Here is a 57671-nt window from a genome sequence, read left to right as displayed (position 1 = left end):
CATTTTTTCAAGATAAGCATCCACGTCCACCTGATCCGATTGATCCTTATGGATACTCGTGCAGACTTCAATCGCCGCCTGCAGCTGTTTCTGCTGCTTCAGCAGATTTTCCTGCTGGCGTACAACAGCCTCCTTCAGGGGAAGCTCTTCCTTCAATATATTTTCGATCTCTTTCAGGGGCATATCCAGCATCCTCAGCATCTTAATCAGCTTCAGACGCCGTATATCTTCCTCCGAATAATCCCTGTATGCATTGCCGGTTTCCCTTGCAGGTTCCAGCAGCCCCTGCCGCTCATAGTAGCGAATATTCTGTCTGGATATTCCGGTCAGTTCCTCCGCTTGTTTCGTATTCAAAAATCCACCCCCTCATCTGCTTACATTCTATAATCTGAAATATCTTTATGTATCTATATTAGGGTGTATAGCAGGTATACAGTCAAGTCTTTTATAACTTTTCTTCGCTAAATTTCAACAAATTAAAAATCGCCACTTGTTTTAGTGACGATTCTCCTGATTTCTCTCATTACATACTTATAGTATATCCGGTTCCAATACAGGTTCTTCGAACAACATCATTAAATCGTGATTAGCTCCGATATTGGTTACTTCAAAATGATTTAGGCACAGAGCAAGCCACGGAAGCTCCCTGCTCATCTCACGTACCAAATCGAAAATTTCCAGATCCGTTGTCTTATATCTGGAATGATATCCTGAATATTGCTCATGGGAAAAGTTTCTCTTTACCAGGTAATCTCGTATCTTCGTATAAGCACCATTGGGGTTGCTTGCTGAAAAATATTTTTTAAGATCATTAACCCGCAGATCAAAATATAATGCCTTTAAGTGTTTTGCTTCTTTTCTTGCCATTATGCCACACTCAGTCTCTTTGTATAATGATACAGTACATCCTCAACGGCAAAATCTTCTTCATTTTCTCCATCATCGCTGTTGTACCAGACCCATTTTGTTACATATTCCATAAACCAAACTTTTTCTCTTAAAGATGTAATAATACATCCGAAAGCACCATAATCTTTCGGATTCCCATTTCCGGTAAAGCATAATGTCCCATCTGGTTGCTGTGCCTTATTCAGTCCATATCTGGAAAACGCCTGCTCAACTGCCTGATAAATACTTTCCACCTGATATTTCTGGTCAGCAGCAATCTTTTTTTCATCCATTTTTATTTCTAATTTCAGCATAGCAGCCTCCTCTGTCCTCTAAATAATCTTTGGTATACTCATTATATCCGACTTGAAGAGAAAATTCCACTGCATTTTTGAATTAACGCTCTAATGGCTCACGTCCCCTACAGCTTCTTCCACACTGCCTGAATATCTTTGAGATCCATCTGCTTTTCGATCTGGTTTACGATTTTATCGCTGCTTACATTTGCTACATTCACTTTGCCGTAATCGATCCAGACATAACAAACAAAGCATAAGACGCCCAGCGTCAGACGGAAGAAAAAGCTGCTTTTAGGCCTTTCTTCTGCATCGTCATACAGGTCATGGTAAATATGTCCATACCTGGGGTGCACAGCGGGAATAAAGCTGTCCTCATTGTAAAGCCTTCTGGTCTGCCTTAGAAGCTGGCGGCGTCTTTCTTCTGATTCATTCATAATCTATGTACCTCCTTTTGGATTTCCTGTTAAGCTGCCCTTTGGGCGTACAGAAAAGGGCATATGATATGTCTACCATATCATATGCCCTGCCAAAAACAGTTAGAACTCTCTGTCCCGGAGTGCTATAGAACAAATCACGTTATCTGTCCGCAAGCTCGTTTGTTATATCATCCCAGGTAATTCCCCGTTCCACCATAAGGACCATCGCATGGTACAGAAAATCAGACATTTCGTATTTGATCTCCTCGGGATTTGGATTCTTAGCCGCAATCACAAGCTCTGTCGCTTCTTCTCCAATCTTTTTCAGGATCTTATCAATCCCCTTATCGAAAAGATAATTGGTATAAGAACCTTCTTTCGGATTCTCTTTTCTGTCCATAATTGTTGAATAGACGGATTCAAATACCTGAAGCGGGTTCTTCCCGTCGTAATCACTGCCTACAATCGGCTGGAAGAAACAGGTGCTGTTTCCGGTATGGCAGGCCGCTCCGACCTGTTCTACCTTGGCAAGCAGTGTGTCCTTATCACAGTCAATCGTCATCGTCTTTACATACTGGTAATGGCCGGATGTCTCGCCCTTTACCCACTGTTTTTTCCTGCTTCTGCTAAAATATGTCATCCTGCCGGACTTGACCGTATGGTCAAAGGCCTCTTCATCCATATACGCCATCATCAGGACCTCATTCGTTTTATAATCCTGCACAATGACAGGCAGCAGCCCGTCTGAATTCAGTTTAAACTCGGAAAAATCCATCATGCTTTCAAAAGACGTCATCCGGATCCCTTCGGCAGCACAGACATTTTTAAAGGCATTAAAATCCATATCATCCTGACTGATAAACAGTCCCGATACCCCTTTCACGCCGTCGCACTTCAATATTTTAAGGATCTCGTCCTGTTCCATCGTATCCGTTACGACAACACACGGAATCTGCGTCACATTCATAACCGAATTCAGGTCCAGCCTGTGCATGAAAATGATCTCCGTACTGTACTCTTCGATCAGATGCTGCTGTTTGAACAGGGCGTCAAAATCATTCAGGGACACCGCGATTCTTTCTTTGCCGAATCGTTTGGATACGTCCTCAATCAGGTCAATGGAAAGGTGCTTGGAAAAGTTCAGCATGGCGCGTTTTGCACCCGCATAGAGAATCTTCTTTACATCCTCCTGTCTGCGGATATTGCCGCCGGCCACCATCGGAATGCTGATGACGCGGTTAATCCTTTTCATCAGGTCAATGGATTCCTCGTGCTCCTCATCGGAATTGGACAGATCAAATATGATCAGCTCATCCGCCCCCATATCCCCGTAATGCCTTGCAAGGGACACCACATCGTCCGCGATCACTTCTCTATCATCAAACCATTTTACAGCTTTCCCTCCGTCAATAAATATACAGGGGGTCAATCTCTTATAACTCATTTATCCACTCTCCTTTACAGGCTGCCCTTTGTAGACCAAACCTCTTTCATTCTCGGCTCTTCCATGGTAGCCGCATCCAGTGCTTTACCAAACGCTTTGAACAGGGCCTCCGCCATATGATGGTTGTTGCCTCCGTCCAGAATTTTCAGATGCAGGTTCATTGCTGCACTGTATGAAACCGCATAAAAAAACTCCTTCACCATTTCCGTATCCAGCCCGCCGATCTTCTCCACCGTAAATCCGGCCTGGTAGTTCAGATATGGGCGTCCTGAAAGATCCACCGCACACAAAGCAAGCGTCTCATCCATGGGAAGCATAAAACTGCCGTAGCGCTTGATTCCCGCTTTATCTCCAAGGGCCTTGGCGATTGCCTGTCCCAGCACGATACCGGTGTCCTCCACCGTATGATGACAGTCCACTTCCAGATCCCCCTTAACCTCTACTTCCAGGTCAAACAGGCCGTGTCTCGCAAAACCGTCCAGCATATGGTCAAAAAAGGCAATTCCCGTATCAATGCTGTTGCGCCCTTTTCCGTCCAGACAAATTGTCAGGTTAATCTCTGTTTCCTTTGTTTTTCTCATGCAGCTGCCTGTCCTGTCCATCATACATCCCTCCCATTTTCATCCTGTTTATGATTCTTCAAAACGTACCTTTATCGAATTCGCATGCGCAGTCAGCTGTTCCGCCTCCGCAAAACGTTCGACATCCAGGTGTACCGCCTCCAAAGCTTCCTTTGAATAAGAAATGATGCTCGATTTCTTCAGAAAATCATCCACGGACAGAGGGGAAAAGAACTTGGCCGTACCGTTTGTCGGCAGGACATGGTTCGGCCCTGCAAAATAATCTCCCAGGGGTTCGCTGCTGTATTCTCCTATAAAAATAGCGCCCGCATTGCGGATCTTCGTCATCACGTTAAAGGGGTCTGCGGTCACGATCTCCAGATGTTCTGAAGCGATCTCATTTGCCGCATCTATCGCATCTTCCATCGTCTCCGCCACCAGGATATGCCCATAATTATCGAGAGATTTCTGTATGATCTCTCTCCTGGACAATTCTCTCACAAACCCATCGATCTGTAAAGAGACGTTTTCTGCCAGTTCTCTGCTGGTTGTCACCAGAATGGCCGATGCAAGCTCGTCATGCTCCGCCTGGGAGAGCAGGTCTGCAGCCACATATCTCGGGTTGGCCGTCTCGTCCGCCAGAACAAGAATCTCACTGGGGCCTGCAATGGAATCAATACTTACATATCCGTAGACGGCCTTTTTGGCCAGGGCTACGTATATATTTCCCGGGCCTACAATCTTGTCCACTTTGGGAATGCTTTCCGTCCCATAGGCCAGTGCCGCAATCGCCTGGGCTCCTCCCACCTTATATACGGCGTCTGCTCCCGCCTCTTTGGCGGCAACCAGGGTGGTCGGATTCACCCTGCCGTCTTTTCCCGGAGGGGTGGCCATGATAATTTCATCCACGCCCGCCACCTTGGCCGGCATGATATTCATCAGTACCGAGGACGGATACACAGCCGTCCCGCCCGGAACATATACCCCTACTCTCCGGAGAGCGGTCACCTTCTGTCCGAGCATCGTCCCGTCAGGCTTGCTGTCAAACCAGCTGTACTGCATCTGCTTTGCATGGTAGGACTCGATATTTTTCAAAGATTTACGTATGATCTCAAGCAAAGAGGCATCCACCTGGGCATAGGCTTCCGCTACCTCCGCCTCTGTGACGAGCACATTCTGCGCATGGATTTCTGCTCCGTCAAACTTCTTTGTATAGGAAAAGACTGCTTCGTCCCCTTTTTCTTTCACCGCATCCAGTATCTCGCGGACGCTGGACTCATACTTTCCGTAGTTATTGGGGCTGCGTTTTAAAAGGTCTTCCAGCAGATTTTTTTTCGTACTTTCATCTAATTTTTCAATTCGCATTTTTATCCCTCCTGTAAGAGCTTTCTCAGATTCACGATCAGCTCCTTAATCCTGTCATTTTCCATGCGCATACTGACCGGATTTACGATCATCCTGGCAGAAAGAGGACACACTTCCTCCAATACCACCAGTCCGTTCTCTTTCAGAGTAGATCCAGTCTCCACGATATCCACAATCACTTCTGACAGCCCTACAATAGGCGCCAGCTCGATAGAACCATTCATTTTTATGATCTCAACTGTCTGATGTTTTTTATTATAAAAATAATCTTTTGCAATATTAGGGTACTTGGTTGCCACGCGGATCAGCTCATGATGCCGGAGCAGTTCCCTGGCCTCCTCAAGCCCGCATACGCACATTCTGCACTTGCCGAATCCCAGATCCAGTACCTCGTGCACCTTGCGTCCTTCCTCCACGATCGTATCCTTGCCGACCACACCGATATCGGCCGCCCCATACTCTACATAGGTGGGGACATCGGGGCCCTTTGCCAGGAAAAACTTCAGCTTCAGCTCCTCATTGACAAAGATCAGCTTCCTGGAGCTTTTATCCTTCATCTCCTCGCATGTAATTCCCAGCATTTCCAGCATTTCCAGCGTTTTATTGGCCAAACGCCCTTTTGTAAGGGCAAAAGTTAAATATCTCATGTCTGCTCCTCTATCTCTTTTTCCTTGCATTTATCAGCTTCTCGTCCCCTGTACGCAGATTCACCATCTCAATCGTCAGATCCTCGTTCAGATACAGCATACTCACGGCCTGTGTCCGTTTTCCATATGCTTCATAGGCTTCCCTGCTTTCCTGCTTATCCCGCTTGTGTATCTCCACGCACTTGCCCTTGGAACGGAAGTTCTTTGCAAGCGAAATAGCCCACTTCTGCGTAGCCTCCGTGTAAACAATCATGTTCATCTCCCTGGTTTCCACCGGGATCTTCTGGCGGCTCAGGGCGCTCATCAGCTCATCTATGATGATCGCAAAGCCGATCGACGGCGTATTCTCTCCGAATTTTCCCAGAAGGTTATCATAGCGTCCGCCTCTCACAATGGCATCGCCGGTACCGTATGTATATGCACGGAAAACAACTCCGGTATAATACCCGTAGCTCCCGCTCATGCTCAGGTCAAATGTGATGTGGTCCTCCACACCGTAAAGGGTCAGCAGCTTATATAACTGCTGGAGATAGGATACGGCAAGCTTTGCGCTGATGTTCGGCGCTATCTCCATAGCCTGGTCCAGAATCTCTACACCGCCCATCAGCTCAGAAAGCACCTGGAATGCAGCCTTAATGTTGTCCGCTGCATCCTGGTTGTCCAGGATCTCTTCCACTCCAAAATAATTTCTGTTTATGATCAGGTCGTGAATCTCTGACTTTTGTTCCTCTTCCAGTCCTGTAGCATCCATCAGGCTCTGTATGAAGTCCACATGGCCGATATTGACCTGAAATTCCTTAAGCCCTACCTTTTTCAGCCCGTCTACAACCATGGCAAGCATCTCTGCATCCGCCTCGATGGAATCCATGCCGATCAGCTCCGCCCCCATCTGGGTATTTTCCTTCAGCCGGCCCTGATAGCTGGAATGGTTGATAAATGTATTGCCCATATAGCAGAGCCGGACGGGGTATTCTTCCGTCTCGAACAGTGTTGCTGCCGCCCGGGCTATGGACGGCGTGATGTCCGGGCGCAGTGCCAGTGTATTGCCGTCCCTGTCAAAAAATTTATAGAGTTCTCTCGAAGATATCGTTCCGATCTCTTTTCGAAACACATCGAAGTATTCGAAAGTCGGTGTCTGAATGTCCTGATATCCGTATGCGTGCAGGACATCATGGAGCTTTTCCTGTGTTCTGAGCTTCTTCCTGCATTCTGTATTATAAATATCCCTGACGCCTTCAGGTGTATGTAATTTCTGTTCCATATTTCCTGCCCTCTCACTTTATCGTGCTAATTCGTTAAATCACCCTGTAAATTATACGCAGTTTCTCCCTGATTGTCAATCCCTGGTATCCAAATCCTTTTGTATGTAATCCAGGTACGGGACGAAACAATTATTTTTCAGTTCCATGAAGTAAGCCGGATCCAGTTCCTCATAACGAAAGCTCTTCCGCCCGCCCTCTGCGGCGCGCTGCCAGTATCGCTTTATCTCTTTAAAACGCATATAGTAGAGTTCATGGTAACTGCTGTAATATATAATCAAAAAGGAGATACCTCCCTGCTTCTCAAACTTTTCCATAAAATTCATCTGATGTTCATGCACATTCTGCAGCGGGAAAGTATCCGCAGCACACTCCTTTGCATCGAAGCAGACCGGAATTCCCTGCACAGCCCCGATATAATCGACTGTACTGATCTTTTCAAAATATGCCAGCGTAATGTGGCGATGCTCTTTGTCTATCCTTACCGGAGTGATGGGGGTCGGTATCTTCTGGATCAGCGCAAGCCCCATCTCCTCATACCGTTCGTTGGTGCGGTTCACCAGATCCTCCAGTGTGGAGCCGCGAAGCCCCCTTGAATTCCAGGTAGCCATCTATAAAACACCCTTATCCTTTGCTATTTTTTGAAACTCTCCGGGAAGCGGGGCCCGAAATTCCTTTCCCGACAGAACGCTTAGCGGCCCTTCCAGTGCCGGAAATGTGATCCTGTATGCGTGGAGCAGCTGGTGGTTCAGCCCGTATGCATTTTTGTACCTGTCACCCAGCTTTCTGCCGCCATACTTGTAGTCTCCCAGGATCGGATACCCGGCAGAAGCAAGATGAGCGCGGATCTGGTGGGTCTTCCCGGTAATCAGGTGTACCTCCAGCAGCGTCACGCCGCCCTTAGATTTGAGGGGGCAGAATTCTGTCTCAATTGCCGCGCTTCCTGCTTCAGGCGAGTCTGTTATGCGGACCTGATTGCTTTTTTCGTCTTTTTTCAGAAAACCGCAGATCCGGGAGCGCTCTTTCACTTCCCCTTGTACAAGGCAGAGATAATATTTGCCCAGTGTCCGGTCCTTAAAAAGGCGGCTCAGCTCCTGCAGGCCCTGCAGGCTTTTCCCGGCGGCTACTATGCCGCTCGTGTTCCGGTCAAGCCGGTTACAGACAGAGGGGCGGAATGTTCGCATCTCATCCCCTGTCAAAGCCCCGCTCTGCAGCAGATAGTCATGCAGATACTCCACCAGTGAGACATCCGTGTCCTGAGCCTTCTGTGAAAGCATTCCGGCGGGTTTATTAATCAGCAGGATATTGCTGTCCTCATAGAGGATATCCAGACGCACAGCATGGCTGGATTCTTTATTCATGTGTCTCTCTGCAGGAAGCCCTGCATCCCCGGCAAATTTGGCAATGGTCTCATCTGCAAGAAACAATTTGATCTCGTCGCCTTTGAAAAGCTTCTCACTGCCGGAAGCTTTTTTCCCGTTCAGAGTAATATTCTTTTTCCGCAGCATCTTATATAAAAAGCTTTTCGGGGCCTCCCTGAGATACTTGGCCAGAAGCTTATCCAGCCTCTGTCCCGCTTCATTGTCACCGACTGTTATCTGCTGCATAAAACTGAGTCCTTTCTACATGGATATATTCAATATTACCTGTTTGATCTGTCTTTCCATCTCTTTTGTATCCCCTTTTTCCACAGCGGCTATCGAATTGAGACCTTCAGCCCTTGCCAGAAAAGCGGTATAATTATTCAGGATTTTCACCGAGACATCCGGAAAATGATTCTGGTTCAGGATGCTTTTTATATGAGTCGCTGCGTATTTTACATCCACTTTTTCGCTGTTCGTATATCCGAAGATCGTATTTCCGGAAATCACAATGCAGTCCACCGGCATCACTTTTTCCCGGCTTGTAATGATCATGTCATAGACTGCCGTTATGTTGCCGGTCTTTGCCTTAATCTCATCTGCACGGATGACTGCAATAGACGGATAGGGAAATCGGGTAATGACACCCACCAGCGCCTTGGACGCCGGGAGGCACCCCAATACAGCGACAACGGTCATCAGATTCAGTCTCGTATGCGCCTGGCTGTAACCCAAAATGAAAATAGCAGCCACCAGTGCAAAATAAATCACGGTCCGGATAATCTCTGCTTTTTTCTTATAATCCAGATATCCCGGCTCTCCTTTTATCACCTTAGTCATATTGTAGTTCTCCTTAGTCTTTTCCCATGCTCTCTAATTTTATAATCATATTGTGCGGCAGAAGCTTTGCTCCCAGATCCGCTGCTTTCATCGCCATTCCATAGACAGATACCGGCTTTTTCCTCCTGGAATCGATCAGCGCCTGATGCACCACCTTTGCCGGGGCAGCCATAACCGCGTCCTTCCATTTATGCGGAAGCCTGCCGGATACGTCAAAAAATTCCGTGTCCACTGGCCCGGGGCAGACTGCGGTCACATAGATGCCGTCCTTTAAAAGCTCTGCACCCAATGCCTGTGAGAAACTGAGTACATAGGACTTCGTCGCCGCGTAGACCGCAAAATAGGGCTGCGGGCAAAAGGCAGCTGCGGACGCCAGATTCACAATCCGGCTTCCCCGTGTAAGGAACGGCAGGCAGGTCATGGTAAGACGGGTGAGTGCACGGCAGTTCAGATCAATCATCTCTTGCTGTGCCTCAGGCTCTCTTTCGGCGATCTCTTCAGCCGTTCCCATTTTGCCGAAACCTGCGGCATTCACCAGCATTCGCACATCCGGTTTTTCTTTCTCAAGTGCATCCAGTATCTCACTGTAAACCTTGTCTTCGAGCAGGTTTCCCTCGAAAATCCTGCATGGAATTCTGCTTGTCTTTGCCAGAGAAATAAGTCTTCCCTTCCTTCTGGCAGTGATCCAGATCTCGTCCAGCTCCCGGTAGAACCAGGGCAGCTGTTTCACAAATTCCCGGCCCATTCCCGATGAGGCGCCGCTTACTATTGCAATTCTCAATCTACACACCTTCTTTTTATTCTATTTTTTTCTTTTTATGAACATTTCTGATTGCTTTTTTCTTAACCGATGCTTTTTTCTTGATCTCTGTCTTTTTTCTGCCATTCTCCCCGGCAAAAGCCCTTTCTTTCGCAAATCTGCGCGGCCGGATCAGGCATTTTTCCCCAAAACCGACCAGATCCATCCTGCCTGCCTTTTTCAGCGCCTCCATAACGAGGTCGTAGTTTTCCGGATTGCGGTATTGGATCAGCGCCCGCTGAAGCGCTTTCTCATGGGAATTTTTCGGCACGTATACAGGCTTCATCGTCCGCGGGTCCAGTCCGGTATAATACATACAGGTGGATATCGTGGACGGTGTGGGATAAAAATCCTGGACCTGTTCCGGCATATACCCCAGATCCCGGCAGTATTCGGCGAGCTCTACGGCGGCCTTCATATCCGAGCCGGGATGGGAAGACATCAAATAAGGAACCAGAAACTGCTTTTTTCCAAGCTTTTGGTTCATGTCCCCGTAGATCCGGGTGAACTCCTCGTACACCTTATGTTCCGGTTTTCCCATTTTTTCCAGCACTTCATCCGCCACATGCTCCGGAGCCACTTTCAGCTGTCCGCTCACATGATGTTCGCAGAGTTCCCTTAAAAATGTCCGGTCCCGATCGGCAAGCAGATAATCAAACCGGATGCCTGACCGTATGAACACTTTCTTTACTCTGGGGATCTCTCTTAATTTTCTCAAAAGATCTACATAATCCCTGTGGTCCGCCCGCAGATTCTTACAGGGATGCGGAAACAGGCACTGTCTTTCCCTGCAGACTCCATACTGCAGCTGCTTGCTGCAGGACGGCTGCCTGAAATTCGCTGTAGGACCGCCTACATCATGGATATACCCCTTGAAATCCGGCTGTTCTGTGAGGATTTTGGCCTCCTCAAGCAGCGATTCATGGCTCCTGGCCTGGATAATCCGTCCCTGATGGAAGGTCAGGGCACAGAAACTGCATCCCCCAAAGCAGCCGCGGCTGCTGGTCAGACTGAATTTGATCTCCGAGAGGGCCGGCACACCTCCTGCTTTCTCATAGGCCGGATGCCAGGTACGCATAAAGGGCAGCGCGTAGATATCATCCATCTCTGTCTGACTCAGTGGTTTTGCCGGCGGATTCTGCACGAGAAACATTTTATCTCCATAGGGTTCGGCAAGCCGCTTTCCTGAAAATGGATCGGTATTCTGATACTGGATATAAAAGCTCCGGGCATAAACCTCCTTCTTTTCCGAGATCTCCTGAAAGGTAGGAAGCATAACCGCATCGTAGATGGAGTCCGGGTCTTTCACCTTCACCACCGTCCCGTCCACATAGGTCAGGTCAGATACGGCAATTCCCGCCTCAAGGGCTTCTGCAATCTCTAACACCGAGCGCTCGCCCATTCCATATGAGATGATATCCGCACCGGAGTCCAGCAGGACGGAGCGTTTCACCCTGCCGGACCAGTAATCATAATGTCCCAGCCTCCGCAGGCTGGCTTCAATCCCTCCCAGAATAACGGGCGTATGCTTGTACGTCCGGCGGATCAGGTTGCCATAAACGACCGCCGCATAATCCGGCCGTTTCCCCATCTCCCCGCCCGGTGTGTAAGCATCCTGGCGGCGCCGCTTTTTGGAGACGGTGTAATGGTTGACCATGGAGTCCATATTGCCGGCTGACACCAGAAACCCAAGCCTCGGCTCTCCATACTCGGCAATGCTCCCCGGATCTTTCCAGTCCGGCTGGGAGATCAGGCACACCCGGTAGCCATGCGCCTCCAGCATGCGGCTGATAATAGCCGGCCCGAAAGAAGGGTGGTCCACATACGCATCCCCTGTCACATAGACAAAGTCCGCGCGGTCCCATCCTCTTTCCAGCATCTCTTTTCTGCATAACGGTAAAAAACCCTGATTCATCATTTATACTCCACATATTTCATAGGTATGATTCTTAATATCATAATAATCGCGGATAAAATAATCCGCCAGTTTCTTCTTCTCCGCCTCATCCTGCCGCGAAAAATCATCATCCACGGCGCAGACAGACATGCCCGCATTCTTTCCCGCCTCGATTCCCCTCGGGACATCCTCGAACACCAGACAGGTCTCCGGCCGCACCTTCAGATCTTCTGCCACTTTCAGATAGACATCCGGAGCAGGTTTTCCGGCCGCCACCTCGCAGGAAGTGCGCACGGAAGAAAAGTAGTGTTCGATATGAAGCGCCTTCAAAGTCGCGTCCACCAGTTCCCTGGCATTGCTCGTGGCAATCCCCATCCGGATCCCCAGCGAGCGGAGATGTTCCAGAAATTCCCCTGCCCCGGGCTTCAAGGGCACCTTCGTTGTATACAACCCGAATGTCATCTCCATCCACTCCCGCCGCACATCATCCAGGGTGCAGGTAAGACCGGGAAAAGTATCCAGAAAATACTGTGCCGTCTCCGTGTAGCTCATTCCCTCGATCGCCTTCTGAAAATTCGCAGGCACCGTAAGATTATATTTATCCATATACTGCACGTCCACCTCCGGCCAAATCCACATGGAATCCACCAGAGACCCGTCCAGGTCAAAAATGACCGCTTTTTTATTTTCTAACATAATGCTTCCAACTCTTCCTTTGTCAATTCTCTGTATGCACCGGTTTCCAGGTTCTCATCCAGCTTCAGGCTGCCCATCTGCAGCCTTTTCAGATAGATCACTTCTTTTCCGACAGCCTGGAACATCCGTTTCACCTGATGAAACCTGCCCTCCCGAATCGTCACCCGAATCTTCGATATCTCTCCCGATTCCAGTATATCCAGCTTTGCCGGCAGGGTTCTTTTCTCATCTCCAATATCAAGACCCACGGCAAATGCTTCCGCATCCGCCGCTGTCACCACGCCCTGTATCCGTGCATAATAAACCTTATCCACATGCTTTTTTGGTGAAAGCAGCCTGTGCGCCAGCGCACCATCGTTTGTAATCAGAAGCAGCCCTTCTGTATCCTTGTCCAGGCGTCCCACCGGAAACAGATCGTCTCTTTGCCTGCTTGTTATCAGATCAATAACCGTCCGTTGCCTCGGATCCTCCGTGGCAGAAATAACCCCTGCCGGCTTATTCAGCATATAATACTCATATGCAATATAACCCACAGGCCTTCCCTGATACCGGATCTCATCCGTCTCCGTGTCCACTTTGCACTCCGGCTTTTTTACAACCGCGCCGTTCACTTCCGTCAGGCCCCTTGTAATCGCCTTCTTCACTTCACTGCGGGTTCCAAGCCCCATATCTGCCAGATACTTATCTAATCTTAACTTCATAACTTATCCCATTCCACGGTTTTAAGACATCCACCGCCAGCCCGGCAGATATTTATTCTTCAGTGTCTGATTCGCCAGCTTGCCGAATCCAAGCGGATAACCGTCCACACATACCAGGTACCAGCCTTTCTCTTTTAAGGCAGCCATATCCTCCACATCCAGGGTATCGCCTTTCAGATACTTAATCACCCTGTCATCCTCCAGCGGGAAATCGAGAATCTTTTGATACTCCTGCTTTTTCAGGCACATAGCCAGCGCTTGACTGGGTTCAAACCGGTTCTTCTTCAGCTCTCCCAGAAGCAGTCCCGAACGCAGGAACCTGACACCTCTCAGCTCAGGAAGCCCGTCCGGCATATAATAAATCCTCTCCCCATGTATATCCAGCCGGGAAGGATCCAGCTCCCAGGTCGTATCCTGCAGAAATTCCGCCAGTTCCTCCGGCAGTTTTCTGCCCTTTCCCTGTCCTGACATGCATTTCTGTCTGTTCCCATTCTCCTCAAGTTCAGGAGAATGTGCTTTTTTCAGCAGTGCAAGATAATGCCCTTCCCCCTTCATCCTGTGCGGGAATATCCGCACGGTTTCTGCAAGTCCGGGATTGCCGCCCTCTGTTACCTCCGGCATGCCTTGTGTGAACCCGTCATAGGGTTCAATCGGGCAGACCGCAAATTCCGGATACTGAGAAATCAGATACTCTATCGACTGCTCATTTTCCGAGGCATCGAAAGTGCAGGTCGAGTACAGAAGCATCCCGCCCGGCTTGAGCATAGCAGCCGCCTGCGTGATAATACTCCTCTGGAGTTTGGAAAAAAATTCAGGACCATGCTCCTCCCATGCCTTCACCATCTTTTTATCTTTGCGGAACATGCCCTCCCCTGAACAGGGAGCGTCAATCAGAATTTTATCAAAATACTCCGGAAAATATTCGGTCAGTTTTCCAGGTTCTTCGCTCAGCACCAGCATATTGCCGATTCCAAACAGTTCCAGGTTCTTCAAAAGCCCTTTTGCCCTGGAATTGCTGATATCATTGGCGATCAGGACACCTTCTCCCTTAAGCTTAGCCCCCAGTTCCGTAGCCTTCCCGCCCGGCGCTGCACAGACATCCAGCACCCGTTCCCCCGGTTCCACCGGCAGGCGGCTGGCAGGCGTCATAGCGCTCGGCTCCTGCAGATAATACAGCCCCGCAAAGTAATAAGGATGTTTTGCGGGCTGTACCTGTTCCCCATCATAATAAAATCCGTTGGAAATCCACGGAATCGGCTCAAGCGGCCAGGGAGCAATCTTCAAAAACTGTTCCACACTGATCTTATTTGTATTCACACGCAGCCCATAGTGGCGCGGCTCATCAAAGCACTCCAGGTAGGCGTCATATTCGTCCCCCAGAAGACCTTTCATTTTCTCTTCAAATGCTTTCGGTAAGTTCATATCAAATCCTCCACATGAAACTGATTATATCATAAATCCCCCTGTAGGACTAGAGCTAAATGTGGGAATGGGGGGGGAGACTTTTTGGGATGAGGGGGACGCAAATGACGAGGCGGGGACGGCTCATGGCGGGGCAATGTCTGCTGGTGAAATGTCCTGACACTTCGCTAAGAAGCTGTAGAAGAAAACGGAACGGAAAGGGAGGTACGTGCCGCATTTGGCCCGAATGCCGATGCATTCGCGCCGCAGGCGGCACCAGAATCTGCCTGGTAAGGCAAATTCTGCCCTCCCTTTCCGTTCCGTTTTCTTCAACAGCTTCTAACGCTTGCTTTATGGACTTTCCACCAGCAGACACTGCCCCGCCATGAGCCGTCCCCGCCTCGTCATTTGCTGTTGCATCCAAACGGTAGGGAACCCGCGCAGGCAGTTCCATCCGCCTCCCCCGTCTATTCTCCCAACCAGGTTACGGGCCTCTTTTCTTCCGGCCGGATGAACCAGCCGGGCGTGGAATGGGATGGGGACGCACGGGGATGGGGCAGACGAAAGACGGCTCAAGGGGGTACCTGTCATTTCAAAAATGCTAAAACGGAACTTAGAAATTCTTGGAGGGAAGCAGCCATGAAAATGGGGAGCTTCTGTGATTCCGAATCACAGAAGCTGCTGACCCAGCGCGAGAAATCATCAGGATTTCTCGTGATGTGTCAGCTGTGCCCCATTTTCATGGCTGCTTCCCTCCTAGAATTTCTTAGTCCCGTGTCCGTATTTTGAAATGACAGGTACCTTGAGCCGTCTTTCGTCTGCCCCATCCCCATGCGTCCCCATCCCATTCCACGCCCGGCGTCCCCCATCCGCTCCCGGGGCTAAAGCCCGTGAGCTAAGAATACTTTAGTTTGTGGGGTTCGAGATAGCGCAGCACCCAGTACGGATTGACGCTGATTTCCTCGTCGTTATGGAACAGATAGATTCCCACATGCAGATGAACCGGAAAGTTTCCTGTTGTTCCTTCGGTTTTGCTGTAGCCGGTGTCTCCCATGTAGCCCAGCAGGTCCCCGGCCTGTATGGTATCCCCTTCTTCTATGTCCGCATAGGAATCCAGGTGGGCGTAGTAGAAATAGGTGCCGCCCGGAGCCACGATGCCAAGGCGCCATCCTCCTTGTTCCAGCCAGCCTTTGTGGCGCACTACTCCGTCTGTCATGCTGACAACCGGATACAGGCCTCTCTCATTCTTGTCTGCCATGATGTCGGTTCCCTCATGACCGCGCTTGCCGCCGTAATTGCGCTCGTACATCCAGGAATCTACAAAGGATACTCCAGCCTCCGTTTTACCGGTGGGTGCAGGCACCGGGAAATACTTGACGTCGTTCCAGATTCCCCTGCACTGTGCGATGTATTCTTCCCAGCCCGGGCGGCTGGCCCATCGCTTTTTGAGTTCGGAGAACAGCTCCGGATCGGGGGTTTTCTTCAACGGGTCTGTCCCGAAATCTGTCTCCAGCCAATAAAGGCCCAGGTTTTCTCCCGGGTCTTTTGTATTCTGTATGTAGTTCAGCATCTCCTCATTGAGGGACTGCCTTCTGAAACCGTCTCCGGCAGCTGTATTTTCATTCAGCCGGGCGTAACCTCCCTGTATGAGAAGTTCATGAATGCCCACTGCCAGGAAAAATGCCAGAAGCAGATTCAGAAGGATATAGTTGTGCAATCTTTTTCTTTTCAACTTTTCAGATGTTCCTCTGCACACGTACTCTCTTTAATATATGAGCAGAAGAATGTCCTATTTGCATTCTTTCAGGATTTCTTTGATTATATTCCACATCCGCCAGGTTGAGGCAATGTCCAGCCGCTCGTGGACGGAATGGATGTCAAACATTCTGGGGCCGAAGGATACACAGTCCAGTTCCGGCTTTTTCCCGGACAGCAGGCCGCATTCCAGTCCTGCATGTATGGTAGCTATCTCCGGCTTTTTTCCGTAGACCTTCTCGAATACCCCGGCCACAATCGGACGGATTCTGGAATCTTCTTTGTACATCCATGCCGGATAAGAACCGGTAATCTCGTAAGTGCCTCCAAGGAATTCTGCCCAGCCTGTCAAAGCCTCCTTAAGTTCCTCCAATCTGGAAGAAACAGAACTTCGGATCAGCAGAATAAAAGAAATCTGGCTCTCCCCGGTCTTCACAACACCCAGATTGTCGGACGTCTCTACCAGGCCTTTTAAAGACCTGCTGAACCCGTACACTCCATTCTGGCAGTTGTTCAGGAAAAAGATGACCTTGTTTTTGTCCGCATCGGAAAAAACGGATTTCTCCTCATGTTCTGTCTTAATAACTGAGATATCAAGCCCTGGCTCATCTGCGCCGAATTCCTGCCTCCAGGTATTCAGCATGTTCTCGATGATCAGTTCTGCTTTTACGCTGTCCTGCACAACGATGGTGAATTTGCTGACAGAGGTGATGACGTTGTCCTTTGCACCGCCCTGAATCTCAGCAAGGGCAATGTCCATATTCTGGTTCAGCCTGTTTAAAAGACGTCCGGCCAGTTTGTTGGCGTTGCCGCGCTGCTGGTCAATCTCCACGCCTGAGTGCCCGCCTTTCAGCCCATGGATGGTAACATCAAGGCAGCTGCCTGCAGCCTTTTTCCTGCCGACAGGCAGATCCAAGCGGAAAGTTAAACCACCGGCACATCCTGCTATAATTGTATCTTCGTCCTCTGAATCCAGATTCAGAAGCATCTTTCCTTTCAGCGGCGTAAGGTCAATCCCTTCTGCTCCGCCCATTCCCACTTCCTCATCCACCGTAAAGACAGCTTCCAGCGGAGGATGCGGGATGTCACTGCTGTCCAGCAGTGCAAGTGCGATAGCCACGGCAATTCCGTCGTCAGCCCCCAAGGTGGTATCCCGCGCCCTTACAAACCCATCCTCTACATAGAGATCCAGCGGGTCTTTTGTGAAATCATGATCCGAATTCTCTGCTTTTTCACATACCATATCCAGATGCCCCTGGATGATGACCGGTTCACTCTCCTCATATCCTTTTGTTCCGGGCTTTTTGATGATGACATTATTCAATTCGTCCTGAATGGCCTCCAGCCCTCTCTCTGCCGCAAATGCCATGCAGTAATCACTGACTGCTTTTGTATTGAAAGTTCCCCTCGGTATCCGGCTCAGTTCCTCAAAATAGTGAAACACTTCCACTGGTTCCAGTTCATTTAATATCGGCATTGTTATATTCCCCTTCCTATATGGCTGTTATGTTATAACTGTTCCGTTTTGAACAGCTGGATTGTTCTCATTTGTATGGCAGTTCAGATGGTTCTGAACTGTTATCATTTTGTCACAGAGGGCATAAAAAATCAACCCGTTTCATATATCTTTAATAACATTTATCTGGCTGATCTGCAAGGAGTAACTCTTATGAAACATAACCTGGCCGGAATCGGGATTGTGATCCTTTTTGCTCTCATGCTCATCTCTCCCAAGGCGGTATTTAACGGAGCCAGTGAGGGGCTCCTTCTCTGGTTTCAAATCATTTTGCCGACCCTGTTTCCCTTTATCATCATCACCAACCTCCTGCTCTGCACCGACAGTATCCATTACATATCCAGGGCATTCGGCAAGGTTTTGTGCCGCATATTTAAAGTATCTGAAAGCGGAAGTTTTGCTATTATTGTTGGTTTTCTCTGTGGATACCCCATGGGGGCGAAAGTAACCGCCGACCTGATTACAACAGGCTATGTCACAGAGGATGAAGGCCGGTACCTTTTGTCTTTCTGTAATAATACCAGTCCGGTGTTTATCCTGAACTTTATCGTCTGGAAAACGCTTGGCAGGGAAGAATATCTTCTCCCCTCACTTCTGATTCTTTTGGGCACGCCTATACTGATGAGCATTCCCTTCAGAAGATTCTATCTGCACGGGCAAAAAAACTTTCCGGCGTTGAAAAAGACCGGCCAAAGCAAAACAGACTGGGGATTTCGCATTGTGGATACCTGTATCATGGACAGCTTTGAAACCATTACAAAGGTCGGCGGATACATCATTCTCTTTTCCGTGATACTGGCTCTCGTACAGTCCGCACCCTGGCAGCCGGCTCCAGTCCGGATGATACTGCCGGCACTGGAGGTTACGAATGGGATCGCCCTGATCGGGAAATCCACACTGCCTTTTACGATTCAGTATCCTGCAATTCTGGCACTGACCTCCTTTGGAGGCATATGCGCCGCTGCACAGACACAGTGCATGATACAGAAGACCTCACTCTCCGTCATCCCCTATACATTAGAAAAGCTGGCCACCGCGGGGGTGACCAGCCTGATTGCTGTTCTTTATTTACAGATCATCTAATCCATCCTGTGGAATATACTGGCCGTCATCGTCGACAGGCACTTCCAGTTCCGCACGGTTGGTACGAACCACATCATAACATTCCTGAAGGGAATTAATCAGACCGTCATACTTGGTGGTGTAGCTGTCCAGTGTATGTCCGATTATGCTCTCGGCGTTGGCCAGCAGATCATCCGTATACTGGATGGCCCCGATGCGTATTGCATTGGCGTCTGCTGTTGCATTGTCGATAATCTCCTGGGCCTGTGCGGTTGCCTGTGTTACAATCTCATTCGCCTGGGAGTAAGCCTGCTGCATGATCTCATGCTCGCTGACCAGCTCTGTTGTCTGTACCTGTGCTTCTTCTATCATAGCGTCCGCTTTCGCCTGGGCATCTGCCAGGATCGCATCGCGGTTGCTGATAATCTTTTGATATCTTTTAATCTCATCTGGTGTCTTCATTCTGAGTTCGCGCAATAACTCGTCCAGATGTTCCTTATTTACGATGATCTTCGTAGTGGACAATGGCTGGAACTTACAATCCCTGTCAATGTACTCTTCGATCTCCTCAATAATCTGCTCAATGCGGCTGCTCATAGTTACACTCTCCTTTTTGCGTTCATCTTTTTCTCCAGCTCCGATGACACAGCTTCCGGCACAAATTGTGATACGTCTCCCCCAAAAGCTGCGATCTCTTTCACGGTAGTGGAACTCAGGTAAGAATATTCAATACTCGTCGTCAGGAACATCGTCTCGACGCTCGGTTCCAGCTTATGATTCGTCTGGGACATCTGCAACTCATATTCAAAATCGGTAATCGCACGTAAACCGCGGATTACGACATCTGCCCCCTGTTGTCTTGCAAAATCAATCAATAGTCCATTAAACAGGACAATTTTGACATTTGTCAAGTCTTTTGTTACTTCCTCTAACATTTTAACACGTTCTTCTGCAGAAAACAACGGCATTTTCGCATTATTATTCAGCACTCCGACAATTAATTCATCGACGATTTTACAGGATCTTTTGATAATATCCAAATGCCCGTATGTAACAGGGTCAAAGCTCCCCGGGTAAATAGCTCTTAACATATTTCTTCCTTTCCGGCCTTTTCAATGAAGACATGTTTGTTCGTTTTATACTCTTTCTCTTTGAGCATAGAAAATCCCAGGCCTTCAAGATAGGAAAAATCTGTTTCTCTTGAGGCCTCCACGATGATGACGGTATCCTCATACACCAGTTCGGATCCGGCGAGATATTCCAGCACCCGTTTCTCCAGCTCTCTGTCATAGGGCGGATCCATATATATGAAGTCGAATACCTTATCGCCTTCCAGCTGATAGAGCGCCGCCATGACATCTCTTGTGAGCGTGAGCGCCTTTGCCTCCAGCCTTGTATTTTTGAGATTCTCTTTAATGCATGCCATTGCTTTTGGGTTATTCTCGACAAAAACAGCTTCCCTGGCGCCCCGGCTCAGAGCCTCGATGCCAATGCCTCCGCTTCCGCCGAACAAATCCAGAAATACGCTGTCATAGATGGTCGGCGCAATCATATTGAATAAAGTTTCTTTAATCCTGTCCGTCGTTGGCCGTGTGTCCAGACCGTCCAATGTCTTTAATTGTATCCTTTTGGCACTTCCTGCAATCACTCTCATAAACAACACCCTCATTCTTCTGAAACAGTTCAGACAAGCCTGAACTGTTACGCATCCAGCCATTAAAATCGCTTTGCGATGGGCTGGATGCCTCCATCGCAGCGTTTTCGTACGGTCTGTGCCGTAAATGCGCAGACCTGTCTGAGCTTTTAAAATCTTCTAACTATGCAGAATTTTAGCAGAAAAAAGCACTTAGGTCAATCCTAAGTGCTTTTTCTTACGAAATTTGCTTATTTACCAGCCATCTGTCTTTCCTGCTGTTCGATCATTTTCTTAACCATATAACCACCAACAGAACCATTCTGCTTAGAAGTTAAATCTCCATTGTAACCGTCTGTAAGCGGTACTCCCAGCTCGCTGGCTACCTCATATTTGAATTTGTCCAGTGCACTTTTAGCCTCTGGTACGGCTGCTCGATTAGATGAACGACTTGCCATGATAATTTCCTCCTTCTCGTAACTTCTGTTACTTTTTCAGATTTTTTTTATAACACTGTTGTGTGTTACAACCATAGTATATGGAGGTTTTTATCTTTTACACTGGAAGTTCCTGCCTTCTTTAACGATTTTTGTAAATCAGTATAAAACAGCGGTTTTACGGGCTTAAAGGGTGGTCTCTAACATCACTTCGGACATGTATTTGTTTAAATGGACCTTCATTTTTGCATGGTTTTCCTCTGTAAGCTCCGGATCTTTTTCTAAAAGTTCCTGTGCGGCTTCATTTGCTCTCTGTAGAATTTTAGCATCCTGGAACACATCCCCCAGAGCAAAATCTAAGAGACCGCTCTGTCGGATTCCAAACAGATCGCCCGGTCCTCTGAGCCTCAGATCTTCTGACGCAATAAAAAACCCGTCATTTGATTTATTCAGAATCTCCAGTCTTTCTTTCGTTTCTTTTGATTTTGAGGCACTCATGAAAATGCAGTAGGACTGATATTTTCCCCGCCCCACACGCCCGCGCAACTGATGCAGCTGGGCAAGCCCGAACCGTTCCGCATTTTCAATCAACATCACCGTAGCGTTCGGCACATCAATACCGACCTCGATGACTGTTGTAGAAACCAGAATCTGGATCTCATTTTTTCCGAATGCTTCCATGATCTCATCTTTTTCGGCCTGCTTCATCTTGCCGTGCAGAAAAGAGATTTCAATTCTGTTCCCCAGCGCTTCCCTCAGCAGCTCTGTATAGTCTATCACATTTTCCGCCTCCAGGTTCTCGCTTTCTTCCACCATGGGGCAGATCACATAGCACTGACGGCCCGCTTCCACCTGCTTTTGCATAAAACGATAAGCCGTATTGCGGTATCCGGTGTCCACCACGCAGTTTTTAATTGGCAGCCGGTTGCTGGGCAGCTCATCGATCACAGAAATATCCAGATCTCCGTACAGGATGATCGCCAGCGTGCGCGGAATCGGCGTGGCGCTCATGACCAGAATGTGCGGCATCTTTCCCTTCCCCGCCAGCATTTCCCTCTGCTTTACCCCGAAACGGTGCTGTTCATCGGTCACTACCAGGGCCAGATTATGGTATACTGCCTTCTCCTGGATCAGCGCGTGGGTTCCTACGATGATGTCCGACTCTCCTGAGGCTATTCTTTCGTAGGCCTCCCGCTTCTCTTTTGCAGTCATTGAGCCTGTCAGCAGCTCGGCATGCAATGGGATGTGGTATTGTCTGAACATGGAGGTAATATTTTCGTAATGCTGCTTTGCCAGCACCTCCGTAGGCGCCATCATAGCCCCCTGGAAACCATTCAGCCCTGCATACATCAGGCCCAGCAGTGCGACGATTGTCTTGCCCGAGCCGACGTCCCCCTGGACAAGCCTGGACATAACATTGGGGCCTGACATATCCCGTTTTATTTCACCCCAGACCTTTTGCTGTGCATTCGTCAATTCATATGGAAGAGACGCCAAAAACTGATCGATCTCCGGCCGCTCTGCAAATACAAATCCATTTGCCGCCTTGTCCTCCCGCACCTTCAGATTTTTAAGGGAAAGGATGAAAATCAGGAATTCTTCAAATACAAGGCGCTCCCTGGCATGATAGAATTCTTCTTTTGTCTCCGGAAAATGAACGCCGCGGACGGCGTAATTATATTCCGCCAGATGGTACTTCATGCGGATGTCCTCCGGCAGAAACTCCTGCCTCAGATCCAGGTACTGCATGGCCTGCATCACGGCCTTTTTTACTGCATTGTTTGTAAGCCCGCTGGTCAGCGGATACACCGGCTGTAAAGTATTTCTCTTTTCCTCGTATTTTGCACTCGGGTAAAAGATCTCAGGGTGCTCCATAACCAGTCCATCCCTTTTTCTGACAACACGGCCGCGCAGAGTGATAATCCCGCCCCTGGACAGCGTATTTTTTAGAAAAGGCATCCGAAACCAGATCACTTTTAAAGTGCCTGTCAGGTCCTTGACATAAAGCGTCGTCACCTGCATTTTTTTGCTTCCCCCAAGCTGCACTCTTCCAAATATGGCGCCGGTAACAGTTACCGTCCTGCCTTCTTCTGCCTCTCCGACCGGGACCGGCTCATCATAGACATCGTAGCCGCGCGGATAATACCGCAGCAGATCCCCGATTGTCCGTATGCCTGCCTTCTCAAAAAGGGCCTGCGTCTTCTCACCGATTCCTTTTAGTGTGCTTATTTTAGAATTTTCATTCATAGGTCTTTTTATTCTCCCATCGGACAATTACAAAACAGGATTGAGTTCGAAACGGGTCAGCTTCCCTTCTGGGAAACTGGCCCGCCTTATCTGCAATGATCTGTTCTACTCTACGGATAATACATAGTAATATATCGGCTGTCCGCCAAAATGTGCATCCACGTCCGCATCCGGATACAATTCCTCAATCTCCTGTGCAAAGCGGACGGCATCCGCCTCCAGGACATCCTGTCCGTAATACAGGCTGATCAGCTCCGTATCCTCGTCTACCAGTGAGGTGAGCATCTCTTTTGCCACGCCTTCTACAGACTGTCCTACTGCAAGGATCCCTGCGTCGCCGATTCCCATGATATCGCCTTCATGGATCTCTTTGTCATCAATATGGGTATCCCGGACAGCATATGTGATCTGTCCGCTCTTAACATTTTTGATCTCTTCATTCATGTTCTCGGCATTGGTATCAATATCGGCCTCAGGCATGTAATTGATTACCGCCGTGATTCCCTGCGGAACAGTCTTCGTCGGAATAACCAGGATATCCTTGTCTTTGGTCAGGGACTGCGCCTGATTGGCCGCCAGGATAATGTTCTTATTATTCGGAAGGATGAAAATATGATCCGCATTCACCGCATCTATCGCTGTCAGCATATCCTCCGTGCTCGGATTCATCGTCTGTCCGCCTTCAATAATATAATCTACCCCGAGTTCTCTGAATATCTCATTCATTCCCTCTCCGATAGATACTGCAATGAAACCGACTTTTTTTCTGGTTTCCGGCTTTTTAACCGCTTTTTTCTGCTCAGCCGCCTGCTTTTCGGCGTCCTTGATCAGCTTCTCCTGGTGTTCCTCGCGCATGTTATCAATCTTCATGCGTGACAGCTGTCCATAGGTGAGCGCCTTCTGGATCGCCAGCCCAGGATCATTCGTGTGTACATGGATCTTTACAATGTCCTCGTCCGCAACACACACAATGGAATCGCCGATGGATTCCAGATAAGCCTTAAACTCCGTCTCATTTGTCTCAGAAAATGGCTTTGAAGTCATAATAATAAACTCGGTGCAGTATCCAAACTTGATATCTGCCTCCGCCTGTGCCCCGGGCCTCACCATACTTGTACCTGAACTTGCCTCGATGGCGCTGTAATCAATCTCTTTTCCCTGGAAAGCGTCGTATGCACCGTTCAATACTTCTACCAGACCTTGTCCGCCGGAATCTACTACGCCGGCATCCTTCAGCACCGGAAGCATATCGGGAGTCTTTGAGAGCACATATTCCGCATGTTTCAGAACTTCGGGAATAAAAACTTCCAGATCATCTGTCGTCTCTGCCATCTCTGCCGCCTTCTGGGCAATGCCCTTTGCTACCGTAAGTATGGTTCCCTCTTTCGGCTTCATAACCGCCTTATATGCCGTAGCGCGGGCACGGTCACATGCCTGGGCAAGAACCTGTACGTCGATCTCTTTGTATTCACGTATCTCTTTTGTAAAACCTCTGAGAAGCTGTGACAGGATTACTCCTGAATTTCCTCTGGCCCCGCGGAGGGATCCTGAGGAGATTGCTTTTGATACGGACAGCATATCCGGCTGTTCCAGCGCACTGACTTCTTTGGCCGCCGACATAATCGTAAGTGTCATGTTCGTCCCCGTGTCACCGTCCGGTACCGGAAATACATTCAGTTCGTTTATAAATTCCTTTTTAGCCTCCAGATTTGCTGCCCCTGCCAAAAACATCCTGGTTAGCAGCTCTGTATTTATCGTTTTTGTTGCCACGACGAGTATCCTCCTTAATCAATCACTCTGACACCTTCGACGAAGATGTTTATTTTATCTACGGTCATGCCGGTAAATTCCTCTACCTTATACTTTACATTGTTCATCAGATTGTCAGAGACTGAAAGAATGTTCACTCCATATGCAACAATCACGTGAAAACCTAGTTCCAGTACATTATCATCAGAAAGCTCCACGTGAATTCCGTGAGTCAGGCTTTCTTTTTTTAACAGCCTGACAAAGCCGTCTTTCATATTAACCGCAGCCATCCCGACGATCCCGAAACACTCAACCGCCACGGAGCCTGCATACTTGGCAATTACATCGGGATTGATCGTAATAATTCCAAGATCCGTACTCATGCTACCCTTCATCATATATAACCTCCAGTTCTCGAATGGATTTTTCGCATAATCAACACAGGTATTATACTCTCTTTATCACAAATTTACAATATAGATTCATAAAGTGCTGCCAAAACATCCAGAATCTGCTCCTCCGGTATGCTTCCGCTGTCCAGACAGATATCGTATTGGGTCATATCTTCCCACTTTTTGTCCGTAAAGTAGTTATAATAATATCTGCGCTGTTTGTCAATCTTTTTTATAAGGGCGGCGGCCTCACGCTCGTCAATGGAGGCACGCTCCATAATTCTCTCAACGCGCTTTTCAAATGGCGCATGTATAAAGACGCTTCTGCTCCCTTTTGTACCTTTCAGTATATCGTCGGCGCATCTTCCCACGATGATACAGTCTTCCTTCTCCGCAAGCCCTTTGATGATCTCCGCCTGGGTATAGAAAAGAACATCATTCATAGGTTCAAAGCGGAACTTCCTCTCCATCTGCACCTCGTCCTCCACCGGATATCTCCACGGATTCGCTCTCTTCTCATCAACCTTAAGCAGTTCTTCATAGGAAATGTGCTGCCTCTCTCCGGCTATCTTAATCAACTCTTTATCATAATAATGAATCCCGAGCCTCTGAGATAATTTTTTTGCAATATCATGCCCGTTGCTTCCGTACTGCCTGCCAATCGTAATCACCCGTCTGCCCATAGTATTCCCCACTTTCCGCCCGGTTTGAAGGCTTCATTTTCTTATTTAAATTCTATGTCAATTTTAACATGAATTCGAAATTATGGGAACCCAAAAAGAAAAACCGCCTTCTTTTTTCATTTTACTTCCATAAATTCAAAAAAATGCTTGCTTTTAGAAATTCTTTCTGCTAAAATAACAGTGTTGTGAGTCTGTAAGGACTATTTCAGATTGTTAGGAGGTGCAATGATGGCTAAATGTGCTATTTGTGAAAAGGGTGCTCACTTCGGAAACAATGTAAGCCACTCTCATAGAAAAACACCAAAGATGTGGAAATCAAATGTGAAATCCGTTAGAGTTAAAACAGAAGGCGGATCTAAAAAAATGTACGTTTGTACTTCCTGCTTAAAATCAGGACGCGTAGAACGTGCTTAATCTGAACATCAAACGACACGGGGGTACTCACTTTGAAGTGGGTACTTTTTTTGCGGTTTTTTAGCGTCTGGATGGGGGCGCCTGTGCAAGGAGGGGAAGATGCGGCTGGGAACAGGGAATGCTCTTTCTGTATACGGGTCATTTGCTAAGAACGGCTAAATGAAAAACCTGCTGTATTTTGAGGCACCGGAGACATTCACTGCACAATCTTGATGATTGTGCAGCTCAGGTCTCCTTGAAATCGGCTTTGTGAGCCGATTTCATCCTCAAAATACAGCAGGTTTTTCATTAAGCCGTTCTAACGCGCATTTTACGCATTCAGAAAGAGCATTCCCTGTTCCCAGCCGCATCTTCCCCTCCTTGCACAGGCTAGGCGCATCCGGACGGTAGAAAAAGCGTAAAAATGGGGGAGGTACCTGCGGTGGCGGCGGATTGAGCTGGGGGGAATGGTTAATATGGCTGGAGATAGTTGTTATGAAATGCTCCATACCTTTAACTACCTGTATGTAAGATTAATCGCCTGTGGCACCAATTTTCAACAATTCCTTATGCATAGATACTTCCGCGCCGTCAGGTCAAATACGCCGCCCCCGTCCGTCCCGGCCGGATGCGCCAAGCTGAGGGGGAGTCGGGACTGGTTTCCGGCGGGACTGTATATGCCGTTTGGACGCCCTCAGAACGCGATTAGAAGCAGTTGCAGAGAAAATGTGGGGAATAGAGGGCAGGATTTGATTTTCCAAATCAAATCCTGTTGCCGCCGGCGGCGCGAATGCATCGGCATTCGGGCCAACTGCGGCAAGTACCTCTATTCCCCACATTTTCTCTGTTACTGCTTCTTATCAAGTGGCGCGGGCATCCAAACGGCATATACAGCCCCGCCGGAAACCAGTCCCGACTCTCCCTCAGCGTCCCTACCCACAAAACAATTTATATCCTGCCGCCAGACATATGAATGTGACCAGCAGTCCGATTGCGTTGGGCAGTGCCAGCATGACGAACATTCCTATTGCAAACCAGAGTAATGCAAACCCTATTACTTTTTTCATAATCTGTCCCGCTTCCGGCAGGTGGTTTGGTATTATTTTATGCCCGGATTTTAAATTTGTGCATCATTTTCGGTGGAATCTTCGGAATTCAGGATGTCCATGACATCATCCTCGGTCACTTTGTCTTCTTTTTTCGTTGTGAACTTGTCTACCATGTCCGGTACCATATCCAGAAGCTTGGTGATGGTATCCTGGTTCTTGATGTTGACCAGCTTGGTTGTCCCGTTTTTGATGACAAGAACCGCGCTTGGGGTGATCTTGCCGCCCATTCCGCCTGTGCCTCTACCTTTTTTATCACCGTTAAAATAACCGGCGCCCAGTCCGAACGATACATCCACCAGCGGGAGGATAATGGTATCGTTGATGTGGATCGCATCCCCCACTACTGTCTTGGATGTCACAACATTGTCCATTCCCTGAAATAACGCCTCCACAGTCTCCTTAAAATTACTTCCTTCTGCCATGCCTGAATCCTCCTTAATCTTTCATACTTATTTTGTTACAGTTCAAATTTTCTGATATGCCTGAATGTGGTGCGCACGTTTTTGTTCCATATAAGATTCCATCCCACAACCACCACATAGAGAACGCGCAGTTTGCCGGAAATTGCAATGTCCCCTTCCAGTACCCTGTGTTCAAAATCCGGCTGAATATTTGTATGTTTTCCCAGAAACGGATATATCATACTGATGAGGCCGAGCACCTTTCCCGTTATGCTTGGATCCTCAAATCCAAAATGGATATCTGCCTCCAGCCGCTTCGGCTTCAAACAGCGCAGCAGCCGCCGCAGTTCTTTGAGTGCCGTGAAGAATGCGGATCTGTGGATCTCGTCCTCTATGAACTCCAGCAGTGTGTCCTTCTTCTCCAGCAATGACCTTATGGTATCACAAATCTTCTTAAATGTATATTTTATCTTATGATAAATTTTCTGTAACCATTTTACGCTTTTCTCATATTTTTTCTCAACTTTGGAAGCAATGCTTTCTTTTTCTGCCTCTGTTTTTTCATCACCGGACGGGGAGTGCTCATTGTCTGAATACTTCTCATTTTCCTTTTCCGAATCACGCATCTCTTCCCTGAGCAGTTTTTCCAGATTGTTTTCCTCCGCTGGATCTTCTTCTCTATATTTTTCCTGTAAATGCCCTTCCTTCTGCTCCTGATCCGAACGTTTCGCATCCGGGGGCTTCTCTTCCACTATGTTCTCGTCCTTCTGCTCTTCCGGCCACTGCTGTGCGCCATTGTCCATCAGCTCTTCCAGCGCTTTCAGATCTTCCTCTTCGGTATGTTTCCCAGGCCTGGCGGGCTCGTGTGCCTCTTCCCAGTCTTCTTCCACGCCCCCATGCAGCTTCTTCCAGGCGATCCGTACTGTCCACATGAGCTTTCCCCCATCATAGACGGCACTGCCGCTCACAAGATGCATAAACCACGAAAACCGGATCTTCCCATAGAGAGAGTCCAGGGTTCCCCTGCACCTCCCCTCCGCCCGGTAACGCAGAGGCACAAAAAAGACAATGCAAATCAGCAATACCAGTAATCCCAGTATTGCAAGCAATATCCATCCTATAATTTTCAGAATCAAAAGGATTATATGTAACATCCGCTTTTACACTCTGCCTTCCTCATATTCTTTTTGGCGCCTCCGGATATAGCCCCGTATATCCAGATCATTGGTCTTTTTATAGATATCTTCTGCAATCGCCTCCACCAGATAGAGGGCATCATCATATCCTTTCGCAATCCCCACGACAAATACGGGCGTATTTTCATAGATATGCTGTTTGTACAGCAGGGAAGAATAAAATTCCAGATGATTCTGCTCCCCCTGCGAAAGCGTGATGACATAGACGGAAGGCTGCAGGCTGTTGCTTTCCAGCTTCTGCATGACCTTCTCCTTTTTATCCTCCAGGTCCTCACTGACATATAAGTCACAGTAAAATGTCATTTGCATACTCTTCACCACCTGGCTTTAATAGTAATAAGAATCCAGTATCTGCTTGGCAATCGGCACTGCCTTTGCCCCCGCATTTCCGTCATATCCTTCGATGATCACGCTGATCACCAGTTCCGGATTGTCTACATTTGTAAAACCGATGAACCAGGAGTGCGTCTTCTCCCCGTCATCCATGCTGTATTCTGCCGTTCCTGTCTTTCCGGCAGCTGTGTAGGACTGGCCGCTCAGCATCGTTGCCGTGCCCTCGTCTACAACGGCCTTCATATAATCCTTTAACTGAGATGCCTCATCGGAAGTCATCAGTCTTTTATAGCTCTTCGGAACATTTTTCCTGATTTCTGCTCCGTTTGCATTGGTTACCTTCTCCACAAGATATGGTTCCATCAGTGTGCCGCCGTTTGCAATTGCTGCAGTAATCAATGCCATATGGTATGGGCTGACCAGTGTCTCGCCCTGCCCCATGGCGGTCATCATCATTTCCGCACCGCTGGAATTCTCATTAATTCTGAAAGACCCTTTCGAGTAATCCAGAACAGACGGAAGCTTCTTATTAAATAGAAGTTCCTCCGCAGTTTCCCTGTAAGACGTCTTGTTCAGAGAAAGGCCGATATTTGCAAAAGAAGAATTGCAGGAATTGGCCATGGAACTTCTCAGATCCTGCAGGCCGTGCACCGTACTGTCAAAGCAGTGGATCGTAACTCCCTCTGCGGTAATCTCACCGGCACAGTCGTAGCTGTAATTGGCATAATCACTGTGCTCCCTGATGTATTCCAGCGCGGTCACCACTTTAAATGTGGACCCCGGCGCATACTGTCCCTGTGTAGCGCGGTTCAGCAGCGGACTTTCACTGTCGTCTGCATTCAGCGCTTCCCAGTTAGCCTCCACGCTGTTGGGATCATAAGTGGGCCCGGATACCATGGTCAGGATCTTCCCTGTGCTTGCCTCCATCACCACCACGGCCCCCTTATTGCCGCCAAGTGCATTGTAAGCCGCCTGCTGGAGATCTGCGTCAAGGGTTGTGACTACGGTGTCTCCCATATTCTTTTCGTCTTTGAATTCATTCATCAGCTTCTGCGGAAAAAAAGCATTCGAGGTGAGCAGTTCAAAGTTCTCAATGGATTCCAGCCCGCTCTTCCCGGTTGACGGAAAGCTGTACCCAACGACATGGGCAAAAGCCGCGCCATAAGGGTAATTGCGCACTTCCGTCCCGTCCTCCGCCACATTCGTCTCCGCCAGCACATTTCCGTTTTTATCCACAATATTTCCGCGGATTACGCGGTCCGCAAATGCGTCCTGCCGCTCATTATACGGGCTGTTTACAATAGTCTTGGCACGAACGATATTAAAATATACCATATAAGCCATTAAGGCAAGAAACAGAGCGACAAACAAGTACGTGACTCTAGCGAACTCTTTGTTTCGGAACTTCTTCGAACGCTGGTTTTTTGCCCGGCTGTTTTTTCCGCGGCGCCTTTCCTGGCTGTTCACTTCTTCGTAATTCTCTCTCTCTTCTCTTCTCAATAATCTCTTCCTCGTCTTCTCTTAAAATATACAGGCCCTGTATGATTCCAAACATAATCATTGTGCTCAGCATGGAACTTCCTCCATAGCTGATCAGGGGCAGCGTAACTCCCGTGGAAGGGATGAACTTAGTCACACCTCCGATTGTAAGGAACACCTGGAAAATATAGCAGGTTCCAAGGCCCAGAGCGATCAGTTTATAGAACTGATTATGGATCGCCATAGCAATGTTCAGGAACATCACATAACAGCTGACACACACCAGTACAAGACACAAGGCAAATATCAGCCCCATTTCTTCTGAGATGGCTGAGAATATAAAATCCTCCTCCGCTACGGGGATGCTGTCCGGAAGCCCCTGGTACAGGCCCATGCCGAACCAGCTTCCCGTCCCGATTGCAAACAGGGACTGCGCGACCTGGTATCCCCCCTCACTGTATGAAGCAAAGGGATCCTTCCAGGCAGAGACCCTGACCTGGATATGATAAAAAAGGTGGTATGCCAGCACCGCGGCTGCACTGCCTCCTCCGATCCCGGCCAGCGCATAAAGAGGCTGCCTTGTTGCTACATAAAGCATAACCAGATACACCACAAACATAATCAGGGCGGCGCCCAGGTCCGTAGACAGAACCAGAATCAGCACATGCAGCCCGGCCACAGCCGTCGTGATCACCACATTCTTAAACTCCGTAGACTTATTCAGACTTGCCGCCACATAAAATACAAATAAAATCTTTACGAATTCCGAGGGCTGGATTCCGAATCCCGCAATGGTGAATCCCAGCTTTGCGCCGTCGGAGAGCTGCCCCAGCACAGCAACCGCACCCAGGGCCAGAATCCCAACACCGGCATAGATATAAGTCCAGTCCTTTAAAAACTTCAGTTTTCGTATCAGCACCGGCACAAACAGCCCAATGACCGTGCCCACCACGGCAAAGACAAACTGCTTCACAGCCTTCGCATATGTCAGTCTCGTAATCATGATGAAACCGATACTCAGCAGCATACACATATTATTGACAATCAGCCGGGATACTTTCGGATAAAGCACCCGGTAAAGTACAAGTACTGCGATCAAAAGCACGACCTGTGCCCCGTAGAAAAAGATCAGCTTCTTTTCCTTCGTCTGCAGATACATGACAAGGTAGGCAGTAAATTGAATCAGGAACATCAGTACATTCTGTCTGATTAATATCCATTTTTTGTCTTCCTCATACACTTGCGCGAATATGGAAAAACAGGAAAATGTATACACTGCCATCAGTATAATCATAATATACTTCGATAATTCTACTACAATATTAACCACTTTTTCACCTGCTTTTATGTTATTCCTCGTTTAAAATGTCCTCTGGTAAAAGCCATACCCTCTGTACGGACCTGCCTGCCTCTGCGATAAATGTCTCTGTACATATCCAGGATCATCCGGGCTTCCTGCCCGCTCTCCTGTGTAAACATGAGCCGCAGCCCTGCCGGAGAGAGCCCGCAGATCTCTTCCTTTAGATCCAGAAGAAAGACCGGCTTTGTATTGTACATTACATTATAACAGAATCTGCAGCATCTATTTACAGGAAATTCTTTCTGATATCTGTCTTTGATCACCGTGATGCCGGGGGTATTCGTACATCCCGACGTGCTTTTTGCGATACATTGTGCAGACACCATGACCGGCAGCCGTCCATAGACCAAAAGCTCGGCTTCTTCGATCCCCAGCCGCTCCAGCTCCGCCCTGTTTAATTCCACCGGCGCCGTAATGCTCTCTACGCCGCAGCTGCTCCAGAACTCCTTCGCGGACTGATTGAATACATATAGATTATGGTCCAATATGATCTTCTTGTCAAATCCATGTTTCCGCAGGAAATGAAAACTTTCATAATTGCGGACTAAAAATCCGTCAAACTCCGCCAGTATCCCCATATTTTCCGTATAATAGGACACCGCCGTTTCTCTGAATATATGAGGCATTGCAAGAAACAGCTCTTTCCCCTGCCCTTTTGCCTCCCGGGAGATTCTTTTATAAATGCCATTTTTTATAAAATCCGTCTCAGAACTACTTTCCAGGTAAATCCGGAAGACTTCCGGACACGCGACTGCCGCTTCAGTCTGTTCTTCCGATTCCGCTAATACGGAGAGATAAGGTACCTTCTTTTCCCCCGCCGTTCGTTTAGGATCCAGCATTTCCCGACCTTGTTCCGGTATACAGCCGTTTCTTCTATATTGATTACAAATAGCCTCTTCCAAATATTCCAGCGCCCTGCGTCTGAGTTCATTCAGTCTCTGCATTGGCAGAAATACAGGGCCGTCCGTTGTAACTTCCAGGGATTCGAAAACAAATTCAGTATTTCCGGTCTTCATAAGCTGCTTCTTGATTCTCTCTTCATCCAACGGCTGGTTCTTAGCAGCTTCCGTCCGCTCTTCTGTCTCCGCCGAAACCGTGATCCCCCGGAACTCTAGCGTCAAAACCGCAGGCTCCTGAACGGCAGCCCGAAAACTTCCGCGTATGGTCTCCTGCGCAGTTCTGTCTATATATCTTTTTTGTATACACTCCAGCAACTCAAGGTTTCGGATCCGGCATAATATAATTCCCTTTTTCATTGTCATTTTGCGCGGTACCAGAATCTTCGATCTGCCGCCTGCCGGAACCGCCGTTCCAAAAGTGTACCATTTCTGCCGGTCCGCATCGGCTTTGGCTTCCAAAGTCCTGCCGCTCTCTCCGGCGTTTTCGCCTTCCAGCTCCAGAATATCTCCTTTGTGAATATCCGTCAGCGCCTCCACTGCAATCTCACGCCCTTTTTGCGCAATGACCCGCACTGCGGGCACACCGGCATGGTTCGGACGATCCGGAGAAAGCATATTCCGTCCGTTATGCTGCCTGTAATATCCCTGACTGAAGCCTCCCCGGTTATAGATATCCATCAGCATCTCCAGATCCCCGGGAGCGACAGCAAAACCCTCCCTGCCATTTTGGAGATACATGTCCGTATATTTGCGGTACATGGCCGTAACAAGCGCTACGTACTCCGGTTTTTTCATTCTCCCCTCGATCTTGAAGGAATCGATCCCCGCATCCACCAATTCCGGTATCAATTCCAGCGTGCAGATATCCTTCAAACTCAGAGTGTACTCTTTTTTTTCATTCACAGTATAGGGAAGCCTGCACGGCTGCGCACACTGCCCTCTGTTTCCGCTGCGTCCTCCAATCAGGCTGCTCAGCAGGCACTGCCCAGAGTAGCAGTAACAGAGCGCCCCATGGACAAAACACTCCATCTCAAGGCCGGTCTGTTCTACAATATCGCGCACTTCTTCCAGAGCAAGCTCTCTTGCAGGCACAACACGTGCCGCACCCTGCTCTTTTAAAAACAGAGCACCCTCTGTATTTGTAACCGTCATCTGTGTACTGGCGTGGATATCCATTCCCGGAAAATGCTCTCTAACAAATGAAAGCACGCCTATATCCTGTACAATCACTGCATCCAGCCCCTGCCGGTAAAGCGGGTCCAGATATTCGTACAGTTCTTCAAGCTCGGCATCCTTTAAAAGAGTATTCACTGTCAGATAGAACTTTCTGCCATGAAAATGTGCATAATCAATGGCAGAAAGGAGCTGCTCCTCCGTAAAATTATCCGCAAAAGCCCTTGCACCAAAACGAGGGCCGCCTGCATATACTGCATCCGCCCCTGCCGTTACAGCCGCCATAAAGCTCCCGTAAGAACCCGCCGGCGCCAGTATCTCTATTTTATTGCTTCCTTTTCTGTCCTGTGTCAATGATGTTCCTCCGCCTGGGATAAATGAAATAAGCTGTCCAATGACAGCCTACTCTTATTTTCTGCGATTCTTCATCTCAGTTTCTAATTTTACAATCTGCATCTGCAGGTCGTTATTCTCTTCCTTCATCTTAGCCAGTTCCTTCTCAGCGTTCTCCAGCTTAATCTGAACAGATATCAATTCGTGCTTCAGGTCGTACATCTCTTTGTCTTTTAGTTCAATATCACTTTCAAGGGAATCACCCTGTTTTTTCGCCTTAAAATAGTCGTCTGCGATATTCAGGGCAAGGAGCACGTTCCGGGTATCGGCGCTTTGTTTACGGAACCCTTCGCTGTTGGCACATTCTGTAATCTTATGGTTCAGATAGGAAGAAACTTTTTGAAGATATTCTTCGCCTTCAAATCCGCTTAATGTGTAGACCTTTCCTCCAATTAAAACTTCTGTAAAATGTTTTGCTGAACTCATAGCATCCTCCTCAGTTACTGTTCACTCCCCAGCCTGTCACTACGCTGACAGACTGGGAGCGACAACGTAAAACAGCCGATGAGCCTGCCCCTCGCCAAAGGCGGCTTTTAATGGGCAGGCGGCGTTACTGTTTACAGGCTTTGCCTGTGAACAGTAACCCTCCTCGTGTTTCTTACCTGTTATTATAAACTATATGAATACAAAAACCAACCATTTTTTCAAGTTATTTCCTATTTCATCAGCCGAAATAAGCAGAATTTTCAGTCTGAAAGCGGGATTCCCAGGTGCGTGTAAGCCAGATCCGTCGCCACCCTTCCCCTGGGTGTCCGCTGGATAAATCCACTTTTCAACAGGTACGGTTCGTAAACGTCTTCCAGCGTCCCTGCATCTTCGGATATGGATGCAGACAACGTGTCCAGCCCCACAGGGCCTCCCTGAAACTTCTCGATCATCGTCAGCAGGATGGTCCTGTCAATGTGATCCAGCCCGTACTTGTCCACGTCCAGCAGATCCAGGGCATAATTGGCCACTGCTTCGGTAATGACTCCGTCGTACTTCACCTGTGCAAAATCCCTCACACGCTTGAGAAGGCGGTTTGCCAGCCTCGGGGTCCCCCGGGAGCGCTTGGCCAGCTCCAACGCTCCGTTCCCGTCGATCTCCACACCCAATACCTGGGCAGACCGCATGATAATCGTCTTCAGCTCCTGCTCCGTATAGAATTCCAGATGATTGACAACCCCGAACCGGTCCCGCAGGGGCGCCGTCAGCATACCCGCCCGGGTTGTTGCACCAACCAATGTGAACTTGGGCAGATCCAGCCGGATGGAACGGGCCGTTGCCCCTTTTCCGATCATGATATCGATCGCATAGTCCTCCATGGCGGGATACAGCACTTCTTCCACCTGCCGGTTCAGCCGGTGGATCTCATCCACAAACAGAACGTCATTCTCCTGCAGATTATTCAGAATAGCCGCCATCTCCCCCGGCTTTTCAATTGCAGGGCCCGAAGTAATCTTTATATTCACGCCCATTTCATTGGCAATAATCCCCGCCAGGGTCGTCTTGCCCAGTCCGGGCGGGCCGTAGAACAGCACATGATCCAGGGCCTCTTGCCTCTCCCTTGCCGCTTTTATGTAGATTTTCAACGTTTCTTTCGCTTTTTCCTGCCCAATATAATCTTCCAGATGCTGCGGCCTCAGACTGCTCTCTATCTTTACGTCCTCTTCCAGATTTTCCGTTGTTATGATTCGTTTTCCCATACTTTCCCTCTGTCATGAAATTAAAGCATTTTTTTCAAGGCTTCCTTCAGCACATCCTCCACGGTTGGATTGTCCAGCTCCACCTGTTTGACTGCGCGCAGGCTTTCCGTGCTTCCATATCCCAGTGCCACCAGAGCCTGAACCGCTTCGGACTGGATTCCGCCGTTATTGACAGGAACCGCGGCCGCGCTGCTGTCCGCTGCATGCGTAAGCACATCTTCAATGTTGAGTTTATCCTTCAACTCTATGATCAGCTTTTCCGCTGTCTTCTTCCCGATTCCCGGCGCCGCTGAGATTGCCTTCACATCTCCCGACAGCACTGCAAAACGCAGGTCATCCGGTGTCAGCTGGGATAGGATGCTCAGGCCGCCCTTGGGGCCGATTCCGCTGACGCCGATCACGAGCTTAAAAACTTCCAGATCGTCTCTGGTCAGGAAGCCAAACAGCTGCATCGCGTCCTCCCGCACGTTCAGATAGGTGTGGATCTTTACTTCATTTCCCGGCTGAGGCAGCAGCCCCATAGCCTGTCCCGGCATATAAATGCCGTATCCAACACCGCCCACATCCACTATTACTTTTTCCTTCTCCACAGCAGCAAGTTCGCCGCGAATATATGAAATCATCGTTTTCCCCTTTTCTATAGTAAAGCATTGCATTAATCTTTTCATAATAAGTGCCTGATATCTGCGTCAGAGTTGTGCCTGCTTTCGCGGCGGCGCAATAGTTCCTGCGTCTTCCTTTTTTACATCAATGTCAGGTTTCTCAGCCTTTTGAGCACTTCACCCGAGATCAGCCCGATCAGTGCTCCCGTAATGACGCCCGCAATCAACAGCACAGGCAGATAATAACCAACTTTAAATGTCTCCACGACCACCATCGCTATGAAAAGCTGTCCGATATTATGAAACACGCCTCCGGCGATGCTGACTCCTGTCACGCTGAAGGATCCCCTGTTTTTTAATACCGTCATTACCGCCAGGCTTAAAACGCCCCCTGCCAGACTGTATATGATACTGAACATATTGCCAAATATGAAACCCGCCAGCACGATCCGGACTACGGAAAGCAGCAGAGCCTCTTTTGCACCGCACTTATACAGCATGATTACGATCAGCAGGTTCGCCAGCCCCAGCTTAATCCCCGGAATCCCGAATTGTATCGGAATCAGCATCTCCACATAGCTGAATATAAGGGCAAGCGCCGTAAACACTCCAAAATAAGCAGCTCTGTTCTTCATGCCTCTTCCTCCTGTACGCCTGGACTCTGACACCACTATTTTGCCACCGCATCCATTTCACGGTCTTCCCCGCCTTCGATGGATACTACGACCTTATTGGGCAGGCATATGATGCTCTCCCCATCTCTTGAAACCGCCTTCTGATGCACACATAGTTTATCCGGGCAGTCTGCGGAGGACATCCTAGCTTTACCGTCATGAATCTCGAGGGTGTTAGTCCCCTGTATATCTATGATCTGGTCTTTTGACAAATCATATTCCCCAAATAGTTCGCCGTCAACCCGGACCACTGCTTTTCCCATGCCACTGTCTTTCTTCAGATAATGATAGCCCATCACAGAAACTGCGATGAGTAAAATGAGTCCGATTAATAAAAAATCATTTTTTTTCATATCCGCCTCCAGCCACTATCATAGCACACCGACTTTTAGAATGCAATCACATGTTCGATTGTAATTCTTCCTGAAAATGGTTATAATAATCCAAATACAAAAATAAGGAAACCGTCCTGCAGGGCAGGCCCTTAAATACATCCGAAAGAGGAATCCTATGAAACAAGCCATGCTGAAACGCACCCTTTCACTTCTTCTAACCGCAGCCATCCTGCTTACAGCTGCCGGCTGCAGCAAAGTTTCCCGTGCCGACAGCTCGATCAAGATGACCGGCATGTACTTTGACACCGTTATATCCGTGGAGGTCTGGGGAACCACGGATGAATCCATACTGGAGCACTGCAAAGAAATGTGTACCCGTTACGAAAACCTTTTCAGCCGAACCATTGAGACAAGCGACGTATCCAGAATCAACGCCGCTCAGGGCGCTCCCGTGGAAGTGGATCCCGAAACAGCCGAACTGCTGGAAAAGGGACTGTATTACGGACGGCTCTCGGACGGCCGGTTTGATATCACCATAGCCCCTTTGAGTGAGCTTTGGGATGTGAAAAATAATCCCGGAAATATCCCGGATCAGGATTCCATAGAGAAAGCCAGAAGCCACGTGAACTATAAGAATGTCATTCTGGACAAAAATACGGTCACCCTGACAGACCCTGAAGCTGCGATCGACCTGGGCGGTATCGCCAAAGGTTTCATCGCAGACAAGTTAAAAGCATACCTTACGGACCAGGGGATTGAGCACGCACTCATCAGTCTCGGCGGCAACATCGTTGCAGTCGGCGGCAGGTATAACGGGCAGCCCTTCCATATCGGAATCCAGAAGCCCTTCGCTGAGACAAATGAGGCCATCACGACCGTAGAAATCAACGGCCAGTCAGTGGTATCCTCCGGCACCTATGAAAGGTATTTTGAGAAAGACGGTAAAATCTATCACCACCTGCTGGATCCCGCCACCGGCTATCCCTACGGCAACCAGCTTCTTCAGGTCACAATCATCTCTGACTCCTCGGTAGACGGTGATGCGCTGAGCACGGCCTGTTTCGGGCTCGGGCTGGACAAAGGATCCGCCTTGATAGAATCGCTGGACAATATCCGGGCCATCTTCGTAACCGACGACTACACGCTGCATTATGCAGATTAACCGAATTTCCCAAGGCTCCCCTATCCATCCATAGGTATAGCAAAAGCCAGCATAAGAACCACTTCCTGGACTGTAATCCCGGAACCCTGCGGCCCTTCCGTAAATGCACTCTGCATTTCCGGAGCTGCCGTCGGTGTTCATTATGCTGGTTTTCGTTATGCTGATTTTCATTTTCTGAGGCCGCTGCAGTATAACACCCATCCCAGGTATTTGTAGTTCAATTTCTCTAAGCGGCTTCTGGCATTACGCCATTATGTACTATGATGTAAGCGGTATCTTTCTGGGTATAATTATTTTCCGTGGACATTTATCTGCACATATGCCGCAGTTAGTACACTTGGACGCATCGATATGGGCAAGGAAATTTGTCACCGTGATCGCATTCGTCTCACAATTCTTCTCGCACAGGCGGCATCCGATGCAGCCTACCAGGCAGACATCCATCAATGCCTTTCCTTTTGCGTTAGAATTACACTGCACAAACGTCTTTTGGTCATATGGGATCAGTTCGATCAGATGTTTCGGGCAGGCTGCGATACACTTACCGCAGGCCTTGCATTTTTCCTTATCTACCACGGCTATTCCATCAATAATATGGATTGCATCGAATGGGCATGCCTTTACACAGGTTCCAAATCCCAGACACCCATAGGAACATCCCTTTGGGCCGCCGTCCTGCATCATATTTACCATAATACAGTCTTCAATTCCCTGGTACTTATACTGATCCTGTGCTTTTTCGCACGTACCGGCGCACTTCACAAATGCGACCTGCCGTTCCTGATCCCCCGCAGCAACCCCCATAATCTCGCCGATCTGGGCTGCAACCGGTGATCCGCCGACGGGACATGCACCGACTTCTGCGTCACCTTTTACAATGGCCGCAGCCAGGCCCGAACAGCCGGCAAAACCGCATCCTCCGCAGTTATTGCCGGGAAGGACGCCTAAGATCGCCTCTTCCCTCTCATCTACTTCAACGGCAAACTTCTTTCCGGATATCCCCAGGAAGATGCCGATGAATAATCCGGTTCCGCCGACAATCGCCGCAGCTATTAAAATTCCTGATATACTCATGTTCCTTCCCTCCTAAATCAATCCTGAAAATCCGAAAAATGCAATTGCCATCAGTCCGGCCGTAACCAGGACAATCGGAGTTCCCTGAAATGATTCTGAAATGTCGTTATGTTCGATTTTCTCGCGGATTCCTGCCATAAGAACGATTGACACAAGGAACCCAAAGGCCGTTGCCACCCCATTGATGACGCCTTCCAGAATGCTGTAAGACTTCGTCACATTTGTCAGTGCAACGCCAAGCACCGCACAGTTTGTTGTGATCAGCGGCAGATAGACGCCCAGTGAATTATACAGCGGCGGCATTGCCTTTTTCAGGAACATCTCTACAAACTGAACTAATGCTGCTATGACAAGTATAAACACAATAGTCTGCAAATACTCAAAATGTGTCGGTACAAGAATGAACTTGTAGATCAGGCTTGTGACAAACGACGCGATTGTTATGACAAAAATAACAGCGCCGCCCATGCCGCCTGCGGTTTTTACGTTTTTAGAAACACCGAGGAACGGACAGATCCCGAGAAACTGACTGAGCACGACGTTGTTCACAAATGCAGCACCAACTGCAATTAAAAGTAATTCTTTCATCTCATTCCCCTCCTATTCATTCCCATTCTTTCCTGCTTTTTTCGGTTCCGGGCGCACATCCATAAACATACTTCCGCCGCAGGTTTCTTTCTTCCCGCATGTGGCGCATCCCGAACCGCATCCGATCTTTTCAGCGATCGGATCGCCCTTGGCTTCTGCTTTTTTCTTAACCTTATTCTGAAGCGCCGTTAAGAGTGCCAGAACGAAGAAAGCACCCGGAGCCAGGATAAAGATAGTAATAGGCTCATAAGAGTCCGGCAGAATCTGGTAATCAAAAATCTTTCCGGATCCGACAAGCTCTCTCACAATCCCAATCGCCGTAAGGCCTACAGTAAAGCCAAGCCCCATTCCGATCCCGTCAAATATGGATGGGAGCACAGGATTTTTGGAAGCGTAGCTCTCCGCTCTTCCCAGAATAATACAGTTAACAACTATCAGAGGAATGTAAATCCCCAGAGAATCATACAGGCTCGGTACAAAACCTTCCAGCAAAAACTGAACCATTGTTACAAAAGAAGCCACCACAACAATGAATGCCGGCATTCTGACGGAATCCGGGATGATCTTCCGCAGCATGGATATCAGCATATTGGATAACACAAGCACGACAGTCGTGGAAAGGCCCATGCCAATCCCGTTTATAGCCGAAGTTGTAACCGCCAGCGTGGGACACATTCCCAGCATTAATACGAAGGTAGGATTCTCTTTAACCAGACCATTATACAGTCTTTCCGTATTCTTATTCATTGACACTACCTCCTAACACACTCTGAAAATATACCAGGGCAGAGTCAACTGCATTGGTCACCGCATTGGTCGTAATCGTTGCGCCGCTCAAAGCGTCAATCTTATCGTCGCCCTCTTCTCCGGTCTTTGTATAAGAGAACTTTTCTACCTGCTTATCCTTGAACTGATCCTTGAATTCCGGTTCCGCAGCTTTCATTCCAAGGCCGGCCGTCTCAGTAATTGTAAGCGTTTCAATTCCTTTAACGGTTCCATCACTTAAAATACCAACAGAAAGCTTAATATCCCCGCCGTAGCCTTCGTGTGAAGTTACCGTAACAACATATCCCATTGTTTCACCGCTCTCGTCTAATGCAACGGCTACTTCTGTAATGTCATCGCTCTCATAACCACCCTCTTTTAAGGCTGCGGCCGCCTCGCTCTCATCAAACTCTGTATAGTCTTCAAAAGAAACCGCATCCGCAAGAACCGTCTTGTACGCTTCCTGCTTGGCGTTCTCCTGGGCCGTTGCGATTGGCTCTTTTGTCACCTCATATACAAGCCCCAGCAGTATGCCTGCAACCAGTGTAATCACTGTAAGTATTAAAGTGTTCTTCACAATTTTATTCATTATTTTTCTCCTCCTTTACCAAATGGTTTTGGAAGAGTAACCTTTTCAATAAGGGGCACTAAAAGGTTACTGATGATAATCGCGTAAGATACCCCTTCTGCAGAACCTCCAAACAGCCGGAACAGACCGGTCAGCAGGCCCAGACAGATACCATATACGATCTGCCCCCGCTTTGTAATGGGCGAGGTCACATAATCGGTTGCCATGAACCAGGCTCCCAGCATCAGGCCGCCCCCGCACAGATGCGCCGTAATATACTGTGGATCAAAGCCATGCCCGCCGAAAATAGTAATAAAAATCACAAAAGTCACGATATATGTACCCGGAATTCTCAGGTCAATCACCCCGATCAGAAGCAGGAACATTGCGCCCAGCATGATCGCGAGAACAGAAGTCTCACCGATTGTCCCGCGGATATTTCCGATCAGCATATTCATGGTATTCACCGTCTCCCCTGCTTTCAGCTCCGCAAGAGGAGTCGCCCCGGTCACACCGTCATAAACAAAATAAGTCATGCGCCCGGTAAAGGATATGAGCAGGAAACACCTTGCGCCCAAAGCCGGGTTCATGAAGTTCTGTCCCAGTCCTCCAAACAGCTGTTTCACCACGATAATTGCAAATACGGAGCCAAGCGCGCCCATCCACAGCGGAAGCGTCGGCGGAAGGTTCAGGGCGAGCAGCAATCCTGTAACAACTGCGCTCCAGTCTTTAATCGTAATCGGCTTATGCATCAGCTTCTCATATATGTATTCAGCCAGCACCGCAGATACTGTAGTTACCACCACCAGGAGCCATGCATTTTCATGTCTGAAATTATAAATCCCAAAGATTGTAGCCGGCAGCAGCGCTATAACAACCATCAGCATAATATTGCCGCTGGTTACTTTCGCCCGTATATGCGGTGAAGATGATATGTTATAATTCTCGTTCACTTTTATTCACCTCTCTGTTATTTTTTCTTTCTGTTTGCCAGGGCAATCTTACGCATTGACCCTATGGATTGTTTCAGCGGCCGCTTTGCCGGACAAACATAGCTGCAGGAACCACATTCCACGCATTCCAGTCCGTTCTGCGCTGTAAATGTCTCTTCATCAAACCGTTCAGCATAATCCGCCAGCCTTGAGGGAATGATCCGGCTCGGGCATACTTCTACGCACCGCCCACAGTTAATACAGGCCGTTGTCTTGGACTTGGCAACAATATCTTCCGTAAATGCAAGAATGGAAGAAGACGTCTTAGTCACGGGAGTATCCAGTGTCATCATGGCGAATCCCATCATCGGGCCGCCTGAAATCAGCTTCTGCGGTTCTGTCTTGAAACCGCCCGCCGCTTCCACAAGCTCCTGTTGATTTGTTCCGAGCTGTACGAGAAAGTTCCCCGGACTCGTTACCGCATCCCCGCTCACTGTCACGACACGTTCCGTCAGAGGACGCCCTTTGGCAACCGCATAATGTATGCCAATCAGCGTCTCCACATTATCCACAATACATCCCGCATCCGCAGGCAGCATAGAAGAGTTGATAGCTCGTTTCGTAACTGCGTAGATCAGCTGGCGCTCCGCGCCCTGCGGATACTTCGTCTGAAGCACCTTCACTTCCATACGCGGCTCATCTTTCACCGCTTCTCTAAGCTTTTCTATACAATCCTTCTTATTATCTTCTACACCAAAGATCCCCTTGGCATTATCAAACAGAGAGAGAACGATTCTCATACCGCTCACAAGTTCTTCGGTATTCTCCAGCATCCTGCGGTAGTCTGCGGTGATGTAAGGCTCGCATTCTGCACAGTTCGCTATAATAAAATCAATCTTCTCCGGCTCTTTTGGTGAAAGCTTAACTCTGGTAGGAAAACCGGCCCCGCCCATACCGACAATTCCCGCCTCTCCGATCATGCCGATGATCTCTTCTCTCGACAGCTCCTCAAGCGGCTTCACCGGGCTGCGCTCTGCTTCCTCGTATTCTCCGTCGTTCTCAATCACAATACAATCGACCAGGCTTCCCGTAGGATTGAAATGCTTTTCTAACCCTTTTACTGTGCCTGATACAGATGCATAGACCGGCGCCGACACAAATCCCCCGGCCTCAGCTATCTTCTGGCCCTTTAACACATGATCCCCCTTCTGAACTATTGGACTTGCAGGGGCACCGATATGCTGTGAAAGCGGATATACCAAGTCGCCTTTAGGCAGTACTTCAGCAATTGCCTGATCTTTTGCCAGACTTTTTCCATCGTTTGGATGGATTCCGCCCTTAAAAGTTAAAAGTCCCATTCTTTACTACCTTCCTTTCTTTTTTCGCAATAATTGTATTGTACTAGAAATTGTATGCAAAATCCAGTAAATATAACAAATTACCGTCTGTAAAAACTCAAAACGCATATATTTTGACGTTTTTTTAACACTTATCATAAACTTCAATGGGATCAGGATTCCTGTTTTTACAATGAAATCCTGACCCCATACACCAATATCGGCTATAAATTCTTATACAAGAAGGATAGAGACTTCCTAAGCCTCTATCCTTTTCTAATACCATTTCCGTACCTGCCCTAAATACCGCTACGCATGCACATATGGTATTTTTACTCTTCTGTTGCATCAGCTTCCTGTGCATCCGGCTCCAGTGCTTTCATGCTCAGGCTGATCTTTTTGTCAGTCTCATTCAGGTCTACGATCTTGGCTGTAATCTCCTGTCCGATCGAAAGAACATCGGAAGGTTTCTCAACATGTGCCCTGGAAATCTGGGAAACATGGAGAAGTGCATCAACGCCGGGTGCAAGCTCCACAAACGCACCAAAGTCTGTCATACGTGCTACTCTTCCATTGATAACTGTACCCACGGCAAAATCATCTGCCGCATGTGCCCACGGATTCGTCTCCGGGAACTTCAGGCTGAGCGCAACCTTCGTGTCGTTAATATCTTTCACCAGAACCTTTACAACATCACCAACCTGGAATACTTTCTTCGGATTCTCAACTCTTCCCCAGGACATCTCGGAAATATGTAACAATCCGTCTACTCCGCCAAGGTCGATAAATGCACCGAAATCTGTTACGTTCTTAACTGTTCCTTCAATTGTGTCTCCAACGCGCAGCTTCGCAAACAGCTCTTTCTGCTTCTCTGCCCTCTCTGCCACGAGTAACTGTCTTCTATCACCAATCACGCGGTTTCTTCTTGGATTGAATTCGCTGATCACAAACTCAATCTCCTGGCCTTCGTATTTGCTTAAATCCTTCTCATAAGAATCAGATACCAGGCTTGCCGGTATGAATACACGTGCTTCATCAACTGTTGCACATAATCCACCGCCAAGAATCTGAGTAACGGTAGCCTTCAGAACCTCTTTGTTCTCGAAAGCTTCGCGCAGTCTCTCATTCCCCTTCTCTGCAGCAAGTCTCTTATAAGTCAGTAATACCTGTCCTTCGCCGTCATTTACTTTGAGAACTTTCACAGTCATAGGATCCCCTACTGAAATTACAGTCGTAAGGTCAATTGACTGGTCGTTGGAATATTCATTCTTTGAAATGATACCATCTGCCTTATATCCGATATTCAGGATAATCTCATCTGGCTTCACGTCAATGACCGTACCCTCAACTACCTCTCCGTTGTGAATTGTTTTAAATGACTCGTCTAACATTTGTTCAAAAGATAATTCTGACATTATTTTGAACCTCCTCAATTATATTGTTGGGCGTGGATGCCCCTGCTGTAATACCTACTGTTTCCACTGACCCTAATTGATTCAAATCCAAATCGTCAAGTGTCTGTATATAGTACGTATCTTTACATGCTTTCTGGCATATTTCAAATAACTTCTGGGTGTTGGAACTATGTTTGTCACCAATCACGATCATAGCATCCACCTCTTCTGCAATACTCCCCGCTTCATTCTGACGCTCCTTTGTTGCACTGCAGATTGTATTTAAAACACTTACATCATAACTCTTTTCGGAGATAATTTCAACTAAATCTTGAAATTTATTGTAATTAAATGTCGTCTGCGCCACAATGCAGACCTTCATTCCCGGATTTGGAACAAAGTCGGATGCATCCTTTTCACTCTGCACCACTGTCACATGATCTCCCGCCCAGCCCCTGATTCCCTGCACTTCAGGATGTTCCGGATTACCGATAATGACAATGTGGCTGCCCGCCCTGCTCTCGCGTTTTACAATATTATGAATTTTTTTGACAAAGGGACAGGTTGCGTCTATCACCGTAAGCCCCTGCTCTTCCATTTTTTTATAAATATACTCCGGAACGCCATGGGAGCGTATAATGACTGTTCCCTCTGTCAGAGATTCCAGTTCCGCCTCTGTCCGCAGCACCTTCACCCCTCTTTTCTCCATATCTTTAACCACTTCATCATTGTGGATAATAGGACCGTAAGTATAAATCCGAGGACCGCTGCCCGCTTCCCCCTGAAGCTCTTTGTATACCGTTTCCACGGCCCGCTTCACACCGAAGCAGAATCCGGCCGTTTTCGCCCGTACTATTTTCATCTTTTCTCTGCTCCTTTTCCAAATATGTCTGTGTTCCGTTCTTCTTTTCCATATACTTCCCGCAAAAATATAAAAGAAACCGACTGGCCTTCCTGTTATCTGCAGTATTGTATAATCTCTGCAGCCACTTCCTCGATTGTCATCTCAGAACTGTCGATCAGGACAGCATCCTCTGCTTTTTTCAGCGGCGCCGTCTCCCGGCTCATGTCTCTTTCATCCCGTTCCCGGATATCACGGGCTATTTCTTCATAATCGCATTCTTCTCCCATTTCCCGGAGCTCATCATACCGTCTCTTTGCCCTTGTGGCCACGCTCGCAGTCAGATATATCTTAACATCAGCATGGGGCAGAATGTTCGTGCCGATATCACGGCCATCCATAATCACATCTTCCCTCTCAGCCAATTCCCTCTGCAGCTCGAGAAGTTTCGCTCTCACCTGTGGGACTGCAGAACTCACAGAGGCCATGTTGCCAACGGCTTCTTCCCTGATTCGGGAAGTTACGTTTCTTCCATTTAAATAGACCTGCTGTACTCCGTTCTCGTATCTGATACTGACAACTGCATCCTCACACGCACTGATCATCCGCTGTGTCTCCCCGGGTGCAATGCCTGCGTCCAGAAAACAGAGTGCAAGTGCCCTGTACATCGCTCCGGTATCCACATAGATATACCCTTTTTTCTTAGCTACAAGTTTTGCAATCGTGCTCTTGCCTGCCCCTGCCGGACCGTCAATTGCCACATTATATCCCATGTTTTCTTTCCTCCTCATGCCTTCCTTTTTCGTCAATGTACCGCATTCCCCGCCAGATAGGCGGTAGACCATGCGATCTGCAGGTTAAACCCGCCGGTCAGTGCATCCAGATCAACCACTTCCCCGATAAAATAAAGTCCGCTTACGAGCTTAGACTCCATCGTTCCAGGATCAAGCTGCCTGACATCAACGCCGCCTTTCGTGACAATCGCCTCATTGTACCCCCGCAGTCCTGTGAGCGTCATATCAAAGTCCTTGATCAGCGCAACAAATTGGCGCCTTTCTTCCCGGCTGATCTCGTTGACCTTTTTTTCCGGATCGATGCCGCTCCTGTCGATCATGACCGGCTTTAATTTTGCCGGGAAAAGCTTATCCACTGCGTTCTTGAACTGCTTATTCCTGTTCTCTTCAAAGTCTCTGAGCACACGCTGATCCAGCTGCTCTGCAGACAATGCCGGCTTCAGGTCAATGGAAAGCCGAAGTTTCTTTTCTCCCAAAAGTTTACCCATCACACTGCTGGCACTGATGATGACCGGACCGCTCACGCCAAAATGAGTAAACAGCATTTCGCCGAATTCTTCATAAACTCTCTTTTTCCCGTCATAAATCACGGCATTAACATTCCGAAGTGACAATCCCTGAAGTGCCGGGATAAATGCCTCCTTTACTTCCATTGGTACAAGAGACGGGTAAAGTGCAGTTACCTTGTGCCCCGCCTCCCGCGCAAACCGGTAACCATCCCCGGTAGATCCCGTCGACGGATAGGAGATCCCGCCCGTCGCTATGATACACGCATCCGCCGATACGGTCTTACCATCGGCAAGGCGGATCCCTGTGAAATATCCCTCATCAGCCAGTACCTGTTTCACCTCCGCGTGCAGATGAATCAGGGCTCCCAGCCGCTTTAACTCTCTGCTCATGGCAGAAATCACGTCCGAAGAGTGGTCCGATTCCGGAAATACCCGGTTCCCACGCTCCACTTTTGTTCTCACCCCGAGATTTTCAAAAAACTCGATTGCCTGCTCATTCGTGAAACTGTAAAATCCACTGTATAAAAACTTGGGGTTGCTTCGTACCGAAGAAAAAAGAGTTTCCATCTCTCCGGCATTTGTCAAGTTGCATCTGCCCTTTCCTGTAATAAAAAGCTTTTTCCCCAGTTTCTCGTTCTTTTCATATATGTGGACCTCGTGTCCGTTTCCGGCCGCAAATATGCCCGCCATCATTCCTGCCGCGCCGCCGCCGATTATCAGTACCTTACTCATCCCCACTACCTTCCGCGTCCTTTCCGCCCGGCATAGAACTGCTGACATGGTTCAGTTCATCACCACTGTATACCTGATACTCGTCCCATATTTTTTCCAGCGTCTCGAGAGTGGCAACTACTTCTTTCTGCTTTTTCATGCAGAGCGCAACCACGAGCGCATTCACAACGCTCAGCGGAGCAACCAGTGAATCCACGATGGAGGCCATGTCGCTCCTGGCGATCAGATTGCAGGAAGAATAGAGATTCATGGGGGAATGAATACTGTCCGTCAGCGTGATCACCTTCGCCTTGCGGTTACTCGCAAATTCAAGCGCCTTTAATGTACGCATCGAATACCGCGGGAAACTGATTCCTATGATCACATCATTCTGATCGATCCGGATCAGCTGCTCGAAAATCTCACTGGAACTGTTCGTATTGACTGCCGTCACATTGTCACAGATCAAATTCAGATAAAACGTCAAAAATGCAGCAAGAGGAGCACAGCTCCGGATCCCGATCACATAAATCTTCTTTGCTTTCAGAATCGTATCAATGGCAAGTTCAAACGCCTTCTGGTCTATTCCCGCAAGCGTCAGCTTGATCTTCTCTATATCCGACTGCAGCACGGTAGCAAGAATCTCAGACTGGCTGATTCTCCCATAGGTCACTTCCATCCTCTGAATAGAATTCAGCTTGTTGCGCACCAGCTCCTCCAGGGCTTTCTGAAAGCCCGGATACCCCTTATATCCCAGCTGCGTTGCAAAACGGACAACCGTGGACTCACTCACGCCTACAATATCCCCCAGTTTTGCAGCAGTCAGAAAGACGGCTTTATCGTAATTCTGGCATACATATTCCGCCAGTCTTTTCTGTCCTTTGCTGAGGCGTTTATACTTTTCTTCTATTCTAAGCAGCAGTTCATTCGTACTATTCTCATTTGTGCTTAACTTATTTTCACTCACGGCAGTTCCTCTTCTCATTTTCTCATTCAATTTGGGCAGAATATACTTGTTTTATAATTTAACATTCTGATTATACAATACTGGGATTTTGATTGCAAGGAGGAGTTCTTTGAAACAACGCAGCCCCGCACAGGCAGTTTTTATCTCCATGCAGGGCTTTTGCTGTTAAATCGCTCTTGTATATTCTTTTAACCAATCCTGCTCTTCTTCTGTCAGATGAGGGGCTATCAACTCATAAACCTTCTTATGATAATCGTTGAGCAGCGTTTTTTCCTTTTCTGTCATGAGCGCCGGGTTGACAGCGTCCAGATCGATCGGGACAAATGTGACCGGTTCGAAATACATAAACTGCCCATACTCATTCTTCTCGCCCCTGCGCACCAAAAGCTCATTCTCCGTACGAATGCCGTGGGATCCTTCAATATAGATTCCCGGTTCATCCGTAATAATCATATTCTCCTCGAAAGGCTGGATCTCATTCGGGCGGAACTGCCAGCGGAAGCCTGCCGGCGGCTCATGGATATTTCCGAGATATCCGACACCATGTCCGGTCCCATGATTAAAATTCAGGTTCTGTCTCCAGAACGGTTCCCGTGCTACATAGTCCAGATTCATTCCGCTGCAGCCATATAAGAATCTTGCATCGGCCAGATTCAGCATGCTGACGGCGACTGTCGTAAAATGATCCTTCTCAACCTGGCTCACTTCCCCCAGCGCCACCGTCCTCGTGATGTCCGTAGATCCTTCATAATAATGACCGCCCGTGTCTGTCAGAAACAGGCCGCCTTCCTTCAACTCCACATTCGTCTCCGGCGACGAGGTATAGTGTACAATCGCACCATGTTCTTTGTAAGCACAGATTGGTTCAAAGCTCGGCCACAAAAATCCCTCCTGCTGCGCACGGAACTCTTGGAGTTTATCGGATGCACTCAGCTCTGTTATCTCCATCTTACCAATATTCTTTTTCAGCCAGTACATAAACTTCGTGTGCGCCACACCATCTTTAATGTGGGCATTTCTGATATTCTTAACTTCCGTATCATTCTTGACGGCCTTCATAAGAATCGTAGGATTTTCCTGTTTTACAGTCTTTACCCCCTTCGGGATATTATGAAAAAGCGCAAAGTTCATCCGTTTCGGGTCCAGCAGTACCACATCACCATCGCCAAGCCTTTTTACAGCCTCATAGACCTCATTGTATGCATGTATACAAACTCCATTTCCGGCAAATTCCGCCTTTATCTCATCACTGAACTTTCTCTCATCCGCATAAAGTTCCACCGAATCCATCTTCACAACCGCATAAGAAAGCAGAAGCGGAAAATAGTCCACATCTTCCCCTCTCACATTAAGCAGCCAGCCGATATCATCCAGGCTGGTAATAATATGGACATTGGCCCCGGCTTCTTTCATTGCGTCTCTCACCCGCTCAAGCTTAGAGGCAGCTGTCTCTCCCGCATACTTAATATCCAGCATAAATGCCGCTTTTTCAGAAAGAGGCGGCCTGTCCTCCCAGACAGTATCTACAAGGTCACAGTTATAAACCACACTCCCGCCTTTGTCCGCAGCAATATCGGCATACACTTGTCCTTCATCCACGCCGACGGTACGACCGTCAAACCCAATCACACCATTCTCCGGGAGAACCGCCTTCAAGTAGTCCGCTACAGTGGGAACACCCGGTTCCCCCATCCTGCGCAGCCCCACACCGGTCCCTTCCAGCTGCTGTTCTGCCTGTATAAAATACCTGCCATCCGTCCATAAGCCCGCTTCGTCCTTTGTAAACACAGCAGTTCCCGCCGACCCGGTAAACCCGGTCATAAAAGCCCTCGCCTTAAAATGTTCCCCAACATACTCGCTCTGATGATAATCCGAAGTCGGCACCACATATGCATCAATCCCTTTCTCCTCCATCATACGGCGGAGACTGTCAACTCTTTCCGAAACCTTCATGAAAAACCTCCTTAAACATTCATAAAACATATTATACCACCAAACAAAAATCTATACAAATTTTTGGGGTGAAAATGCTTTTTTAGGGGGGGCCGCCCCATCTCCCGGCTCCCATCTCCCGACAGGCTTGGTGCATCAAAACGGAAAGTATATTTCATCCCGTGGGGGGAAATAACGGGGGCGGCGGATTAAGTTTGGGGCATTGATAGTAAAAAGTTATGATACATCCGCAGCTCCCGTCCACTTTCCAACCGGGCCGGTTTTTCTCCCGCCTGGGGCACACCAGCTAAGTGAAAGGCGCATCTGCTCCCAGCGGGGCTGTGTATGCCATTTCAGGAATCCGTAGAGCGCGTGTTAGAATCCGTTAGAGAAAAAACAGGGAACATGGAGGGCAGAATTTGCCTTACCAGGCAAATTCTGTTGCCGCCGGCGGCGCGAATGCATCGGCATTCGGGCCAACTGCGGCAAGTACCTCCATGTTCCCTGTTTTTTCTCTTACGGATTCTTAGCAAGCGGGCCGGATTCTGAAATGGCATACACAGCCCCGGCTGGGAGCAGATGCGCCTTTCACTTAGCGCCCCCATACCATCCACTATACCGGATAAGCCCCGTCCTGTGTATCCGCTACTTTTGCGTCTATTTTTGTCTGCTGTGCCTCTCTATACTTAAAGAAGTCTACTGCTACCTGTGGGAACAGTGCATAGGTCAGCACGTCCTCATCCTGCTGGATCCACTGTTCGCATTCTTTGCGCAGTGTATCTAACTCGTTCGGAATCAGATCGGCCGGACGGCAGGTGATAACCTCTGCATTCTCACCGATAACTTTTTTCTGTACTTCAGGATTGAACGGTTTTACTGTTGCACCGTATTTTCCTGACAATACATCTTTTGTTTCTTTTGTTGCCATTTTGTAGCGTTCTCCCATCAGAACGTTAAATACGGCCTGGGTTCCAACGATCTGAGAAGATGGTGTAACAAGCGGCGGTTCACCGAGGTCTTTGCGGACACGCGGTACTTCTTCAAGCACTTCGTAGAACTTGTCCTCTGCACCCTGCTCTTTTAACTGTGAAGTCAGGTTGGAAAGCATACCACCCGGTACCTGGTACAGAAGGGTCTTGATATTAACGCCCATGTTCTTCGGATTCAGAAGGCCGTTCTCAAGAGCTTCGTCTCTGATCGGTCTGAAATAATCTGCGATTTCAGCAAGCAGGTTCTGATCCAGCCCTGTATCGTAAGGTGTCCCCTTAAATGTCTCGACCATAACCTCTGTCGCCGGCTGTGATGTTCCCAGTGCGAACGGTGACATTGCAGTGTCAATAATGTCGGCGCCTGCCTCTACTGATTTCAGATATGTCATTGCGCCCACACCTGATGTATAATGAGTATGCATCTCGATCGGAATATCAACAGCTTCTTTCAATGCTGTCACAAGCTCTGTTGCCTGATATGGGCAGAGAAGTCCTGCCATATCCTTTACGCAGATAGAGTTAGCACCCATATCTTCAATTCTCTTTGCCAGATCCATCCAGTACTCCAGTGTATAGGCATCACCCAGAGTATAAGACATCGCCACCTGGGCATGTGCCTTTTCTTTGTTAGATGCTGTAACAGCTGTCTGCAGGTTGCGGATATCATTCATACAGTCAAAGATACGGATGATATCAATACCATTAGCCACTGATTTCTGTACGAAGTATTCTACCACATCATCTGCATAAGGACGGTATCCCAGAATATTCTGTCCGCGGAACAGCATCTGCAGCTTTGTGTTTTTAAATCCGTCGCGGAACTTTCTTAACCTGTCCCATGGATCTTCATGCAGGAAACGTAAGGATGCGTCAAATGTAGCACCGCCCCAGCACTCTACTGCATGATATCCTACTTTGTCCATTTTATCTACGATAGGCAGCATCTGCTCTGTTGTCATTCTTGTGGCAATCAGGGACTGATGCGCATCACGCAGGACTGTTTCTGTTATTTTAACTGGTTTCTTTTCAATCTCTGCCATTTATTTGTCCTCCATTATTATTTAACGCCGAAGATAGCCATAAAGGTTCCGGCTGCTACCGCAGTACCGATAACACCTGCCACGTTCGGGCCCATTGCGTGCATCAGCAGGAAGTTTGTAGGATCCGCTTCTGCTCCGACTTTCTGTGAAACTCTGGCTGCCATAGGTACCGCAGATACACCTGCTGATCCAATCAATGGATTTACCTTGCCTCCGGTTGCCACGCACATCAGCTTACCGAACAACACGCCGGCAGCCGTACCAAATGCAAATGCAACCAGACCGAGGATTACAATTTTGATCGTACTCCAGTTCAGGAATGCCTCTGCGCTTGTAGTAGCGCCAACAGATGTACCCAGTAAGATAACCACGATGTACATCAGTGCATTTGAAGCAGTCTCGGTTAACTGTCTAACCACACCGGATTCCTTAAACAGGTTACCCAGCATTAACATACCAACCAGAGGAGCCGTAGTCGGAAGTATCACGCAGACTACGATCGTAACGATGATCGGGAAGAGGATCCTTTCCAGTTTGGATACAGGTCTCAGCTGTTCCATCTTAATCTTACGCTCTTTTTCTGTTGTCAGCAGCTTCATAATCGGCGGCTGAATGATCGGCACAAGCGACATGTATGAATATGCTGCAACAGCGATTGGTCCCATGATTGCAGTCTGTGACAGTTTACCCGCGAGGAAGATGGATGTCGGTCCGTCTGCTCCTCCGATAATTGAGATGGCAGCAGCTGCTTTGTCTGAAAAGCCTAATGCCATAGCCCCCAGGTAAGCCGCAAAGATACCAAACTGTGCTGCTGCACCGAGAAGGAAACTCTTTGGATTGGCAATCAACGGACCGAAATCTGTCATTGCACCAACGCCGAGGAATATCAGAGATGGTAGGATCGCCCATTCATCGAGCAAATAAAAATAATAGAGAAGTCCGCCAGTCCCATTCGCAGCATCCTCAGCATGCAGCATAATATCAGGATAGATATTAACCAACAGCATACCGAAGGCGATTGGAACAAGCAGCAGCGGCTCAAAACCGTGCCTGATTGCTAAATATAGGAAGACACATGCAACAACGATCATAATCAGATTTCCAAAGGTCAGATTCATAAATGCTGTCTGCTGCACGAGGTTTCCCAACGTATTTGAAATATATTCCATTTGTCAAACCTCCTGGTGAACTAGTTTAATGTAGCTAAGACTGCTCCTGATTCAACGGCATCGCCTACTGCTACATTAATGCTAGCAACTGTTCCTGCCTCTGGGGCTACTACAGGGATTTCCATCTTCATGGCTTCGATAATAACAACTGCATCTCCGGCCTGAACACTCTGTCCTACGTTTGCTTCGATTTTAAATACTTTTCCGGCTGCTCCCGCTTTAACCTCGATACCGCCCGCTGCTTTCGGAGCCGCTGCTGCTGGCGCCGGAGCAGCCTTCGGTGCTGCAGCCGGTGCTGCTACCGGTGCTGCCGGCGCCGCGCCTGCACCCTTTTCTTCTACGGTTACATCATATACATTGCCATTTACTGTAATTGTATAATTCTTCATCTCTTATATCCTCCTGATTAACTCCATTTATTTGACTTTCTTCTCTTGATAGAACGGACTATAAATCCATCCGCAGAAGTGCCTTCAGCCGCTGCAATCGCTGCTGCTATAACCGCTGCAAGCTCTCCATCATCATGATCCGCGGCCTGCTGTACTGCCGGCGCTGCTGCGATTGGCGCTGCAGCCGGGGCGGCCGGAACCACGTTTGCTTTTTTACTGAATTTCTTTTCAATAGCAGGTATAAACTTAAATAAAGAAATTATGAAAGAAATGAAAATTAATACAACAAATACAGTACCCATTCCAAGGACTGTATTGAGCCCTGCCTTTTTCAGTATCTCGCCTGTCGAATAATCTGCACTGACCGTCAGGCTTTCCATATTCATCTTTTCATCAAAGGAAAATGAAATTTCACCTTTTCTGTCTTCAAATACTGCTTTTGCCGTCAGTGTTGCACCGCTGTTTGTGGTTGTCAGCTCATAACTGTCAACACTGGTGATCGCGCCGCACTCCTTTATACCGGCCTTCCATGCCTCAATGATAGTCAGGAAGTTATCTCCCTCGACCGGGATCCCCGACTGCATCAGAGTCAGATTCAGTTCAAGGTCTGACATATCCTCGAATCTGTTAAGATCGTCATCTGTCATGCTGCTGAAGCTCTGTACAATTGTGTCAGCGTAGCTCTGCAATGTAGCCTGGTCATATTCTGCTGCGTCTTTTGCTTTACTGCCGCATCCTGTAAAACTGAAGATGAGGAGAAAGACTAGACCTAATAAACTGATTTTTTTCTTCACTTTGCCTCACCTCACTAAACCGTACCGTGTTTCTTATCCGGATGGTCCTCTCTTTTTGTGAACAGCATTTCGAATGCTCCGATTATATATTTTCTGGTCTCTGCCGGTTCGATCAGCGCATCCACATATCCTCTTCTTGCAGCTGACAGCGGGCTTGACTGCAGCTCTTTGTATTCTGCCGCTTTTTCTTTCAGAGTATCAGCGTCTGCATCAGCATACATAATCTTAGCTGCCAGTGCGGAGTCCATCATACCGATCTCTGCTTCAGGCCATGCATAGACCATATCAGCCCCGATAGATTTACTGTTCATAGCAACATATGCGCTGCCATAAGCTTTTCCAACTATAACATTTACTTTTGGAACTGTTGCATTAGCAAATGTATAAGTGAGTCTTGCTACCGCTCTTGCCATGTTCTTCTCTGATTCCATCGTTGCAGCAAATCCTGTAACATTGGTCAGTGTGAGAACCGGTATAGAAAATGCATCGCAGAAGTTCACGAAATCAATCGCTTTTTTGCAGCCGTCTACAGAAAGGGCTTTGTCGAATTCCTCCGCCACATTGCCTTCGGCGTCGTATACTTTAGAACGGTTTGCAACAGCGCCTACTGTCATGCCGTTCAGGCGAATAAATCCGGTTACCATATCTTTGGCGTATTCTTTCTTTGTCTCAAAGAAAATATGATTATCAGAAAGTTCTGCCAGTGCGATGCCTGTATCTTCTGCGGCATTCGCAATGTCAGCACAGAGACGGTTAAGGTCATCCGTACATTCTGAATAAGAAAGATCGTCTTCATTATTGGCAGGAATCATACAGATTAACGCGCGGATCTGTCCCAGAATATCGGCTTCATCGCCGATCACATCTACCAGACCTGCATGTTTGCTCTGATATTCTGCAGAGGAAGTATCACATTTAGAATCAATGTTGCCTTCCAGAGCATTTGGTGAATTTACAAACAGCTTTCCTTCTTTACTCTCCATAAAGGTAAAATCTGTCAGCCCGGGCACAACTGCCAGGCCGCCGCCACACATTCCAAAGACAGCAGTTATCTGTGGAATCACGCCTGAAGCCATGGACTGTTTGAAGTATAAACTTCCAAAAGCTTCCAGCGCATCTGTAGCTTCCTGAAGTCTCAGCCCTGCACAGTCAACCAGCCCGATAACTGGTGCTCCCATTTTCATTGCCATGTCATAAATATTGGCGATTTTCTTCGCGTGCATCTCACCGATTGCGCCCTTTAAAACTGTAGCGTCCTGGCTGTACACATAAACAAGATTACCGTCAATTACTCCGTAACCGGTTATCACACCGTCAGCCGGAGTATCTTTTGCCTGCAAGTTGAAATCAGTGCTTCGTGCTGTAACAGCACCGCCGATCTCAACAAAGCTTCCCTCATCAAGCAGCATGGCAATTCTTCTGCTCGCTGAGTTTTCTGTAGCGTTGTAGCTCATAATCTAGCCCTCCATATTATTTAATTTGTTTGAAATAAAACCAAAATTTCTGCCTATTCTAGTATATACTACTTAACCCGAAATTTCAATTCATAAAATCCATGATGATTGCGTAAATTTACCTTCGGAAATAATGGTGTAGAGTTCACCCATGATGTACTGATAAAGTATCAGACAATGACT

General features: G+C 48.1%; 59 protein-coding genes (1 of these 59 running past the window's edge). 3 read left to right on the top strand and 56 right to left on the bottom strand.

All coding sequences use genetic code 11. From position 1 onward, the window contains the following. The 19 genes from GKG43_RS01830 to GKG43_RS01740 all read right to left on the bottom strand — a co-directional run. Positions 1 to 354, bottom strand: partial view of a MerR family transcriptional regulator gene (locus GKG43_RS01830; protein WP_055153220.1) — the start only. 1557 nt of this gene lie to the left of the window's left edge; the window shows 354 of its 1911 coding nt (coding positions 1-354); its start codon is at positions 352 to 354; its stop codon lies beyond the left edge, outside the window. Between the two features lie 177 nt (positions 355 to 531). Next, on the bottom strand, positions 532 to 867 hold the full coding sequence (locus GKG43_RS23045) for a virulence associated protein D (protein WP_174518408.1): 336 nt from the start codon (positions 865 to 867) through the stop codon (positions 532 to 534). Then, positions 867 to 1202, bottom strand: coding sequence for a hypothetical protein (locus GKG43_RS01820; protein WP_050642320.1), 336 nt, complete (start codon positions 1200 to 1202; stop codon positions 867 to 869). The genes GKG43_RS23045 and GKG43_RS01820 overlap by 1 nt, the downstream gene beginning before the upstream one ends. Positions 1203 to 1309: 107 nt before the next feature. Continuing rightward, a complete protein-coding gene (locus GKG43_RS01815; protein ID WP_050642321.1) occupies positions 1310 to 1621 on the bottom strand; it encodes a hypothetical protein in 312 nt (103 codons plus the stop codon). Positions 1622 to 1763: 142 nt separating this feature from the next. Continuing rightward, on the bottom strand, positions 1764 to 3047 hold the full coding sequence (hisIE, locus tag GKG43_RS01810) for a bifunctional phosphoribosyl-AMP cyclohydrolase/phosphoribosyl-ATP diphosphatase HisIE (protein ID WP_050642322.1): 1284 nt from the start codon (positions 3045 to 3047) through the stop codon (positions 1764 to 1766). A gap of 14 nt (positions 3048 to 3061) precedes the next feature. Next, complete coding sequence (gene hisB, locus GKG43_RS01805) at positions 3062 to 3652, bottom strand: imidazoleglycerol-phosphate dehydratase HisB (protein WP_050642323.1); 591 nt, start codon at positions 3650 to 3652, stop codon at positions 3062 to 3064. Between the two features lie 24 nt (positions 3653 to 3676). Next, the gene (gene hisD, locus GKG43_RS01800) at positions 3677 to 4972 is read right to left on the bottom strand and encodes a histidinol dehydrogenase (RefSeq protein WP_055153222.1); all 1296 of its coding nucleotides are present in this window, start codon (positions 4970 to 4972) and stop codon (positions 3677 to 3679) included. Positions 4973 to 4974: 2 nt separating this feature from the next. Beyond that, positions 4975 to 5619 (bottom strand): ATP phosphoribosyltransferase, encoded by a 645-nt coding sequence (gene hisG / locus GKG43_RS01795; protein WP_050642787.1) that lies wholly within the window; start codon positions 5617 to 5619, stop codon positions 4975 to 4977. Positions 5620 to 5629: 10 nt separating this feature from the next. Continuing rightward, positions 5630 to 6880 carry an ATP phosphoribosyltransferase regulatory subunit gene (hisZ, locus tag GKG43_RS01790; RefSeq protein WP_050642325.1) on the bottom strand — a complete coding sequence of 417 codons (1251 nt, stop codon included), beginning with the start codon at positions 6878 to 6880 and terminating at the stop codon, positions 5630 to 5632. A gap of 75 nt (positions 6881 to 6955) precedes the next feature. After that, positions 6956 to 7489, bottom strand: coding sequence for a Holliday junction resolvase RecU (locus GKG43_RS01785; protein WP_050642326.1), 534 nt, complete (start codon positions 7487 to 7489; stop codon positions 6956 to 6958). After that, positions 7490 to 8485, bottom strand: coding sequence for an RluA family pseudouridine synthase (locus tag GKG43_RS01780; protein WP_055153224.1), 996 nt, complete (start codon positions 8483 to 8485; stop codon positions 7490 to 7492). A gap of 15 nt (positions 8486 to 8500) precedes the next feature. Continuing rightward, positions 8501 to 9079: a hypothetical protein gene (locus tag GKG43_RS01775; RefSeq protein ID WP_055153226.1), complete on the bottom strand. Its 579-nt coding sequence runs from the start codon at positions 9077 to 9079 to the stop codon at positions 8501 to 8503. 13 nt (positions 9080 to 9092) lie between these two features. Next, positions 9093 to 9869, bottom strand: coding sequence for an SDR family NAD(P)-dependent oxidoreductase (locus GKG43_RS01770; RefSeq protein WP_347561921.1), 777 nt, complete (start codon positions 9867 to 9869; stop codon positions 9093 to 9095). 7 nt (positions 9870 to 9876) lie between these two features. Next, complete coding sequence (locus tag GKG43_RS01765) at positions 9877 to 11793, bottom strand: YgiQ family radical SAM protein (RefSeq protein WP_055153269.1); 1917 nt, start codon at positions 11791 to 11793, stop codon at positions 9877 to 9879. 3 nt (positions 11794 to 11796) lie between these two features. After that, positions 11797 to 12471, bottom strand: a complete 675-nt coding sequence (locus GKG43_RS01760; RefSeq protein ID WP_055153228.1) for an HAD family phosphatase — start codon at positions 12469 to 12471, stop codon at positions 11797 to 11799. Then, positions 12465 to 13172, bottom strand: coding sequence for a pseudouridine synthase (locus GKG43_RS01755; protein WP_055153230.1), 708 nt, complete (start codon positions 13170 to 13172; stop codon positions 12465 to 12467). The genes GKG43_RS01760 and GKG43_RS01755 overlap by 7 nt, the downstream gene beginning before the upstream one ends. A gap of 21 nt (positions 13173 to 13193) precedes the next feature. Further along, positions 13194 to 14594 carry an RsmF rRNA methyltransferase first C-terminal domain-containing protein gene (locus tag GKG43_RS01750; protein WP_055153232.1) on the bottom strand — a complete coding sequence of 467 codons (1401 nt, stop codon included), beginning with the start codon at positions 14592 to 14594 and terminating at the stop codon, positions 13194 to 13196. 874 nt (positions 14595 to 15468) lie between these two features. Beyond that, a complete protein-coding gene (locus GKG43_RS01745) occupies positions 15469 to 16305 on the bottom strand; it encodes a M23 family metallopeptidase (protein WP_167702496.1) in 837 nt (278 codons plus the stop codon). Positions 16306 to 16362: 57 nt separating this feature from the next. After that, positions 16363 to 17805, bottom strand: a complete 1443-nt coding sequence (locus GKG43_RS01740; RefSeq protein WP_055153237.1) for an aminoacyl-histidine dipeptidase — start codon at positions 17803 to 17805, stop codon at positions 16363 to 16365. Positions 17806 to 17997: 192 nt separating this feature from the next. Between GKG43_RS01740 and GKG43_RS01735 the strand changes: the two genes are divergently transcribed. Beyond that, positions 17998 to 18927, top strand: a complete 930-nt coding sequence (locus GKG43_RS01735) for a hypothetical protein (RefSeq protein WP_055153271.1) — start codon at positions 17998 to 18000, stop codon at positions 18925 to 18927. Here GKG43_RS01735 and GKG43_RS01730 read toward each other — a convergent pair. The 8 genes from GKG43_RS01730 to GKG43_RS01695 all read right to left on the bottom strand — a co-directional run bounded on the left by GKG43_RS01730 (position 18913) and on the right by GKG43_RS01695 (position 26047). Beyond that, positions 18913 to 19503, bottom strand: coding sequence for a hypothetical protein (locus tag GKG43_RS01730; RefSeq protein WP_050642336.1), 591 nt, complete (start codon positions 19501 to 19503; stop codon positions 18913 to 18915). The two genes, GKG43_RS01735 and GKG43_RS01730, sit on opposite strands and share 15 nt — an antisense overlap. Positions 19504 to 19505: 2 nt before the next feature. Then, positions 19506 to 19997: a pantetheine-phosphate adenylyltransferase gene (gene coaD, locus GKG43_RS01725; RefSeq protein WP_025657506.1), complete on the bottom strand. Its 492-nt coding sequence runs from the start codon at positions 19995 to 19997 to the stop codon at positions 19506 to 19508. Next, positions 19991 to 20560, bottom strand: a complete 570-nt coding sequence (gene rsmD, locus GKG43_RS01720; protein WP_050642337.1) for a 16S rRNA (guanine(966)-N(2))-methyltransferase RsmD — start codon at positions 20558 to 20560, stop codon at positions 19991 to 19993. The genes coaD and rsmD overlap by 7 nt, the downstream gene beginning before the upstream one ends. Before the next feature lie 230 nt (positions 20561 to 20790). Then, complete coding sequence (locus GKG43_RS01715; RefSeq protein ID WP_025657508.1) at positions 20791 to 20997, bottom strand: alpha/beta-type small acid-soluble spore protein; 207 nt, start codon at positions 20995 to 20997, stop codon at positions 20791 to 20793. A 165-nt stretch (positions 20998 to 21162) separates the two neighbouring features. Beyond that, positions 21163 to 23223: an ATP-dependent DNA helicase RecG gene (gene recG, locus GKG43_RS01710; protein WP_129878417.1), complete on the bottom strand. Its 2061-nt coding sequence runs from the start codon at positions 23221 to 23223 to the stop codon at positions 21163 to 21165. Between the two features lie 105 nt (positions 23224 to 23328). Then, entirely contained in the window at positions 23329 to 24993 is a 1665-nt protein-coding gene (locus tag GKG43_RS01705; RefSeq protein ID WP_050642339.1) for a DAK2 domain-containing protein, read from the bottom strand. Between the two features lie 14 nt (positions 24994 to 25007). Further along, positions 25008 to 25367 carry an Asp23/Gls24 family envelope stress response protein gene (locus tag GKG43_RS01700; protein ID WP_050642790.1) on the bottom strand — a complete coding sequence of 120 codons (360 nt, stop codon included), beginning with the start codon at positions 25365 to 25367 and terminating at the stop codon, positions 25008 to 25010. 74 nt (positions 25368 to 25441) lie between these two features. Beyond that, complete coding sequence (locus tag GKG43_RS01695; protein ID WP_050642340.1) at positions 25442 to 26047, bottom strand: cytidylate kinase-like family protein; 606 nt, start codon at positions 26045 to 26047, stop codon at positions 25442 to 25444. Positions 26048 to 26275: 228 nt separating this feature from the next. On the opposite strand from GKG43_RS01695, the gene rpmB reads away from it, so the two are divergent. After that, a complete protein-coding gene (gene rpmB / locus GKG43_RS01690) occupies positions 26276 to 26461 on the top strand; it encodes a 50S ribosomal protein L28 (protein ID WP_009320597.1) in 186 nt (61 codons plus the stop codon). A 911-nt stretch (positions 26462 to 27372) separates the two neighbouring features. Here rpmB and GKG43_RS23540 read toward each other — a convergent pair. From GKG43_RS23540 to GKG43_RS01635, 12 genes are all read right to left on the bottom strand, one after another. Then, positions 27373 to 27507 (bottom strand): hypothetical protein, encoded by a 135-nt coding sequence (locus GKG43_RS23540; RefSeq protein WP_255350423.1) that lies wholly within the window; start codon positions 27505 to 27507, stop codon positions 27373 to 27375. Positions 27508 to 27557: 50 nt separating this feature from the next. Beyond that, positions 27558 to 27971, bottom strand: a complete 414-nt coding sequence (locus GKG43_RS01685) for a GerW family sporulation protein (RefSeq protein ID WP_050642341.1) — start codon at positions 27969 to 27971, stop codon at positions 27558 to 27560. Between the two features lie 35 nt (positions 27972 to 28006). Further along, the gene (locus GKG43_RS01680; protein WP_055153245.1) at positions 28007 to 29104 is read right to left on the bottom strand and encodes a DUF2953 domain-containing protein; all 1098 of its coding nucleotides are present in this window, start codon (positions 29102 to 29104) and stop codon (positions 28007 to 28009) included. Between the two features lie 6 nt (positions 29105 to 29110). Next, positions 29111 to 29455: a hypothetical protein gene (locus GKG43_RS01675; protein ID WP_050642343.1), complete on the bottom strand. Its 345-nt coding sequence runs from the start codon at positions 29453 to 29455 to the stop codon at positions 29111 to 29113. Positions 29456 to 29473: 18 nt separating this feature from the next. Further along, the gene (locus tag GKG43_RS01670) at positions 29474 to 30979 is read right to left on the bottom strand and encodes a penicillin-binding transpeptidase domain-containing protein (RefSeq protein ID WP_330377637.1); all 1506 of its coding nucleotides are present in this window, start codon (positions 30977 to 30979) and stop codon (positions 29474 to 29476) included. Beyond that, the gene (locus tag GKG43_RS01665) at positions 30861 to 32288 is read right to left on the bottom strand and encodes an FtsW/RodA/SpoVE family cell cycle protein (RefSeq protein WP_055153247.1); all 1428 of its coding nucleotides are present in this window, start codon (positions 32286 to 32288) and stop codon (positions 30861 to 30863) included. The genes GKG43_RS01670 and GKG43_RS01665 overlap by 119 nt, the downstream gene beginning before the upstream one ends. A 14-nt stretch (positions 32289 to 32302) precedes the next feature. Then, positions 32303 to 34744, bottom strand: a complete 2442-nt coding sequence (locus tag GKG43_RS01660) for a U32 family peptidase (RefSeq protein WP_242857584.1) — start codon at positions 34742 to 34744, stop codon at positions 32303 to 32305. Between the two features lie 54 nt (positions 34745 to 34798). Then, positions 34799 to 35209, bottom strand: a complete 411-nt coding sequence (gene zapA, locus GKG43_RS01655; protein ID WP_009004307.1) for a cell division protein ZapA — start codon at positions 35207 to 35209, stop codon at positions 34799 to 34801. A gap of 260 nt (positions 35210 to 35469) precedes the next feature. Further along, entirely contained in the window at positions 35470 to 36468 is a 999-nt protein-coding gene (gene ruvB / locus GKG43_RS01650) for a Holliday junction branch migration DNA helicase RuvB (RefSeq protein WP_050642345.1), read from the bottom strand. 20 nt (positions 36469 to 36488) lie between these two features. After that, the gene (ruvA, locus tag GKG43_RS01645) at positions 36489 to 37091 is read right to left on the bottom strand and encodes a Holliday junction branch migration protein RuvA (protein ID WP_050642346.1); all 603 of its coding nucleotides are present in this window, start codon (positions 37089 to 37091) and stop codon (positions 36489 to 36491) included. 119 nt (positions 37092 to 37210) lie between these two features. Then, a complete protein-coding gene (locus GKG43_RS01640) occupies positions 37211 to 37705 on the bottom strand; it encodes a Gx transporter family protein (RefSeq protein WP_050642347.1) in 495 nt (164 codons plus the stop codon). Between the two features lie 35 nt (positions 37706 to 37740). Next, positions 37741 to 38097: a NusG domain II-containing protein gene (locus GKG43_RS01635; protein WP_050642348.1), complete on the bottom strand. Its 357-nt coding sequence runs from the start codon at positions 38095 to 38097 to the stop codon at positions 37741 to 37743. A 157-nt stretch (positions 38098 to 38254) separates the two neighbouring features. Between GKG43_RS01635 and GKG43_RS01630 the strand changes: the two genes are divergently transcribed. After that, positions 38255 to 39241, top strand: coding sequence for an FAD:protein FMN transferase (locus tag GKG43_RS01630; RefSeq protein ID WP_173020062.1), 987 nt, complete (start codon positions 38255 to 38257; stop codon positions 39239 to 39241). Between the two features lie 258 nt (positions 39242 to 39499). Here the strand turns inward: GKG43_RS01630 and GKG43_RS01625 are convergent, their stop codons facing one another. From GKG43_RS01625 to GKG43_RS01545, 17 genes are all read right to left on the bottom strand, one after another. Next, complete coding sequence (locus GKG43_RS01625; protein WP_050642351.1) at positions 39500 to 40315, bottom strand: RnfABCDGE type electron transport complex subunit B; 816 nt, start codon at positions 40313 to 40315, stop codon at positions 39500 to 39502. A gap of 12 nt (positions 40316 to 40327) precedes the next feature. Beyond that, on the bottom strand, positions 40328 to 40903 hold the full coding sequence (locus GKG43_RS01620) for an RnfABCDGE type electron transport complex subunit A (protein ID WP_050642352.1): 576 nt from the start codon (positions 40901 to 40903) through the stop codon (positions 40328 to 40330). 12 nt (positions 40904 to 40915) lie between these two features. Next, positions 40916 to 41650, bottom strand: coding sequence for an electron transport complex subunit E (locus tag GKG43_RS01615; protein ID WP_055153251.1), 735 nt, complete (start codon positions 41648 to 41650; stop codon positions 40916 to 40918). Beyond that, positions 41643 to 42257 (bottom strand): RnfABCDGE type electron transport complex subunit G, encoded by a 615-nt coding sequence (locus GKG43_RS01610; protein WP_050642354.1) that lies wholly within the window; start codon positions 42255 to 42257, stop codon positions 41643 to 41645. Before GKG43_RS01610 ends, GKG43_RS01615 begins: the two co-directional genes overlap by 8 nt. After that, positions 42257 to 43189, bottom strand: a complete 933-nt coding sequence (locus tag GKG43_RS01605) for an RnfABCDGE type electron transport complex subunit D (RefSeq protein ID WP_025657529.1) — start codon at positions 43187 to 43189, stop codon at positions 42257 to 42259. Before GKG43_RS01605 ends, GKG43_RS01610 begins: the two co-directional genes overlap by 1 nt. A 17-nt stretch (positions 43190 to 43206) precedes the next feature. Then, complete coding sequence (rsxC, locus tag GKG43_RS01600) at positions 43207 to 44526, bottom strand: electron transport complex subunit RsxC (RefSeq protein WP_129878415.1); 1320 nt, start codon at positions 44524 to 44526, stop codon at positions 43207 to 43209. A 311-nt stretch (positions 44527 to 44837) separates the two neighbouring features. Next, positions 44838 to 45920 carry a 30S ribosomal protein S1 gene (rpsA, locus tag GKG43_RS01595; protein WP_055153257.1) on the bottom strand — a complete coding sequence of 361 codons (1083 nt, stop codon included), beginning with the start codon at positions 45918 to 45920 and terminating at the stop codon, positions 44838 to 44840. Further along, positions 45901 to 46761 (bottom strand): 4-hydroxy-3-methylbut-2-enyl diphosphate reductase, encoded by an 861-nt coding sequence (gene ispH, locus GKG43_RS01590; protein ID WP_055153259.1) that lies wholly within the window; start codon positions 46759 to 46761, stop codon positions 45901 to 45903. The genes rpsA and ispH overlap by 20 nt, the downstream gene beginning before the upstream one ends. 95 nt (positions 46762 to 46856) lie before the next feature. Continuing rightward, positions 46857 to 47513, bottom strand: coding sequence for a (d)CMP kinase (cmk, locus tag GKG43_RS01585; protein WP_050642357.1), 657 nt, complete (start codon positions 47511 to 47513; stop codon positions 46857 to 46859). Between the two features lie 32 nt (positions 47514 to 47545). Beyond that, a complete protein-coding gene (locus GKG43_RS01580; protein ID WP_055153261.1) occupies positions 47546 to 48775 on the bottom strand; it encodes an NAD(P)/FAD-dependent oxidoreductase in 1230 nt (409 codons plus the stop codon). Then, entirely contained in the window at positions 48768 to 49721 is a 954-nt protein-coding gene (locus GKG43_RS01575) for a MurR/RpiR family transcriptional regulator (protein WP_242843898.1), read from the bottom strand. Before GKG43_RS01575 ends, GKG43_RS01580 begins: the two co-directional genes overlap by 8 nt. Before the next feature lie 165 nt (positions 49722 to 49886). Then, positions 49887 to 51674 carry an aminopeptidase P family N-terminal domain-containing protein gene (locus GKG43_RS01570; protein ID WP_055153263.1) on the bottom strand — a complete coding sequence of 596 codons (1788 nt, stop codon included), beginning with the start codon at positions 51672 to 51674 and terminating at the stop codon, positions 49887 to 49889. A gap of 592 nt (positions 51675 to 52266) precedes the next feature. Next, positions 52267 to 53682, bottom strand: coding sequence for an oxaloacetate decarboxylase subunit alpha (locus tag GKG43_RS01565; RefSeq protein ID WP_025657537.1), 1416 nt, complete (start codon positions 53680 to 53682; stop codon positions 52267 to 52269). Positions 53683 to 53699: 17 nt separating this feature from the next. Next, the gene (locus GKG43_RS01560) at positions 53700 to 54851 is read right to left on the bottom strand and encodes a sodium ion-translocating decarboxylase subunit beta (protein WP_050642361.1); all 1152 of its coding nucleotides are present in this window, start codon (positions 54849 to 54851) and stop codon (positions 53700 to 53702) included. 20 nt (positions 54852 to 54871) lie between these two features. Further along, a complete protein-coding gene (locus GKG43_RS01555) occupies positions 54872 to 55240 on the bottom strand; it encodes a biotin/lipoyl-containing protein (RefSeq protein ID WP_050642362.1) in 369 nt (122 codons plus the stop codon). A 17-nt stretch (positions 55241 to 55257) separates the two neighbouring features. Beyond that, positions 55258 to 56034 (bottom strand): OadG family transporter subunit, encoded by a 777-nt coding sequence (locus tag GKG43_RS01550; protein ID WP_050642363.1) that lies wholly within the window; start codon positions 56032 to 56034, stop codon positions 55258 to 55260. A 14-nt stretch (positions 56035 to 56048) separates the two neighbouring features. Beyond that, positions 56049 to 57488: a carboxyl transferase domain-containing protein gene (locus GKG43_RS01545; RefSeq protein WP_050642364.1), complete on the bottom strand. Its 1440-nt coding sequence runs from the start codon at positions 57486 to 57488 to the stop codon at positions 56049 to 56051. Positions 57489 to 57671 lie beyond the last annotated feature (183 nt).

The sequence above is a fragment of the Eubacterium sp. BIOML-A2 genome (assembly GCF_009680135.1).
In the GTDB taxonomy this organism is placed as follows: Bacteria; Bacillota; Clostridia; order Lachnospirales; family Lachnospiraceae; genus Faecalicatena; species Faecalicatena contortus_B.
This window is presented reverse-complemented; position numbering and strand designations above follow the sequence as displayed.

Excerpts from the sequence above, each read along its gene's own strand:
- GKG43_RS01740 (WP_055153237.1), bottom strand. The coding sequence starts at position 17,805 with ATGCCGATATTAAATGAACTGGAACCAGTGGAAGTGTTTCACTATTTT.
- ispH (WP_055153259.1), bottom strand. The coding sequence starts at position 46,761 with ATGAAAATAGTACGGGCGAAAACGGCCGGATTCTGCTTCGGTGTGAAG.
- rsxC (WP_129878415.1), bottom strand. The coding sequence starts at position 44,526 with ATGGGACTTTTAACTTTTAAGGGCGGAATCCATCCAAACGATGGAAAA.
- GKG43_RS01750 (WP_055153232.1), bottom strand. The coding sequence starts at position 14,594 with ATGAACTTACCGAAAGCATTTGAAGAGAAAATGAAAGGTCTTCTGGGG.
- GKG43_RS01545 (WP_050642364.1), bottom strand. The coding sequence starts at position 57,488 with ATGAGCTACAACGCTACAGAAAACTCAGCGAGCAGAAGAATTGCCATG.
- hisB (WP_050642323.1), bottom strand. The coding sequence starts at position 3,652 with ATGATGGACAGGACAGGCAGCTGCATGAGAAAAACAAAGGAAACAGAG.
- GKG43_RS01680 (WP_055153245.1), bottom strand. The coding sequence starts at position 29,104 with ATGTTACATATAATCCTTTTGATTCTGAAAATTATAGGATGGATATTG.
- GKG43_RS01760 (WP_055153228.1), bottom strand. The coding sequence starts at position 12,471 with ATGTTAGAAAATAAAAAAGCGGTCATTTTTGACCTGGACGGGTCTCTG.
- GKG43_RS01640 (WP_050642347.1), bottom strand. The coding sequence starts at position 37,705 with ATGAAGAACAGAGCTGCTTATTTTGGAGTGTTTACGGCGCTTGCCCTT.
- rpmB (WP_009320597.1), top strand. The coding sequence starts at position 26,276 with ATGGCTAAATGTGCTATTTGTGAAAAGGGTGCTCACTTCGGAAACAAT.
- coaD (WP_025657506.1), bottom strand. The coding sequence starts at position 19,997 with ATGTTAAGAGCTATTTACCCGGGGAGCTTTGACCCTGTTACATACGGG.
- rsmD (WP_050642337.1), bottom strand. The coding sequence starts at position 20,560 with ATGAGAGTGATTGCAGGAAGTGCCAAAAGGATACAATTAAAGACATTG.
- GKG43_RS01700 (WP_050642790.1), bottom strand. The coding sequence starts at position 25,367 with ATGAAGGGTAGCATGAGTACGGATCTTGGAATTATTACGATCAATCCC.
- GKG43_RS01555 (WP_050642362.1), bottom strand. The coding sequence starts at position 55,240 with ATGAAGAATTATACAATTACAGTAAATGGCAATGTATATGATGTAACC.
- cmk (WP_050642357.1), bottom strand. The coding sequence starts at position 47,513 with ATGGGATATAATGTGGCAATTGACGGTCCGGCAGGGGCAGGCAAGAGC.
- GKG43_RS01630 (WP_173020062.1), top strand. The coding sequence starts at position 38,255 with ATGAAACAAGCCATGCTGAAACGCACCCTTTCACTTCTTCTAACCGCA.
- GKG43_RS01580 (WP_055153261.1), bottom strand. The coding sequence starts at position 48,775 with ATGAGTAAGGTACTGATAATCGGCGGCGGCGCGGCAGGAATGATGGCG.
- rpsA (WP_055153257.1), bottom strand. The coding sequence starts at position 45,920 with ATGTCAGAATTATCTTTTGAACAAATGTTAGACGAGTCATTTAAAACA.
- GKG43_RS01820 (WP_050642320.1), bottom strand. The coding sequence starts at position 1,202 with ATGCTGAAATTAGAAATAAAAATGGATGAAAAAAAGATTGCTGCTGAC.
- GKG43_RS01765 (WP_055153269.1), bottom strand. The coding sequence starts at position 11,793 with ATGAATCAGGGTTTTTTACCGTTATGCAGAAAAGAGATGCTGGAAAGA.
- GKG43_RS01815 (WP_050642321.1), bottom strand. The coding sequence starts at position 1,621 with ATGAATGAATCAGAAGAAAGACGCCGCCAGCTTCTAAGGCAGACCAGA.
- GKG43_RS01755 (WP_055153230.1), bottom strand. The coding sequence starts at position 13,172 with ATGAAGTTAAGATTAGATAAGTATCTGGCAGATATGGGGCTTGGAACC.
- GKG43_RS01635 (WP_050642348.1), bottom strand. The coding sequence starts at position 38,097 with ATGAAAAAAAATGATTTTTTATTAATCGGACTCATTTTACTCATCGCA.
- GKG43_RS01685 (WP_050642341.1), bottom strand. The coding sequence starts at position 27,971 with ATGGCAGAAGGAAGTAATTTTAAGGAGACTGTGGAGGCGTTATTTCAG.
- recG (WP_129878417.1), bottom strand. The coding sequence starts at position 23,223 with ATGAATGAAAATTCTAAAATAAGCACACTAAAAGGAATCGGTGAGAAG.
- GKG43_RS01695 (WP_050642340.1), bottom strand. The coding sequence starts at position 26,047 with ATGGGCAGACGGGTGATTACGATTGGCAGGCAGTACGGAAGCAACGGG.
- GKG43_RS01565 (WP_025657537.1), bottom strand. The coding sequence starts at position 53,682 with ATGGCAGAGATTGAAAAGAAACCAGTTAAAATAACAGAAACAGTCCTG.
- hisD (WP_055153222.1), bottom strand. The coding sequence starts at position 4,972 with ATGCGAATTGAAAAATTAGATGAAAGTACGAAAAAAAATCTGCTGGAA.
- GKG43_RS01715 (WP_025657508.1), bottom strand. The coding sequence starts at position 20,997 with ATGGCAAGTCGTTCATCTAATCGAGCAGCCGTACCAGAGGCTAAAAGT.
- GKG43_RS01735 (WP_055153271.1), top strand. The coding sequence starts at position 17,998 with ATGAAACATAACCTGGCCGGAATCGGGATTGTGATCCTTTTTGCTCTC.
- GKG43_RS01785 (WP_050642326.1), bottom strand. The coding sequence starts at position 7,489 with ATGGCTACCTGGAATTCAAGGGGGCTTCGCGGCTCCACACTGGAGGAT.
- GKG43_RS01780 (WP_055153224.1), bottom strand. The coding sequence starts at position 8,485 with ATGCAGCAGATAACAGTCGGTGACAATGAAGCGGGACAGAGGCTGGAT.
- GKG43_RS01560 (WP_050642361.1), bottom strand. The coding sequence starts at position 54,851 with ATGGAATATATTTCAAATACGTTGGGAAACCTCGTGCAGCAGACAGCA.
- zapA (WP_009004307.1), bottom strand. The coding sequence starts at position 35,209 with ATGAGTTCAGCAAAACATTTTACAGAAGTTTTAATTGGAGGAAAGGTC.
- GKG43_RS01570 (WP_055153263.1), bottom strand. The coding sequence starts at position 51,674 with ATGAAGGTTTCGGAAAGAGTTGACAGTCTCCGCCGTATGATGGAGGAG.
- hisG (WP_050642787.1), bottom strand. The coding sequence starts at position 5,619 with ATGAGATATTTAACTTTTGCCCTTACAAAAGGGCGTTTGGCCAATAAA.
- GKG43_RS01775 (WP_055153226.1), bottom strand. The coding sequence starts at position 9,079 with ATGACTAAGGTGATAAAAGGAGAGCCGGGATATCTGGATTATAAGAAA.
- GKG43_RS01610 (WP_050642354.1), bottom strand. The coding sequence starts at position 42,257 with ATGAATAAAATTGTGAAGAACACTTTAATACTTACAGTGATTACACTG.
- GKG43_RS01615 (WP_055153251.1), bottom strand. The coding sequence starts at position 41,650 with ATGAATAAGAATACGGAAAGACTGTATAATGGTCTGGTTAAAGAGAAT.
- GKG43_RS23045 (WP_174518408.1), bottom strand. The coding sequence starts at position 867 with ATGGCAAGAAAAGAAGCAAAACACTTAAAGGCATTATATTTTGATCTG.
- GKG43_RS01675 (WP_050642343.1), bottom strand. The coding sequence starts at position 29,455 with ATGCAAATGACATTTTACTGTGACTTATATGTCAGTGAGGACCTGGAG.
- hisIE (WP_050642322.1), bottom strand. The coding sequence starts at position 3,047 with ATGAGTTATAAGAGATTGACCCCCTGTATATTTATTGACGGAGGGAAA.
- hisZ (WP_050642325.1), bottom strand. The coding sequence starts at position 6,880 with ATGGAACAGAAATTACATACACCTGAAGGCGTCAGGGATATTTATAAT.
- GKG43_RS01730 (WP_050642336.1), bottom strand. The coding sequence starts at position 19,503 with ATGAGCAGCCGCATTGAGCAGATTATTGAGGAGATCGAAGAGTACATT.
- GKG43_RS01625 (WP_050642351.1), bottom strand. The coding sequence starts at position 40,315 with ATGAGTATATCAGGAATTTTAATAGCTGCGGCGATTGTCGGCGGAACC.
- GKG43_RS01620 (WP_050642352.1), bottom strand. The coding sequence starts at position 40,903 with ATGAAAGAATTACTTTTAATTGCAGTTGGTGCTGCATTTGTGAACAAC.
- ruvA (WP_050642346.1), bottom strand. The coding sequence starts at position 37,091 with ATGATTTCATATATTCGCGGCGAACTTGCTGCTGTGGAGAAGGAAAAA.
- ruvB (WP_050642345.1), bottom strand. The coding sequence starts at position 36,468 with ATGGGAAAACGAATCATAACAACGGAAAATCTGGAAGAGGACGTAAAG.
- GKG43_RS23540 (WP_255350423.1), bottom strand. The coding sequence starts at position 27,507 with ATGAAAAAAGTAATAGGGTTTGCATTACTCTGGTTTGCAATAGGAATG.